This is a genomic window from Rhodococcus sp. 114MFTsu3.1 (assembly GCF_000383555.1).
Taxonomy (GTDB): Bacteria; Actinomycetota; Actinomycetes; order Mycobacteriales; family Mycobacteriaceae; genus Rhodococcoides; species Rhodococcoides fascians_E.
The window spans coordinates 1-57,671 of the sequence record NZ_KB911564.1 but is presented as its reverse complement, the minus strand read 5'-3'; the positions used below and the strand labels follow the sequence as shown (position 1 = coordinate 57,671).

Genomic DNA, 57,671 nt, shown 5'->3' with positions numbered 1-57,671 from the left:
GTGCGCTCCGAGCACCGAGTGTGGGTTGTAGTGCGTGCCCTGCGCCAACAACTCCAGGTCGTTGGCGCTGGGTGCTGCCGTGTCGGTGGTGCTCTGGTTCTCGCTCAAGGTGTTCGACTCACTTCCGGTTGCCGCGGTAGGCCAAGTCGAGACGCGCCGGATACGGAATGGGCGGAAGCGCAAGGATGTGCGCGACTGCCTTCCACGGCTCCAACTTCACGAAATTGGCCTGACCCCAATGGAACTGCTGACCGGTCACCTCGTCGGTGACCGTCAGCGTGTCGTGCCAGTCGAGCCCGATCTGCGGCATGTCCAGCCAGATCGTGCCCTCCTCCGATCCGAACGGGTCGAGATTGATCACCACGAGCACCGAATCCCCGGTGCCCGGATCGAATTTCGAGTACGCGATGAGTGCGTCGTTGTCCACATTGTGGAAGTGGATGTTGCGCAGTTGCTGTAGAGCGGGATGTGCGCGTCGGATGGAGTTGAGCGTGGCGAGCCACGGTTCCAGGGACTCGCCGCGCGCCAACGCGCCCTCGAAGTCGCGTGGACGAAGCTGATACTTCTCGGAGTCGAGGTATTCCTCGCTTCCCGGCCGTACCGCCTGATGCTCGTACAGTTCGTATCCCGAGTACACGCCCCACGTCGGAGACATCGTCGCGGCCAGAGCAGCGCGCAGCGCGAACACTCCGGGACCGCCGTGCTGCAGACTCTCGTGCAGGATGTCCGGGGTGTTGACGAACAGGTTGGGACGCGCATCGTCGGCTCGACGAGCATGCTCCTCGGCGAATTCGGTGAGCTCCCACTTGGCTGTTCGCCACGTGAAATACGTGTAGGACTGCGTGAACCCGCGCATCGCCAACCCGTACATACGTGCGGGACGGGTGAAGGCCTCGGCCAGAAAGAGGACCTCGGGATGCGTCTTCTTGACCTCCGCGATCAGCCATTCCCAGAAGTCCGGTGGCTTGGTGTGCGGGTTGTCGACCCGGAAGATCTTGACGCCCAACGACACCCAGTATCGAACGACCCGAAGGACCTCGTCGTAGATTCCTCGTCGGTCGTTGTCGAAGTTGACCGGATAGATGTCCTGGTACTTCTTCGGGGGATTCTCCGCGTACGCAATGGTGCCGTCGGGAAGAACGGTGAACCACTCCGGGTGGTTCTGCGCCCACGGATGATCGGGAGCGGCCTGGAGAGCCAGATCCAGCGCGACCTCCAGATCGAGCGCATGGGCGGCGTCGACGAAGGCTCGAAAATCGGCTTCCGTGCCCAGCTCCGGGTGGATGGCGTCGTGTCCGCCGTCCTTCGAGCCGATCGCCCACGGCGAGCCCACGTCGTCCGGCCCCGGGGTCAGAGTGTTGTTCGGGCCCTTGCGGTTGATCGTTCCGATCGGATGGATCGGGGGCAGGTACACCACGTCGAAGCCCATCCGGGCGACGCGGGGGAGCTGCTCGGTCGATGTAGCGAACGTGCCGTGACGCGGGCTGCCGTCGTCGTTCCATCCACCCGTCGAGCGCGGGAAGAACTCGTACCAGGCGCCGTTCAGCGCGCGCGCTCGATCGACCCAGATGTTGATGCCGTTGGACCGAGTCACCAGTTCACGCAGCGGATGTTCGTGCAGCAACGCCGAGACAGCGGACGCGAACGCCGGGGACACGCGAGCAGGCAACTGGCGATCGGTGTCCCGCAGGGCGACGACGACGTCCTTCAACAGAGCGCGATCCTCGGCGGGGACACCGTCGGCAGCGCTTTCGAACAGCCGGGCGCCGATCTCGAGATCGTTCGCGAGTTCCGCGGCGCTCTGCCCGACCCCGAGTTTGGCCTCGACCGCGTGGCGCCAGGTTGCGACCGGGTCGCTCCACGCCTCGATCCTGCAGATCCAGTACCCGGGAGCAGTAGGAGTGAAGATCGCGTCGAACGTATCGGGTTCACGCCCGGGCGTCATGGTGATCCGCAGCGGCGTACGCAGCCCAGGGCCACGGACGGCCAGCGTCGCGGCAACGGCGTCATGGCCTTCGCGCCACACGTCGGCCGACACCGGAAAAGCCTCGCCCACCACCGCTTTCGCGGGATACTTCCCGGTAGATGTGTCTGGAAGGACATTGTCGATACCGAGTCGACCTGTCACTTCACGCTCCGTTCTTCGCTTCGAGGACTCCTCGCGGTGAGGCGAGAGCCCGGGTCAGTTCGCTGTCGGCGTGCTCGGTGTCAACCGTAGTGCAGTCGCGCTGGCTGCGCCGGTGTCGGAGACAGATCGGCAAGTCGGTGCACCACGCGGTCGACGGTGGGTAGGGTTTCGCTCGTGAAAGCTTTGCGTCGGTTCACTGTCCGAGCCCACCTGCCCGAGCGCTTGCATGCCCTCGAGGAACTCTCGACAAACCTCCGCTGGTCGTGGCACGCGCCCACCCAGGAGCTGTTCGAGGAAATCGATCCGCAACTGTGGGCGAGCACGGAGCGAGACCCGATCGCGTTGCTCGGTGCCGTCGCGCCGTCGCGGCTGGAGGAACTGGCCGGGAGCGACGAGTTCACTCGAAAGCTGGACAACCTGGCAGCCGATCTTCGCGGATACCTGGCCCGCCCGCTCTGGTATCAGAAGAACGCGGAGGCTGGACGGTCACTGCCGTCGGGAATTGCGTATTTCTCGATGGAGTTCGGCGTCAGCGAGGTCCTTCCCAACTACTCCGGCGGTCTCGGCATCCTCGCCGGCGACCACCTCAAGGCGGCGTCGGATCTGGGTCTGCCGTTGATCGGCGTCGGTCTGCTCTACCGCTCCGGCTACTTTCGTCAGTCTCTGACCGCAGACGGTTGGCAGGCAGAGAGGTATCCCTCGCTCGATCCGCAGGGGCTTCCGCTTCGCATTCTCGCCGACGCGTCGGGCGTTCCCGTCCTCATCCACGTCGCGATGCCCGGATCGCGGGTGTTGCGGGCACGGGTGTGGATCGCGCAGGTCGGACGGGTGCCGCTGTTGCTGCTCGACTCCGACATCCCGGACAACGATCCTGAGCTTCGCGGCGTGACCGACAGGCTCTACGGCGGCGACCAGGACCACCGCATCAAACAGGAGATCCTTGCTGGAATCGGCGGGGTTCGAGCCGTCCGCGCGTACACGCACGAATACGGCCTGCCGGACCCGGAAGTGTTCCACATGAACGAGGGGCACGCCGGCTTCCTCGGCGCCGAGCGCATTCGAGAACTCGTCACCTCGAAGGGACTGGACTTCGATTCCGCGTTGGCATCGGTGCGTTCGGGAACGGTGTTCACCACCCACACCCCGGTCCCTGCAGGCATCGACCGTTTTCCAGCCGACCTGGTCCGCCACTACTTCGGTGCCCAGGACGGCTCGTCCGACTCCTCGCTGCTCCCTGGTCTTCCGCTGGAGCGCATTCTGGCGTTGGGCGCGGAGAACGACAGGTCCGTGTTCAACATGGCCCACATGGGGCTGCGTCTCGGGCAACGCGCCAACGGCGTCTCGAAACTGCACGGCATCGTCAGCCGCGAGATGTTCAGCGACCTGTGGCGCGGATTCGACAGCGCCGAAGTGCCGATCGGTTCGGTCACCAACGGTGTGCACGCCCCGACCTGGGCGGCGCGCGAGTGGCTCGATCTGGCACACGAGGTCGTCGGAGCAGAGGCGTTGGAGGAGGCGCGCGGCTGGGAACAACTGCCCACGGTCCCGTCGGCGAGGCTGTGGTCGACGAGAAACGAACTGCGCGGCAGGTTGGTCGACGAGGTCCGACGGCGGGTGCGCCGCTCGGCTCTCGAGCGTGGATCGACGGAGGCCGAACTGGGTTGGACTGCAACGGTGTTCGATCCCGACGTGCTCACTGTCGGCTTCGCGCGACGGGTACCGACCTACAAGCGTTTGACGTTGATGCTTCGGGAACCGGAGCGTCTGAAGCGTCTGCTTCTCGATCCCGAGCGTCCCGTTCAGTTGGTGGTAGCCGGCAAGTCCCATCCCGCCGACGACGGTGGCAAGGCGTTGATTCAGCAGATCGTCCGGTTCGCCGACGAAGCCGACGTGCGGCATCGCATCGTGTTCCTGCCCGATTACGACATGTCGATGGCACGCTATCTGTACTGGGGATGCGATGTGTGGCTGAACAATCCACTGCGTCCCCTCGAAGCATGCGGGACGTCCGGCATGAAGTCCGCTCTCAACGGTGGACTGAATCTGTCCATCCGAGACGGATGGTGGGACGAGATGTACGACGGCGAGAACGGGTGGGCGATCCCGACGGCGGACGGGATGGCCGACGAGAGCCGTCGTGACGACCTGGAAGCTGCTGCACTCTACGAACTGCTGGAACAAGCTGTGCTGCCGAAGTTCTACGATCGCACCGACGGGGTCCCGACGCGGTGGATCGAAATGGTCCGGCACACGCTCGAACATCTGGGTCCGAAGGTGCTGGCATCGCGCATGGTCCGCGATTACACCCTCGGTCTGTACGCACCCGCGGCCGAGGCGGCGCGTGCAGTCGATGCCGAGGAGTACGCCGGAGCGAAAGATGTCGCGGCCTACCGGAACCGCGTCGAATCGTCGTGGCAGTCGGTGGAAGTCGTGCAGGTCGACAGCGAAGGCTTGCCGGATACCCCCGTGATCGGCGCCAAGCTCACGTTGCGCGCCTACGTTCGGCTGGGTGGCCTGTCCGCCGGTGACGTGTCGGTTCAGGCGGTGCTCGGTCGGGTCGACGAGAACGAGAACCTGACCGACACCCGGACCGTCGCGATGAGTCATGCCGGAACCGACTCGCTCGGTGAGGTTTTCGTGACCGACACCGCGCTACCGGTCAGCGGGGCCGTCGGCTACACGGTACGAGTGCTACCGCACCACGATCTGTTCGCGGGTGACGCCGAGCTCGGCCTGGTCAAGATGCCGGTGTCCTAGCTCTTCCCTGCGAGACGGGTGAGAGCTTTGCGTACGACCTCCGGGTCCGACGTCTCCCAGAACGGAGGCAGTGAGGCACGCAGGTAGCCGCCGTAGCGGGCCGTCGCCAGCCGCGAATCGAGCATGGCGACGACCCCGCGGTCGTCGACGCTGCGGAGCAATCGGCCGACGCCCTGCGCCAGGAGAAGGGCCGCATGATTTGCCGCAACCGCGAGGAATCCGTTTCCCCCACGCGATTGGACGGCCTGTTGCCTCGCGACGAGAAGTGGGTCGTCGGGCCGCGGAAACGGGATGCGATCCAGAATCACCAAGCTCAGCGACGGGCCCGGCACGTCGACGCCCTGCCACAGAGACAGAGTGCCGAACAGTGACGTGGCCTCGTCGGCCGCGAACTTGTCCACCAGAGCTCCGGTCGCGTCGTCGCCCTGACACAAAATCGGAGTGTCCAGCCGTTCACGCATCGCCTCGGCTGCGGCTTTCGCCGCACGCATCGAGGAGAACAGGCCGAGCGTCCGGCCTCCCGCCGCACTGACCAACTTCTCGATCTCGTCGAGGTACAGCGGAGACAGTCCGTCGCGGCCGGGCGCCGGAAGATGCTCGGCCACGTAGAGAATGCCTGATTTGGCGTGGTCGAACGGTGATCCGACATCGAGCGAATTCCAGTGGAACGACGCGGTGTCCGACGGCGGCTCGATGCCGGACGCGGTGGCGGTGTCGCTTCGACCCGTGTTCTCCGCAGGCAGACCCCAGTTCACGGCCAGGCCGTCGAACGATCCGCCGACCGTCAGAGTCGCCGAGGTGAGGACGACCGTCGACTCAGCGAACAACCGTGAACGCAACAGGCCGCCGACCGACAGCGGAGCCATCCGGACCGTGCGTTTGACGCTCCCCCGGAAGTCGTCGACGGCGTGCCAGACGACATCCTTACGCTTGGCGGGGTCGGGCTCGTCGAATGCCTCGAGAACCCGCACGGCACTATCGTGAACCTCGTCGACCGCGACGAGCGCCGCATTGCGTGCGGCAGCGGCCTCCGGGTCCGTTGCCGCCATCCCGGGCTTCTGCGGACCGATCGCCGTGCGCACCGCCCACGCGGAATCCCTGATCGACGCCAGCGCCGGGGCCACGTCGTCGGGAAGCGCTGCCCACCGGCCGGGAGGTAGATCGTCCAGGACCGCACCCCAGTTCTCGGCCGCGCCGTCGAGTGCGTCGACGATCTCCTCTTCGATCAACTTGCTGCAGCGCCGGGCAGCTGCGGTGACGGTCGCCGCCGACAACTCCGACGTGGCAACGCCGGTGACGCGGTCCACGAGCTCGTGCGCCTCGTCGATGACCACCACATCGTGCTCGGGGAGGATCTGAATACCGGTGATGGCGTCGATTGCGAGGAGTGCGTGATTGGTGACCACGACGTCCACCTGTGCGGCCTCGGCGCGAGCCCGCTCGGCAAAGCAGTCCTCACCGACGGGACAGCGCGACTTGCCGAGGCATTCGCGGGCGGTGACGCTGACCTGCCGCCACGCCTGATCGCTGACTCCGGGCACGACGTCGTCGCGGTCACCGGTCTCGGTGTCCGACGACCACTTGGTCAGACGCACGACCTCGCGGCCGAGCCGGGACACGGCGAAAGCGTCGAACAGTTCGGCTTCCGGTGCCTCCTCGGACGCACCGGAGTGGATCTTGTTCATGCACAGGTAGTTGTTGCGGCCCTTGAGGATCGCGAACTTCGGCCGCCGGCCGATAGCGCCGGTCAGTGCATCGGCGAGGCGCGGTAGGTCGCGATCCACGAGCTGACGTTGCAGCGCGATCGTTGCGGTGGACACCACGACCGTGCGGCCCGACTCGACGGCGTGCCTGATGCTCGGAACCAGGTACGCGAGCGACTTACCGGTGCCGGTACCGGCCTGAACAGCAAGGTGCTGACCGGTGTCGATGGAATGCGCGACAGCCGACGCCATGGTGAGCTGGTTGCTTCTTTCCTTGCCCCCGAGAGCGTGTACCGCGACCTTCAGCAGGGCGGGCACGGTGGGGAGTTCGGTCTTCGGCACCGAAGAAGACTACTGCCTGCCTCCGACGGCCCCCGCGTGCCGCGCCCATCCGAGTCAGAGGAAACGCGTCGGCAGCGCGGGCTCGCCCTGCGACAGCTTGAGTCCTTCCCACGGAAGGCTGACGAGTCGTTGCGCGAGCAGTGCCCGAGCGTCGTGCAGGCTGCCCAACCCGTCCACCTGCTCGCCGGCGCGCACCAGCGGAATGCTGAGCTCGGTCGCGACCAGCCCGTCCTCGATCGGTGGGGTGGTGCCCTGCAGGAACACGATCTCCTCGACGGCCGTGCCCGTGGTTCGCGAGGTCCGGACAGCGGACTTGGCGCCGCCACGCGACTCCTTGTGGCTGCTGCGTTTCGCGACCGGCCGTCCGTCGACGGTCACGAGTTTGTAGACCATGCCTGCCGTCGGCGCGCCGGATCCGGTGACAAGCGAGGTGCCGACGCCGTAGGAGTCCACCGGTTCCGCACGCAGGGCGGCGATGGCGTATTCGTCGAGGTCGCCGGAGACGACGATCTTGGTGTTCTTCGCGCCCAGGTCGTCGAGTTGCTGGCGCACCTGCCTGGCGAGCACGCCGAGGTCACCGGAGTCGATGCGCACTCCGCCCAGCTCGGGTCCGGCCACCTCGATGGCGTTGGCTACGCCCTGGGTGATGTCGTAGGTGTCGACGAGCAGGGTGGTGGAGACTCCCAGCGCCCGCACCTGTGCGGCGAACGCTGCTTTCTCGTCCGGTCCGTTCTCGTTGTTGTAGAGCAACGTGAACGCGTGCGCAGACGTGCCCGCTCCGGGAATCCCGTGACGTCGGACCGCTTCGAGATTGGACGTCGCTGCGAAACCTGCGATGTACGCGGCGCGCGACGACGCCACCGCTGCTTCCTCGTGGGTGCGCCGTGATCCCATTTCGATCATGTGTCGCGATCCCGCGGAACCGACCATGCGCGCGGCGGCGGAGGCGATGGCACTGTCGTGGTTCAGGATCGACAGTGCGAGGGTTTCCAGGATCACGCATTCGGCGAAGGTGCCGCGGACCGACAGGATCGGTGAACCTGGAAAGTAGAGGTCGCCTTCGCGGTAGCCGTCGACGTCGCCGGTGAATCGGTAGTTGCGCAACCATTCCAGCGTGGAAGCGTCGAGGAACGTGCCGAGCACCTCCAGCTCCTCCTCGCCGAACTGGAACCGGGTGAGTGCACCGAGGAAACGCGCCGTACCAGCGACGACGCCGTAACGCCTTCCGCCTGGAAGGCGCCGGGCGAACACCTCGAAGCTGCACGGGATGTCGGCGGTGCCGTCGGCCAGCGCAGCCGACAGCATGGTGAACTCGTACTGGTCGGTGAAGAGTGCGGCACTGCGGATGCTGTCCGTTATGTCCGGGCCGTGATTCGATGCGGTAGGCACCTGCTCAACATTACGAGGCGCGGGGGCGACGGTGTGCAGGTTGCCCCCGTCGTCGTAGTCTGTTGGCATGGCTTCATCGACGGCTGAAGAATTCGTGGGCATTGTCGACGAGGCGCCGACGCTGGCAGCCTCACCTCAGGCCGTGCCCGCCGAAACCGAAGCCCGGTCGACGGACGAGGCTCAGGACGTTCCGTGGGTGACCATCGTGTGGGACGACCCGGTGAACCTGATGCACTACGTGACGTTCATCTTCCAGAAGCTCTTCGGTTACAGCAAAGCCAAGGCAACCGAGCTGATGATGCAGGTGCACTCCGAGGGCAAGGCAGTGGTGTCCAGCGGCGAGCGCGACAAGATGGAGGCCGACGTCCGCAGGCTGCACGCAGCCGGGCTGTGGGCCACCATGCAACAGGACAAGTGACCGGCTTCTACGACAAGGACCTCTGACCAAGTGCGTACGTGGAGCAGGAAGAACACACTCTCCGGTGTCAAGATTCGCTCCGAGATGGACCCGCGGGAGGCGACGGTTCTGCGGTCGCTCGTGGGATCGGTCGTCGGGCTGCTGGGTGATCGTGCGGCCGCTGCGCCGACCGACGAACTTGCTGCCCTGACCGGGTTGCGGACCGGACACAGCACCCCGCCGGAGGATGCGGCGCTGGCTCGGCTGCTCCCGGACTTCCATCGGGACGACACCGACCCGTCCGGTTCGACCAATCTCAACAGTGCTCTGCGTGGACTGCACGAGCCGGAGATCATCGACGAGAAACTGCGCTCGAGCACCGTCATTCTCGACACTCTCCCCGCGTCGGGCGGAAAGATCCTTCTGACGCCGGAGCAAGCGGATGCGTGGTTGATGGGCCTCAACGACGTAAGGTTGGCGCTCGGAACCACACTGGGTATCGACGCGGACACCCCGGAGGTTCTCGACGAGGGCGATCCACGAGCTCCACACCTCGACGTCTACCACTGGTTGACCTGGATGCAGGATTCCCTGGTGCAGGTCCTCACCCCGTAGGAGCGCTCGGCGTGCCTGGTTCCCCCGGTCCTCGTGACTCTCTGACCGATGTTTCGGGACTGCTCGTCGGTCATCATCACGAACTCGATCCCGACGCCACCCTCGGAACGGGCGCGGCCACCGGCTGCACCGTCGTCCGAACCCTCGGTGGTGCCGTCGCAGCGGTCGACGTCCGCGGCGGCGGGCCAGGGACCAGGGAGACGGACCTCCTGGACCCGAGTCACTCCGTCCAACAAGTCAATTCGGTGCTCCTGACCGGTGGCAGTGCCTACGGCCTCGCCGCAGCGGACGGAGTCATGCGATGGCTGGAAGAACACGGCCACGGTATCTCGATGGGCACCCCCGATCAGGTGGTGCCCATCGTTCCTGCCGCCGTCATCTTCGATCTGCCCGTCGGTGAGTGGTCGACCAGGCCCACCGCCGATTTCGGGTACCGAGCGGCCGCAGCAGCGGCGACCGACTTCGAGACGGGGTCTGTCGGCGCAGGCGTCGGAGCGCGGGCCGGAGTGCTCAAGGGCGGCGTCGGGACGGCCAGCACCGTCATCGAAGGAGGGCCTGCCGACGGAGTCACGGTCGCCGCGTTGATCGTCACCAACCCGGTCGGATCCGTGTTCGACCCGCGCACCGGTCTGCCGTGGGGCGTCGGCTCGCTGGGGCCGCAGGCCTTCCGTATGCGCAAACCCGACGTGCACGAGCTGTGGAACGCGAATGCGCTTGCGCCGAAGGGGACGGCGTTGAACACCACCATCGGTGTCGTAGCGACCGACGTCGAACTGTCCGCCGGCTCGTGCAAGCGAATTGCTGTCGCAGGTCACGACGGTTTGGCGAGGGCGATTCGCCCTGCCCACTCGCCTCTCGACGGCGACACGATCTTCGCGCTGTCCACGGGCACACGATCCGTCGTCACCGAATCGTCGCTGCCCACGGCGTTCAACCGGGATCTGCCGGTGCTCGACGCGGTGTCCTCGGTGGCGGCCGAGGTCGTCGAGCGGGCGATCGTGCGTGCGCTGCTCGACGCCACGTCGGTGGCGGGCATTCCGACCTACCGTCAGATCTTTCCGTCGGCATTCGAGTCCTGACCGGCGGTACGCTCGAAAAAGCGACATACCTCCCGCGAAAGGCGCCAGCGATGAGCACGAACCCGTACCTGCCGGCTCCGGCCCCGAAGCGCCCGTTGTGGCAGTCGGCGGCCATGTACACCGGTGGATTCGTACTGTTGCTGTGGGTGGTGGAAGTAGTCGACGTTCTGTCGGGCAGTCGTGTGGAGACCGCCGGGATCAACCCGCGCACCGGCGACGGTCTGTGGGGGATTCTGTTCGCGCCTGTGCTGCACGACGACTGGGCGCATCTGATCGCCAACACGGTTCCGATCGCGGTGCTCGGCTTCCTCGTCCTGCTGTCCGGAATCGGCAGGGGACTGGCGGCGACAGGCGTGATCTGGGTGATCGCCGGCGTCGGGACATGGTTGATCGGGGGCAGCAACTCCAATCACATCGGTGCATCCAGCCTGGTCTTCGGCTTCTTGGCCTACCTGCTCGTTCGTGGGTTCTTCACCCGGAACCTGGGTCAGCTCGCCATCGGCGTCGTCGTGTTCGTCCTGTACGGCAGCGCTCTGTGGGGCGTTCTGCCCAGCACTCCCGGTGTGTCCTGGCAGGGTCATCTGTTCGGGGCCGTCGGCGGAGTCGTCGCTGCGTGGCTTCTGTCCGCGGACGCCCGCAACGCCCGCAAGCAGAGGTCGGTCGGCTCTTCCCGACAGTGAAGCTCGGTAACTGTGACCGACGACCTTTCCGGTCTCGTCAGTGAAAACCGCCGATGCGTTTCTGCCACGGGCGCCGACGTGGCAGCATGACAATCATGCGTATTACCGTGCTGGGATGTTCGGGCAGTGTGTCCGGACCCGATTCCCCCGCGTCGGGTTACCTCCTCGATGAACCGGACACGTCGCCCGTCGTCCTGGACTTCGGCCCCGGCGTACTCGGCGCACTGCAGCGGTACGCAGACCCGGGCGACGTCAGCGTGTTTCTGTCCCACCTGCACGCGGACCATTGCCTCGACGTACCTGGCTTGTTGGTGTGGAGGCGCTACCACCCCAACCCGCCCGAGGGGCGCGCCGTCGTCTACGGGCCCAAGGACACAGCGTTCCGCCTGGGTGTCGCCTCCGCCGAATGTGGGGGACAGATCGACGACATGTCCGACACTCTCGACCTCCGCCGCTGGGCCGACGGGCGCACCATTCGTCACGGACAACTGTCGGTGACGACCCGGCTGGTCTACCACCCGCCGGAGTCCTACGGAATGCGCATCACCACCGGCGCGGGCAAGATCTTCGCCTACACCGGAGACACCGGAATGTGTCAGGCAGTGCGCGACATCGCTCAGGGCGCGGATGTGCTGCTGTCGGAAGCGTCGTGGACGCACAGCCCGGACCGCCCGGTCGGAGTTCACCTTTCGGGAACCGAGGCAGGTCAACTCGCCCGCGACGCAGGCGTCGGCGAACTGCTGTTGACCCACATCCCACCTTGGACATCCCGCGAAGACGTGATCGCCGAGGCGAAAGCCGAATTCAGTGGGCCCGTGCATGCCGTCTCACCGGGAGATGTGTTCACCGTCTGACGCGCTTTTCAGGCTGATCAGCCAAGCCGGGAGTGGAGCCTGCGGAATGACCCAGCTGAGCCGGGAGTGGAGCCTGCGGAATGACCCAGCTGAGCCGGGAGTGGAGCCTGCGGAATGACCCAACTAGTCTGGCTGTGTGTCGAGACGAGAAGACGGAAGAGCTGACGACGAGCTTCGGACCATCAAGATCACGCGGGGGTTCACGAGCAATCCCGCGGGTTCGGTGCTGGTGGAGTTCGGTAACACGCGGGTGATGTGCACGGCCAGTGTCGAGGAAGGTGTTCCGCGCTGGCGCAAGGGCTCCGGGCTCGGGTGGTTGACGGCGGAGTACGCGATGCTTCCGGCTGCGACGCACACTCGCAGTGGCCGTGAGTCCGTGAAGGGCAAGGTCGGCGGTCGGACCCAGGAAATTTCTCGGCTGGTCGGTCGGTCGTTGCGCGCGTGCATCGATCTTGCCGCGATCGGCGAGAACACCATCGCTCTGGATTGCGATGTGCTTCAGGCGGACGGTGGCACGAGAACCGCGGCGATCACGGGCGCGTTCGTCGCGTTGTCGGATGCGGTCACGTACTTGCGTGCTGCGGGGCGTCTGGCTGATCCGCAGCCCATTTCGTGTGCGATCGCAGCGGTCAGCGTCGGCGTAGTCGACGGCCGGGTTCGGCTCGATCTGCCGTACGAGGAGGATTCGCGCGCCGAGGTCGACATGAACGTCGTCGCCACCGATACGGGCACGTTGGTGGAGATTCAGGGGACGGGCGAGGGTGCAACGTTCCCTCGTTCGACGCTGGACAAGCTGCTGGATTCGGCGTTGGACGGCATCGAGAAGTTGTTCGAGGTACAGAAGGCTGCGCTCGCCGAACCGTACCCGGGTGAGCTGCCGGAGCCCGCCGCCACCGACGCGCCGAAGAAGAAGTTCGGTGGCTGAGTCGACACTGCTGGTCGCCAGCCGCAACGCGAAGAAGCTGCGCGAGCTGCGTCGGGTACTCGATGCGGCAGGCGTCTCGGGAGTCGAGTTGGTCGGTCTGGACGAGGTACCGGAGTTTCCGGAGGCACCCGAGACGGGCGCAACCTTCGAGGAGAATGCGCTCGCCAAAGCGCGTGACGGTGCTGCGGCAACGGGATTGCCTTGTGTCGCGGACGATTCGGGTATCGAAGTCGATGCGTTGAACGGGATGCCGGGTGTTCTGTCGGCGCGATGGTCGGGTGTGCACGGTCAGGACGACGCCAACACCGAGTTGTTGCTCGCGCAGCTTGCCGACGTTCCCGACGAACGCAGGGGAGCGGGCTTCGTGTCGGCGTGCGCTCTCGTCGTTCCTGGCGGTTCCGAGTCCGTCGTCCGGGGTGAGTGGCGTGGTGTGATCGCACGAAGTCCGCTGGGTGAGAACGGTTTCGGTTACGATCCCGTGTTCGTGCCGGAGGGCGACGGCCGCTCGGCAGCCGAACTGAGTCCGGAGGAGAAGGATGCGGCATCGCATCGCGGGCGGGCTCTGGCTTTGTTGATTCCGGCACTGCAGCAGCTCGGCTCGTAGGACACTGATGGCCGTGAAGCGCACGGTCGTGACTGTCCTGACGTCGGTTGCTGCGCTATGGGCGGCCTCGTCGGGTGGCGCTGCATCCGCGGCGCCGTCCGACTCGTTCTCCGAGGCGTTGCTGTTCTCGGCGATTCATCCGGAGGCGTCGCTGCCCGAGGTCAACGACTTCTCGTGCGTCCCGTCGTCGTCGCATCCGGAACCGGTGGTTCTGGTGCACGGTTTTCTCGAGAACTCGTTCGCGAACTGGGCGTCGCTCGCTCCGCGCCTCGTGGCAGACGGATACTGCGTGTTTGCGCTGAATTACGGTGCGCCAGAGGGCATTCCCGTCGGCGGGTTCGACTCGATCGAGCACAGTGCCGTGGAGCTCTCCGCGTTCGTGGACGAGGTCCTGGCCGCCACCGGTGCGCAGAAAGTCGCGATCGTCGGACACTCCAAAGGCGGAACGGTCCCGCGGTATTACGTGCGTTTCCTCGGTGGGGCTGATCGCACGTCGAAGATTGTCGCGCTGTCCCCGCCGAATCGGGAGTCGACTCCGCGGAACGACGACATCTCGGGTGGTTCGGGGCAGGTGGGAATTCCGGCGTTCGGCCCACCGGTCGACGACGCCCTCGCGCGGATCAACGTTCCCAGCGACACCGTGCCCGGGGTGGAGTACACCGTTGTCGTCACTCGGTACGACCAGGTTGTTCCCTATACGGCGTCGTTGCTGCAGGGCGAAGGCGCTCGCAACGTGATTCTGCAGGATCTGTGCCCAGCCGACACGGTCGACCACACAGGGATTTCCTACGATCCGGTGGCGCAGCAGGTGGTGCTCAATGCGCTTGCCGGCGTCGATCCGCAGAGCGTGACGTGTTGAACGTCAGAGGGCGAAATCGGTCTTGACCTGCTTTGTCCTGATGTGCTCGACGTAGAACGACAGGAACGGAATGGTGCCGGCAAGCAGGGTGCCGATGGTACGGCCGGCAGGCCAGCGGACCCTGATGGCCAGGTCGACCGTGAGGATCAGGTAGATCAGGTACACCCAGCCGTGCACCACGGCAATCCAACTGGGAACGTTCTCGACCTTGAAGATGTACTTGGCGACCATCTCGCCGGTGAGCACGAGCAGCCAGATACCGGTGATGTACGCCAGGACGCGGTAGCGCAGCAGAGCCGACGCGATCTTCTTCTTGTCGGCGGTAACGGGCTTCGGTGCTGCTTGGCTCACGGTCGTCGTGCTCCTGTCTTCACTCGCGGGAGCGGTCGAGCTCGGCGAGATAGGTGTTGTATTCGAGAAGTTGCCGAGCCTCGACGTCGTCGATGTCGTCCTCGGTGTAGGTGGGGCGTTGAGGGAGCAGGTCCGCGGGTATCTCGCGAACGACGTCCTCGGTGGGAGCTACCTGGTCTTCGTCCTCCGCGGCCTCGGCATCGCCTTCGAGCTGGACGAACCTGCGATAGGCGTAGATCACGAACGCTGCGAACAGGGGCCATTGGAACGCGTAGCCGAGATTCTGGCCGTCGCCACCGACGGATTCGAACCGTTCCCACTGCCACCATCCGAGGGCCAGGCATGCGACCGCTGACACGAGAACCAGCGCAATGAGCGCCGGTCGATGGTGAGAGCGAGATTTTGCCACACCACGACGTTACCCGAGGCTCTACTACTCGAGGTAGTTAGGGATCTGCCGATCGACGGGAGATGGTGGTGCGCGAGGGGGGACTTGAACCCCCACGTCCTGAGACACTGGAACCTAAATCCAGCGCGTCTGCCAATTCCGCCACTCGCGCGAGTGCTCGGCAAGTCTACAACGCGGTGGTTGGAGTATCCGCAAGCGCATGAAAGCTCCATTCATGCCGTCTGGGCGCTCCGATGGCGCACTCATGCGATCGAGGTCCGGGAAACCAGAGCGTACAGCGTACTGTTCGACGGGTGGCCGGAAAGAACGAGACGGGTTTCGATCCTGCGCGCACGCTCGGATTGTTGTGGCGAGTGGGCGCGAAGAAGAGCAGGACAGGTCTGACGATCGACTCGATCGTCGACGCAGCGGTCTCGATTGCCGATTCCGAGAGCCTCGACGCGGTGTCGATGCGGCGGATCGCGGATCGGCTCGGTGTCGGGACGATGTCGCTGTACACCCATGTTCCCGGTCGAGAAGATCTGGTGGACTTGATGATCGACCACGTGCAGAAGGGCCTGTACTCGGCTCTCGACGAGCCGGCGTCGTCGGGTGACTGGCGCGCCGGGTTGCGGTTCGTCGCCGAGCAGAACTGGCACCTGATCCGCCGGCATCGGTGGGTTCTCGATGCTCAGGGTGGCCGGGCTGTGTTGGGTCCCAACGTCAGTGACAAGTACGAGGCCGAACTTCGGGTCCTCGATGGGATCGGTCTCACGGACGTACAGATGGACTCGGTGCTGACGTTGGTGCTCAATCATGTTGCGGGTAGCGCACGGGCGCTCGCTCAGGTCGATCGAGTGCGCGAGGACTCCGGCATGACGGACGAGCAGTGGTGGTCTGCGACTGCTCCGGTTCTGGAATCGGTGATGGATCCGTCCCGGTACACGGTGTCGTCGCGGGTCGGGACCGCCGCAGCGATGCATCACGAGGCTGCGAGCGATCCCGTCCACGAGTACCGGTTCGGTGTCGAGCGAATTCTCGACGGTGTGGCCGTGTTGATCGAAAAGGGTTAGACGGCAGCCTTTTTCGTCGACGAAGCGCGGCGGAGCTCACGCCACAGGGCGTGACGGAGTGTCTGTGAATCCGTGCCGAGTTCCTCGGCGGCGTGCCTCGTCAACTCGAGCATTCCGCATTCGTCGACCTGTTCGCCGATGGCATTCGACACGAACTGCACGAGCAGCGAGTCCTCGGAGTCTCGAATGCCGACGAGGTACACCAGGCTCCGCCAGGTCTTGAAACCGATGCCGGTGACCGACGTGAACGCCTCGGCCTGGGCCGAATATCGGTGGCGGTCGGCGTCCGCATTGGCGAGGTCCTTCGAACCGGTGACACCGATCCCGATCAGAGTTGCGGCGGCCTTCGCGGCTGCCTCCGCTTTGGTGGTGGAGTTTCCGGCAACACGCTGGCGGTTGCCCAGCACGTCGTCAAGATCGCCGGTGTCGTCGACGAACGATGCAAGGAAAGAGAGATCGTCGAGCGGGCCGTCGCCTCGGTGCGCACGCCACCGAGCGATGACGCGACGTACGCCGCTGGTCTGTCCGCCGTAGCTCGCCCGGGCTGCGAACACGGCGTCGAGCAAGGCGGCCTCGATTTCACCCTCCCAGCCCGGGAACCAATAGGGCGACGCGTCCCGAGACAACGTCGTGTCGATGGCGGCGACGAGGGCAGCGACCTCGTCCTGCTGTTCGCCGAGTGCTTCCCGCGCGACACGGTCGTCGTCGGTGCCGTGTGAATGGATATGTGTAACTGGTGAATACATGAACCCCCCTGTTGGTTGCGTGGCGGGGAAGGTACAGGGCTGCTCCGACAGTTTCGGGTGCAGCGCGTGGTGTGGTCAGGCTCACATAACGGAATGATAACGATTGACATGAGGATTTCCTCATGTTTTCTCGGTGTGCATCGGCGCGCTGCCTGCACCGATGTTTGTTACTGGCGAGTTGGACGATCGGTACGAAAACTGCAGTTCAGCTGCTTACTGGCGGGTAGCAGTAGGACGTCATACGAAACGTGAGGATTTCCTCATGATTTTGTGTCAACCTTGTTCTCACGCGGATAGAGCCACGTCGAAAGCCAACGACGGATGCGCTCCTCGATTCCGCTTCTACGGCACCGACGACGAATGCCAACGACGAAGCAGCCCTGGCCCCCCCGGAGTTGCTCACGAGAGGAATCAGAGCACTTGACGATCAACGAGAGCACACCATCACACGGACAGGGCAAGGGCAGATCTCCCCAGAGCGGTGGCGGTTCTCGTACCCTCGCAGACCGTTTTGCGGCCGGTGAGCCTTACGCTCTCGCGTTCGGCGGTCAGGGATCGCCGTGGCTCAGTTCCCTCGAGGAACTCGCTCGTGACTCGGCGCTCGAGCCCGAGCTGACCGATCTGGTCAACGAAGCAGCGGCCATCCTGGCGCCGGTCGCCGACGACCTCCTCGTCGTGCGTTCGGTCGGTTTCGACCCGATCGGCTGGATGTTGGAGCAGGACCTCGCCGACGACCCCTCGAGCGCAGGCTCCTTCGGTCCGTCCGAGGCCGCGCTCACGTCCGCCGCGGTGTCCCTGCCCGGTGTCTTTCTCACGCAGGTCGCTGCGCTCCGTGCACTGAAGCTGCAGGGACTGGACCCGGAGGACGCTGCACCGGTGGCCGTCGTCGGTCACTCGCAGGGCCTCATCGCCGCGGAGTCGGTCAAGTCCGCCGGCCGCGAGGATGCACGGCTTCTGGCCGTCGCGCAGCTCATCGGCGCCGCAGCAGGCCTCGTCGGACGTCGTCGCGGCATCCTCGGCGCTGCCGACCGTGCACCGATGGTGTCCGTGTCCAATGTCGAACCCGAGCGTCTTCAGGCGATCGTCGACGAACTCGCCGTCGACGGTGCACCCGAGCGTTCGGCAGTGCTGGCCATCCGCAACGGCCGCCGACGCGTCGTGCTGGCAGGTCCTCCCGCGCAGCTCGCGCGCGTTCAGGAACGCGCCGAGCAGATCGGCGCGCAGGAAGAGCGTGAGCGCGACGCGAAGAAGCGCGGCGGCGCTGTGTTCTCGCCGGTCTTCGAACTCCTGTCGGTCGAGGTCGGGTTCCATCACCCCGCACTGGCCGATGCAGTCGATCTCGTCGCGTCGTGGGCGGCTCGCGCCGGCCTGGACGTCGACGTGGCACGCAGCCTGGCCCAGCGGATCCTCGTCGATCCCGTCGACTGGGTCGCGGAAATCGACAGCGTCATCGCCGCCGGTGCCGACTGGATCCTGGACCTCGGACCGAGCGACATCCTCACCCGTATGACCGTGCCCGCTCTGCGCGGCCAGGGCGTCGGGATCATCGCCGCCTCCACTCGCGGTGGGCATCGCAACCTGTTGACTCCGGGCGCAGCACCCGAGGTGCAGCCGTCCTGGTCCGAGTTCGCGCCGAAGCCGATCACGCTGCCGAACGGTCGCGTCGTCGTCGAGACCTCGTTCACCAAGCTCACCGGTCGCTCGCCGATGCTGCTCGCCGGCATGACGCCGACGACGGTGGATCCCGCGATCGTCGCCGCTGCCGCCAACGCAGGTCACTGGGCCGAGCTCGCCGGCGGCGGTCAGGTCACCGAACAGATCTTCGCCGATCACGTCGACAGGCTCGGTGGGCTGCTCGAACCGGGCCGCGCCGTGCAGTTCAACTCGATGTTCCTCGATCCGTACCTGTGGAAGCTCCACGTGGGCGGCAAGCGTCTCGTCCCGCGTGCACGTGCAGCAGGCGCCGCGTTCGACGGTGTCGTCGTCACCGCAGGTATTCCGGAGCTCGACGAAGCCGTCACGATCATCGAGGATCTGGTCGAGGCCGGCTTCAGTTACGTTGCGTTCAAGCCGGGAACCGTCGCGCAGATCCGCGCGGTCATCCGCATCGCCAGTGAAGTTCCGACGTTCCCGGTCATCGCCCACATCGAGGGCGGCCGCGCAGGTGGCCACCACTCGTGGGAAGACCTCGACGATCTTCTCCTCTCCACCTACGCCGAGCTCCGCGCACGGCCGAACCTCGTCATCTGCGTCGGCGGCGGCATCGGCACCCCCGAGAAGGCAGCCGAATACCTCACCGGCCGTTGGTCGCTCGCAGCTGGATACCCCAAGATGCCGCTCGACGGCATCCTCGTCGGAACCGCCGCGATGGCAACACTCGAAGCCACGACGTCGGCCGACGTCAAGCAGCTTCTCGCCGACACCCCCGGCACTCCCGACTGGGTCGGTGCAGGTACCGCCGGCGGCGGAATGGCCTCGGGCCGAAGCCAGCTCGGTGCGGACATCCACGAGATCGACAACGCGGCCTCGCGCTGCGGCCGTCTGCTCGACGACGTCGCCGGAGACGCCGACGCCGTTGCGAAGCGTCGCGACGAGATCATCGCCGCACTCGACGGCACCGCGAAGCCGTACTTCGGTGACGTCGAGGACATGACGTACCTGCAGTGGCTGACCCGTTACCTGGACTTGGCTGTCGGTGCGGACGTCCACAAGGAGTTCGACTGCGGCGGTGAGTTCACCGACGCAGTCTCCGAGGCACGCGAATCGGTGTGGCTCGACGTCACCTGGCGTACTCGCTTCCTCGAGATGTTGCAGCGCGCCGAAGCTCGTCTGCACCCGGTCGATCGCGGCCCCATCCCGACGCTGTTCGCCGACGTCGACACCCTCGAACGCCCGCGAGCCGCGATTCGCTCGCTCGTCGCGCAGTTCCCGGACGCGTCCGAGGTGGTACTGCACCCCGCCGACATCACGTTCTTCACCGCGCTGTGCCGGATGCCCGGCAAGCCGGTCAACTTCGTTCCCGTCGTCGACGGTGACGTTCGACGCTGGTGGCGCAGTGACTCGCTGTGGCAGGCACACGATGCTCGCTACTCCGCCGACCAGGTCTGCATCATTCCCGGCACGGTCGCCGTCGCAGGCATCACTCGCGTCGACGAGCCCGTCGGAGAACTGCTCGATCGCTTCGAGAAGGCGACCGCCGACGAACTCCTCGCCGACGGTGTCGAGGCCGAGTCCGTGTCGAGCCGTCGCAACTCCGACGTCGCCCCCGGCCTTCTCGGCATCGTTCTCGCAGCACCGGACGTCAACTGGGCGTCGCGGACCACGCAGAACCCCGTCGCACGTCTCGGTGACGTCGCCGAGTGGGTCGTCGATTCCGAGTCCGTCGCCACGCATCCTCAGACCGGCGCGAGCCTCACCGTCGTGGATTCGGAGCACGTCGAGCTGACGGTTCCGCTCGCTCCCGGCAAAGAGGTTCGGATCCGCCTGACGGTTCCCGCATCGACCATCGACGGAGGCGCACCCGTCGTCACCGCCGAGGATGCACAGAAAGCGATGTCCGCGCTTCTCGGAGTTGCAGCAGGACAGGAACTCCCGAAGGTCAAGGGCGGTGCCGCGCGTATCAGCCTCGCCTGGATCCCCGACATGGTCGCCGACCACGCAGGCGTCACCGGTTCGGGCCTGCCCGAGTCGCTGACCGTCAGCGGCAAGGCTGTTCCCGACGTGCTCGTCGGCGCATGCTGGCCTGCTGTCTTCGCCGTTCTCGGTGCCACGCGCACCGCGTCTGGAATAGACGTGATCGAGGGAATGCTCGACCTGGTCCACCTCGACCACTCGGTCGATCTCGTCGGAACGCTCCCCACCGACCCGTCGATCCTCGTCGTCAAGGCCGAAGCCGGAGAGGTGCTCGACACCGACCTCGGCCGCGTCGTCGAGGTCACCGTCGAGATCGGCGCTGCACTCGGTGAAGGCACCGAAGCACCGGCCGTCGCGACTCTGGTGGAGCGCTTCGCGATTCGCGGGCGCACCGGCAAGGGCGAGCTGTCCGACCCGGCCCGTGCCGGCGGTTCGGTCTCGGCCGACGCCAAGGACACTCCGCGTCGCCGTCGTCGTCAGGCCACTATCGTCGCACCGCGCAACATGGCTGCGTTCGCTCAGGTTTCGGGCGATCACAATCCGATTCACACCTCCGACCCGGCGGCACTTCTCGCCGGCCTCGGCAGCCCGATCGTGCACGGCATGTGGCTCTCCGCTGCCGCCCAGCAAGCTGTCACCGCGATCGACTACGCGGACACCAAGACCCCGCCGCGTCGCTTGACTGCATGGACTGCACGGTTCCTCGGAATGGTGCGCCCCGGCGCCGAGATCGACGTGCGCGTCGACCGCACCGGATTCGACCAGGGCGCCGAGCTCATCGAGGTGGGTTGCCGCGTCGACGGTGAACTCGTCATGGTCGCGACCGCTCGTACGGCAGCACCGAAGACGGTCTACGCGTTCCCCGGCCAGGGCATCCAGCGTCAGGGCATGGGTCTCGACGCTCGCGCTCGGTCCAAGGCCGCACGTGAGGTCTGGGAGCGTGCCGACAAGCACACCCGTCAGGCACTCGGATTCTCGATTCTCGCTGTGGTGCGGGACAACCCGACGTCTCTCAAGGCCCGCGGCGTCACGCACAAGCACCCCGACGGTGTCCTGCACCTGACGCAGTTCACCCAGGTCGCCATGGCGGTCCTCGGTGTCGCACAGGTTGCCGAACTTCGTGAAGCCGGTGTGTTCGTGGAGAACTCGATCCTCGCCGGGCACTCGGTCGGTGAGTACAACGCACTCGCCGCCGTCGCCGGCGTTCTCCCGCTCGAAGCCGTCCTCGAGGTCGTCTTCCAGCGCGGCTCCGCCATGCATGCACTCGTTCCCCGCGATGCGGCGGGACGAAGCAACTACCGCATGGCCGCCATCCGTCCGTCGCAGATCGGTCTGGCCGACGACGACGTTCAGGCGTTCGTGGCCGGTGTGGCCGAGGAGACAGGCGAATTCCTCCAGATCGTCAACCTCAACCTGCGCGGCTCGCAGTACGCGATCGCCGGCACGGTCGACGGATTGAACGCGCTGGAGAAGAAGATCGCCGTGCGCCGTGAGGAATTCGGTGGCAAGGCCGCCTACATCATGGTTCCCGGCATCGACGTGCCGTTCCACTCGACGGTTCTGCGCGGGGGAGTCGACGACTTCCGTAACCGCCTGCAGGCGTTGCTGCCCGAGGATCTCGACCCGGAGATCCTGATCGGCCGCTACGTGCCGAACCTGGTGCCGAGGCCGTTCAGCCTCGAACGCTCGTTCATCCAGGAGATCGCGGACCTCGTACCGTCCGAGCCGTTGAACGACGTCCTCGCGGACTTCGATTCCTGGGCCGAGCGTTCGCACGATCTGTGCCGCGTCGTGCTGACCGAGCTGCTCGCGTGGCAGTTCGCCAGCCCCGTTCGCTGGATCGAGACGCAGGATCTGCTGTTCGCCGACGAGGCCGACGGCGGACTGGGCGTCGAGCGTTTCGTCGAGATCGGGCTCAGCGCAACACCGACCGTCGCCAACCTCGCGTCGCAGACGCTGAAGTTGCCGGGCCGCTTCGGATTCCCCGTCGAGGTCCTCAATGTCGAGCGCGAAGCTGCAATCGTCTACGGCACGGACACCGACCCCGCTCCGGTGGAGGAAGAGGAGGCACCTGCCGAGACGGCTGCGCCTGCTGCTCCGACTGCGGCAGCCGCAGCTCCTGCCGCCGCACCCGCTGCGGCGCCGTCCGGTGGCCCGCGTCCCGACGACATCGGGTTCAGTGCAGCGGATGCCACCAAGATCCTCATCGGTCTGTGGACCAAGCTGCAGCTCGATCAGATCGGCCCCGCCGACACCATCGAGGCACTGTGCGACGGCGTCTCCTCGCGTCGTAACCAGCTGCTGGTCGACCTCGGTTCGGAGCTGTCGCTCGGTGCCATCGACGGTGCCGCCGATGCCGACATGGGTGCGCTCTCCGGCACCGTCAACAAGCTGGCCCGAACCTACAAGCCGTTCGGCCCCGTGCTGAGCGACTCGATCAACGACCACCTGCGCAAGGTCTTCGGTCCCTCGGGACGACGCCCTGCGTCCATCGCGGACCGCGTCAAGAAGACCTGGGAACTGGGCGACGGTTGGGCCAACCACGTCACCGCCGAGGTCGCCCTCGGCACCCGTGACGGCGCTTCGGTTCGCGGCGGTGCGCTGGGCGGACTCGCCGACGGACCTCTCGCCGACGGCGGTGCCGTCGACGCGGTCATCGACGCCGCAGTCGCTTCGGTGGCGGCACGTCGCGGTGTCGCGGTGTCACTGCCTGCCGCAGGCGGCGGAGGCGGCGGAACCGTCGACGCAGCAGCACTGGGCGAGTTCACCGAGCACATCACCGGACGCGGCGGTGTGCTTGCCTCGGCAGCCCGCCTCGTACTCGAACAGCTCGGTCTCGCCGATGCACCGAACGCGCTCGCGGAGGAGAACCCGGACGCCGCTCTGGTGGATCTGGTTGCCGCAGAGCTCGGTTCGGACTGGCCGCGACTCGTCGCCCCGGCATTCGACGCTCGCCGAGCGGTGCTGATCGACGACCGTTGGGCAACCGCCCGTGAGGACTTGGCCCGTCTGTGGCTCGGTACTGCAGGCGAGCTTGCCGTGGAGTCCTTCGCCGGCGCAGGAAAAGCCGTTGCTGCACAGGCACAGTGGTGGAAGGCCAAGGCGGAGAACGAAGCGAAGGCTGTTCTCGCCGAGACCTACGGCCGCATCGCGACGATCGCGCTCGACTCCGAGGAGAAGGGCGTCTGGTCCGACGAGGTCGCCGTGATCACCGGAGGCAGCAAGGGATCTATCGCGGCGTCCGTTGCAGCCAAGCTGCTCGGCGGGGGAGCGACGGTCTTCGTCACCACCTCACGTCTGGACGACGAGCGCCTCGGCTTCTACCGCGCCCTCTACCGCGACAATGCTCGCGCCGGAGCGACGCTGTGGGTCGTGCCCGCGAACATCGCGTCGTACACCGACGTCGACGCGCTCATCGAGTGGATCGGCAGCGATCAGGTCGACAACGCCGGTGGAGCGAAGACACTGGTCAAGGCAGGCATCACGCCGACGCTGCTGTTCCCGTTCGCCGCACCACGCGTCGTCGGGGAACTCACCGACGCCGGTGGCCGCGCCGAGATGGAGATGCGTGTGCTCCTGTGGTCGGTCGAACGTCTCATCGGTGGACTGTCGAAGATCGGCTACGACAGCGACATCGACACTCACCTGCACGTCGTGCTGCCCGGTTCCCCGAACCGCGGAATGTTCGGTGGCGACGGCGCGTACGGCGAGTCGAAGGCCGCACTCGACGCCATCGCGGCGAAGTGGGGTTCGGAGAAGAACTGGGCCGAGCGCGTGTCCATCGCCCACGCTCATATCGGGTGGGTTCGTGGAACCGGCCTCATGGGCGGAAACGACCCGATCGTCGAAGCCGTCGAGGCCGAAGGCGTCCGTACCTGGTCGACCGACGAGATGGCCACCGAGCTGCTGAAGCTCAGCGAGCCGTCGGCACGTCGTCGGGCCGCGGAGGCTCCGCTGCTCGCGGACCTCACCGGTGGGTTGGCCAACACCAAGCTCAACCTCGTCGAGCTCGCTCGTGAGGCGGCAGCCGCTGCGTCGGACAAGGTCACGGAGGACGCCGACAGTTCGGTCATCGCCGCACTGCCCGCACCGCCGCGTCTCGCCGCGACGACTGCTCCGGCATGGCCCGCGCTCGACGTCGACCCGAAGGACCTGGTCGTCATCGTCGGTGCAGGCGAGCTCGGACCGTACGGCTCGGCCCGCACCCGCTTCGAGATGGAGGTCGACGAGCAGCTGTCCGCGGCAGGAGTTCTCGAACTCGCGTGGAACACCGGCCTCATCGCCTGGGAGAACGACCCCAAGCCCGGCTGGTACGACATCGAGTCCGGAGATTTCGTCCCCGAGGAGGACATCGCCGACAAGTACCACGACACCGTCGTCGAGAAGTGCGGTATCCGTACCTACGGTGACGACGGCGCGATGGTCGGTAACACCGCACCGCTGATGACGTCGATCTTCCTCGACAACGACCTCACGTTCGTCGTCGGAACCGAGCTCGACGCACGGTCGTTCGCCGCTGCCGATCCGGAGCACACGCTGATCACGCCCGTCGCCGACTCGAGCGACTGGCAGGTGACGCGCAAGGCCGGCACCGAGATTCGCGTACCGCGGAAGATGAAGCTCACCCGCACCGTGGGTGGACAGATTCCGACCGGATTCGATCCCACCAAGTGGGGAATCTCCGCCGACATGGCCAGCTCGATCGATCGAGTCGCCCTGTGGAACATCGTCTGCACGGTCGACGCGTTCATCTCCTCGGGCTTCAACCCGTCGGAACTGATGCGGTGGACCCACCCGACGCTGGTCGCCAACACCCAGGGCACCGGTATGGGCGGCATGGAGTCGATGCGCTCGCTGTACATCGACACGCTGCTCGGCGACGCTCGTGCGAACGACATCCTGCAGGAAGCACTGCCGAACGTCGTTGCGGCGCACGTGGTTCAGTCGTACGTCGGTAGCTACGGTGCGATGGTTCACCCCGTCGCAGCCTGCGCCACCGCGGCGGTCTCCGTCGAGGAAGGCGTCGACAAGATCAAGCTGGGCAAGGCGCAGCTCGTCGTGGCCGGCGGCTTCGACGACCTGAGCACCGAAGGCATCATCGGCTTCGGCGACATGTCGGCCACCGCGGACTCGGCAGCGATGTCGGCCAAGGGAATCAGCGATCGACGGTTCTCGCGGGCCAACGACCGCAGGCGCGGCGGATTCGTCGAGTCGCAGGGCGGCGGAACCATCCTGCTGGCCCGCGGTGACCTGGCGCTCGAGATGGGCTTGCCTGTCCTCGGTGTGGTCGCGTACGCACAGTCGTTCGGCGACGGTGTGCACACCTCCATCCCGGCTCCGGGACTCGGTGCGCTCAGTGCCGGTCGCGGCGGCAAGGATTCGACGTTCGCGTTGTCTCTGAACGCACTCGGCGTCACTGCCGACGAGGTCGCCGTGATCTCCAAGCACGACACCTCGACGGCGGCCAACGACCCGAACGAGGCGGAGCTGCACACCCGCCTCGCCAAGGCCATCGGCCGCAGCGACGGAGCGCCGCTGTTCGTCGTGTCGCAGAAGAGCCTCACCGGACACTCGAAGGGTGGAGCCGCAGCGTTCCAGCTGATCGGTCTGTGCCAGGTCCTGGCGAACGGTGTCATCCCGCCGAACCGCAGCCTCGACTGCGTCGACGACAAGATGACGAAGTTCGAACACCTCGTCTGGGCACGTGAACCGCTTCGCTTCGGTGACTCGGTGCCGCTGAAGGCCGGACTGCTGACCTCGCTCGGCTTCGGACACGTGTCCGGGCTGATCGCAGTGGTTCACCCGCAGGCGTTCATCGAGGCCGTTCCGGCCGAGCGCCGCGACGAGTACGTCGCTCGATCCAACGAGCGTCGTATCGCCGGTCAGCGCAGGCTCATCTCCGCGATGGTCGGAGGCGACGCACTGTACGAGCGTCCCGACGACCGCAGGCTCGGGCACGACGGAACACCGTCGGCCCAGTCCCGCGAGCTCGAAGCCGACGTCCTGCTCACCGACGACGCACGTCTCGGCGACGACGACGTCTACCGCTCGGGTCTGCCGGGGTGCAAGTAGACATGGCAATCCTGGGAGTAGGTTTCGACCTGGTGACCGTGTCCGACTTCGCCGAGCAGATGGAGAAGGCAGGCACGACGATGATCCGCGACAGCTTCACCGCGGGTGAGCGTCGGCACGCGGCGACGAAGAGTTCCGACCCGGCCCGCCACTACGCAGCACGGTGGGCCGCCAAGGAAGCCGTGCTGAAGGCCTGGGCAACCTCGCGCTTCGCTCGGCCTCCGCAGATCGGAGACAACCCGTACCCCTTGATCGAGGTCGTCAACGACGCCTGGGGTCGACCTTCGATCAAACTGCACGGCATGGCTCTCGAATTCCTGCCGACGGTGAAGATCCACCTCTCCCTGACCCACGACGGCGACATCGCCGCCGCCGTGGCAATTCTGGAGGAATGAGTCAGTAGTTCAGCCCGACGCCGGTCCATCTCCGATGGGCCGGCGTTTCGGCGTCTGGGCCCCCTTCATGGTGACCGAATGAACCGTTCGGTCACTCCAAGTGACCGAACGTCACGTTCGGTCCCGAAAACAGGGGGTCAGTCGACGGCGGCTGCGCCGGAGCGACGGGATTGTTTCTCGGCGACGAGGAGGTAGGCCGTCATGATTTGTTTGAGTTCGGCGACGGCGTCCTCGTGGCTCTGGCCGTCCTGGACGGAGAAGTTGAGCATCGAATAGACGACGTGCACCAGAACCTGGGCCATGAGGTTGCGTTTGGCTCGGGGAGTGCGCGGGGTCAGTGGTCCGAGCATCTTGGCGACCTGGTCGGCGAATTCGCGTTCGTGGATGACGCCGGTGGCGCGGGTCGACGGTGTCGACTGCATGGCCAGCCAGACTTCACGGCGCGACGGGTCCGACATCCACATGCCTGCCATGTGGTCGACGAATTTGTTGAGGAATCGGAGCCAGTCGAGGGAGGGAACTTCGCCGTTGAACTCTGCGAGCTCCTGCTGTACTCCGACGAGGTCCTGCCGGTTCAGCTCGCAGACGATGACGTACTTGTTGGCGAAGAACTGGTAGAGCGTGCCGATGGGCAGTTCGGCCCGGGCCGCTACTTCCTCGCAGGTGAAGGACTCGAATCCGACGTCGCTGAGGAGATCCCTTGATGCGGCCAGCAGGGCGTCGAACTTGCGTTGACTGCGTTCCTGCGTGGGGCGACGACGTGGCATCAGCTCCTGCGTCTGTGCGTTCGATTCGAGCGCAGCGTCGAGACGTCTCGCGGTTTGGGCGCTAGCAGAGGACTCCACCCACCCAGGCTAGCGGCCTGACGTGCCTGAACTCCACAACGCGCGGTAACAGGTATCGAAGGACACCGTTGGACGGCGATCTGGTTGTCAATCGCAACATTCCCCCTTGTAATCGGCTTGTGACAGGTAATAGGTTGTTTTATGGTCAAGAAAACAATCGTTGGGTATGGTTCACACCAGTAGTTACGTTTTCGTGCAGGGTGTGCGTCGCCGATCGCGTATCGGGGCGCTCATGTCGGGAGCCTCACCCAAAGGCACAGGAGAACATACGTGGCGACCATTGGTCTTTCAGTCGAGTCAGGTGCGATGAATGCTGTCCTCTTCGATATCGAAGCGGACGCGGTAGTGGCGAGCCAGGTGACCTCGCTGAAGGGCGGTGCATCGACCTCGCTGCCCACCGCAGTGGAGGCGATGAAGGCTGTCGCCGCACGACGGCAGATCGACGTCGATGCCGTGGGGTTGGTCTACGGATCCGCCGACGAACGTGACGGGTTCCGCCGTGCGATCGATGAGAACGACCTCGACGGAATCCAGCTCGTGTCGGCGTCGACCGCACTTCTCGGCTGGCTTGCACGGTCCTCGGAGTTCGACGCCGCCCAGTGCGTGCTCCTCTACTACCTCGGTGCGAAGGGTGTGTCGATCTCGCTGGCCGATGCCGCCGATGCCAGCCTGTCCACGCCGAAGACTGCAACCCTCGATTCTCTGACGCCCGAGCGCATCGGCAGCACTGTCCCGCTGGCATGGGAGGTGCTCGACGAGGCGGGCCGCAAGCCCGACGCCGTCGCACTGTTCGGTGATCGGTCCGAGAACAAGGATCTCGTCGACATCCTGAGTCTGGGCCTCGGAGTCCCGGTGGTGCACGTCGGCGACTCGGATCAGATCGCCGCGTGTGGCGCGAGCCTCGCTGTCGCGGGGGACGCCGACGAGGTGCTCCCGGTGCTCGTGGAGCCCGAAGCCTCGCTCGCACTCGACTCCGAGGCGTCGGAGACGCCTGAGCACGTCGCTGAGGCACCCGCCGATATCGCCGTTCAGGCCGAGCGCGTCGCCGTTCGATCCACCGTTGCCCCGGCTCCGCTGCTGTCGGCTGTTGCTCCGAACGTCGCGGTGCGGCGGATCGAACCCGCGTCCTCGTCGACGGGGTCCATTCCGCGAAAGAAGTTCGTGCTGACGGCCGCTCTTCTGGCCGGAGTGCTGTCCGGTGGGGTCGCGCTGGCGTCGACGCTGCCCGCGAACGCGCCTGTCGCCAATGAGGCGAGTCCTGCGACGGTTCCCGAGGTCGACGGTCTCGACACCAGCTTGGTCGGCGCAACGCAGTCCGTCGAGGTGACGCCGCCTGCGCCGCCTGCGGTGCCGGCTCCGGCCCCGGTTGTCATCGATCCGGTTACGCAACAACCGATCGTGGTGGATCTGACGACTCAGCAGTGGACGATCGATCCGACGACGGGCGCAGCCGTGCCCGCCGAGGCGCTCACTCCGATTCCCGCAGCGGCGATTCCGCCCGCAGCGGCCGTGGTGCCGAAGACGACGGTCGCGCCGCCGGAGTTCGCTGTTCCGACGATCGTTCCCGAGCCCGGCAAGTCTCAGGAGCAGCTCGAGCAGGAAGCATGGGATCGCCACTGGGCGCACACCGCAGAGTGGCTGCAGCAGGAGATCACCGGCAACTGACGTGTCGGGCCGCGGTGACAGAATGACCGGAGAGAATCGGTCGAGCTGTCAGGAGTCCTGATGTCGGATGTACGAGCACGGATCGCTGCGGACATGCCGCGCGCGTGGCGCGAACTCGCGGAGCTGGTCAAGTTTCGGTCGGTCGCCGACGAGCGCCAGTTTCCTCGCGAAGAATGCGTCGGAGCGGCGGAGTGGGTGCGCGACGCGTTCGTCGACGCCGGGCTCGAGACCGCGGAGCTGATCGAGACCGTCGACGGCTCGCTGGCGGTCGTCGGGCACCGCGCTGCTCCCGAAGGTGCGCCGACCGTTCTGCTGTACTCGCACTACGACGTTCAGCCTCCCGGTGACGACAAGCTCTGGTCCAGTGCGCCTTTCGAGCTGACCGAGCGTGACGGCCGCTGGTACGGCCGCGGTGCGGCGGACTGCAAGGGCAACGTCGTGATGCATCTGCTTGCGCTACGGGCGTTGGGCGACGAACTGGGCGTCGGGATCACCGTCGTCTCCGAGGGTTCCGAGGAGATGGGGACCGGGGGATTGGAGCATCTGGTCCTCGAACGGCCCGAGCTGTTCGCGTCGGACATCATCGTCGTGGCGGACACCGGCAACGCCGCCGTCGGACAACCGACGGTGACGACGACACTCCGCGGGATCGCGAACGTCGTCGTGCGTATCGACACGCTCGAGGGCGAAGTACATTCCGGGATGTACGGGGGACCGGCGCCCGACGCCTTGGCCGCCCTCGTTCAACTGCTGTCCACGTTGCGTGACGCGCACGGCAACACCGTGGTCGACGGGTTGACGACGGACCAGACGTGGGACGGCATCGCCTACGAAGCAGATCGGTTCCGCGCTGACGCCGGGGTGCTCGACGGTGTCGAGCTGGCCGGTTCGTCGTCGGTCGCCGACGCGGTGTGGGCTCGGCCGGCGCTCACGGTGTTGGGAATCGATTGCCCGCCGGTTGTCGGGTCGGCAGCAGCAATTTCGCCGACGGCGTCTGCGCGCCTGAATCTGCGTGTGCCGCCCGGAATCGATGCGCAGCAGGCGCAGGATGCACTGACCGCTCATCTGAAGGCTCACGTGCCCTGGAACGCGCGGATCACCGTCGAACCCGAGGCAGTGGGATCGCCGTTCGAGGCGAGGACCGACGGTCCGGGATATGCAGCGCTGAGCGATGCATTGGCGGAGGCGTTCGGTAAGCCGGTGGCGGCAGCGGGCCAGGGCGGATCCATTCCGCTGTGCAACGTTCTCGCAGAAACGTTCCCGAAGGCCGAGATCATTCTGATGGGAGTGGAGGAGCCGCTGGCGAGAATCCACGCGCCGAACGAAAGCGTCGACCCCCGGGAGATCGAAAATCTCGCGGGGGCCGAGGCTCTGTTCCTGCAGAAGTTGGGTGCGTCAGACCGATAGGTCGCGGCGGAGCTTGGCGACGTGGCCGGTGGCTCGAACGTTGTACTGAGCAACTTCGATCTTGCCGTCCTCGTCGACCAGGAACGTCGAGCGGATGACGCCCTCGTAGACCTTGCCGTAGTTCTTCTTCTCACCGAAGGCGCCCCACGCCTTCAGCGTCGTCTTCTCCTCGTCGGACAGCAGCGGGAAGTTCAGGCCTTCCTTGTCGCGGAACTTGGCGAGCTTCGCGGGCTTGTCCGGGGAGATGCCGATGACTTCGAGGCCTTCGCCGTTGAGTTCGGTGAGGCTGTCACGAAAGTCGCAGGCCTGCTTGGTGCAGCCCGGCGTACTGGCAGCGGGGTAGAAGTAGACGATGACTTTCTTGCCCGCGTAGTCCGCGAGGGAGACGTCGTTACCGTCTGCATCGGGCAGAGTGAACGCGGGCGCCGGGTCGCCGGCCTCGAGCTTCTTGGTGTCGGTCACCAGACGAGACTAACCACCGAGCCGGTCCGAGACACGCAGTGCTTTAGGCTCGACAGTGACAGCCAGGATTTGCAACAAGTTGGAGGACACGTGGCCAGGGACACCGACAGAATCGAGCGCGAGATCGAGGCAGCTCGGAACCAGCTCGCCAGCACCCTGGACGAGCTCAGCGTGCGGGCCAGTCCCAAGCGAATCGCAGAGAACACCAAGCAGAGCATCGTTGCCAAGCTGAACGAGCCGCCGGTGAAGTTCACGCTCATCGGTGTCGGCGCAGTAGTCGCCGTACTCGTCGTGCGCAAGATCTTCAGCTGACACAGGCCCTCTGACCAGGCGATTTCACAACTGGCAGTTTCTCCTGTTAATGTTTCTCCCGCACCGCAGAGAACACGCGGTGCGGATCGGCGCCATTAGCTCAGTTGGTTAGAGCAGCTGACTCTTAATCAGCGGGTCCGGGGTTCGAGTCCCTGATGGCGCACACCAAGTGCCTCTGAACAGCGTTTACGCTGTTCAGAGGCACTTTTTGTTGTCCGAGGTTGCCTCGGTGGCCGCGGATCTTTCGAAATTAGTCAGCGCTCTGACCTGCGGGTCTTCAAGCCGCGTAGGGCGTTTCGGAGACTTGACTCCCAATCGCATTATTCGGGGATTCAAGTTCGAGCAGCCTGCTGCTGACCTGGGTAATCGCGCGATCGAATCCCTGATCGGTCACCCGAAAGACGCCTGTGGACGCTCAACTCATCACTTACTCATCTTTTTGAAAACGCGGCCTCACCTGAACGCTGATGGTTCATCACGGATCTGCCGGACAAGCTGGCCGTCGGTGTTTATCGCTAGACTCTATATTGCGCCATCCGAGCTTCGCAGCATTCGGAAGATCTCGATGCGCCGGCTGCCGTTGTGATCGAGGGACCTGGAATGTTGGCTGGGAGGCGATCGCAAGCCTCCCAGCGGTGCGCGCTGAAGACTTTAAGGCGTCTAGCGAACGCAAACTTTCGGCTGAGGCACGGGCCCGGTGTTGACGGGGGTGAAGCACTTTGTCGGTGGTCAAGCGCTGTGAAGTGCTGTCCGAGGGTTCGCACGCCCGAAACTTTGGGGCGACAGGCGCTTCGATGGAACGGCGGATGTGAAGGTGGCGAGTGCCGTTGGTACGAACAGCAGCATCTGAGCGGGCGCGAGCTGTTGATGCTGCTCGCACCAGTAGTGCCCTTGAGGGTGGGCGCAATACCGACGCGACCCGTGCGGACCAGGACGCGTATGTCCACGGCGACATAGGATATCGCTGAGTTTGGGCATCGCGTGCGCAGCCGATACAACCACGCCTGACCCGATGCACGCTCGGTGGACGATGCAGTCCCGAGGGATTCCGGCGATTACGAATTGACTGGACCAGGAGTCTCATTCTGAAACTTCGGCAATGCGTTTGAAGATTCGGCTGCTGAGACTGTGGCGCCCGCAGTTCTCGGTGTTTGATCGAGCCGGATCAAACCTTTGATGGTGCTGAACGTGCCTCGACGCCATGTCGTCGGGTGCCCGTCCACTGGAGGTGCGCAAAAATGGTCCATGGCCCGTCTTTGCAGTAGCGAATTCTCAGGCGACCCGGCGGATCTCGTCGACGAGTTGTCCGTAGGAGCGGACGCGGCCCTGCGACACCATCCGTTCCAGCATCAGGCGGGGAGGCCATCCGTCCACACCTTCCCGCTTCGTAGCTGCGATCTCGGCTGCTGCGACGCGGAGCTCAGGTAGCGCTACGTGGTAGACGCAGTCCACCGAACCGGATCCGTAAGCAATCAGTTTCAGCATCGAGGGCCTCGGCTCCATCGTCAACACCGCGTAATGGGGCATATGTCCACGTCGGAGACTGACGAGCTTCGCGCCTTGCGACACGCAATCCTGAGCGCGGTCAGTACGGAGTGACCACTTCGAGGACAAGCCGACCAGGAGGCGGGCCGTATCTGTTGGTGCCGAGGCGGTGATGTCCAGTTTCAACATCGACTCCTCCGGCATGGTGTCACTGAGCTGCATCACGAGCTCGTGGTCGGCTGCGGCTTCCGCGGCTGCAGCGCGAATACGAGACCGAACGCCAGTTGTGTCGGCCTGTAAGGCCTTCTCTAGCTCTAGCTCGACGGCTGAAAGCAGTGCTGACGGCCCCTTGTAGTTCCTTGTGAAAGTTCTGAACACGCTCAGATGCTTATACTGCTCGAATTCCGACGCCGGCCTGGAGTTCGCGATACGGAGATCGGGTCGCAATGACTGAAGATGCTCCGCGGCGCGGGTCTCCATCACGCTGCCTACTCTCGGAATCTCCGGCTGTTCAGGTGCGACCCCCAGAGCGCGAAACAGGGCATGCCCCCACTCGACGGATCCCGAGTCGTTGTTGTCCGATGTGGACGGGTTTCCATTCGGTCGGTAGCCGCACAGCTCAGCAGCGAAGGGGGCAGTCACAGAACAGACCATGCCGGCATGAACTCGAAGACTTTGCACCGACACGCTTATCTGTCGGACCTTCCGGCAATGATGGCCGAGTAGGATCGAACGGATCTTCGGAGGGTGGCAATGGCTGATATTCGTACACTTGACCTGTTCGCGGGTGCTGGCGGTCTGTCTCTGGGCTTCGAGCTCGCGGACCTCGGTTACAGGCCAGTTCATGCCGTCGAGATCGAGTCTGCTGCGGCGCGTACGTTCAAACGTCACTTCGGCTGCCCCGTCTACGACGGACCGATTGAAGACCTCGAACACTTCGAGAAGGCCGATGTCATCCTCGGCGGCCCGCCCTGCCAGGGATTCTCACCGCTCGGCCGGAACCGTGACGATGTATCTAGGGCGCAGCTCAACGAGCTCTGGCAGCACTTCCTTCGTGCTGTGAAGCAAGTCAAGCCCAAGGCATTCGTGATCGAAAACGTACCTGAGTTCCAGAAGAGCGCGCAGTTCGCGAAGCTCCTTGAGCTACTGGACACCGATCCAGAGTTGAAGAAGTACGGATTCTCTTACGGTGTGCTCAACGCGGCGGACTACGGCGTCCCGCAACGTCGACGGCGCGGCATCCTCCTCGCTGTCCGAAACCTGAAGACCGTGCCCTGGCCTCCTCCTCCGACCCACGGGCCGGAATCGCCTGGAGCGGTCCCGTACAACACCGTTAGAGACGCGATTGGTGACCTGCCCGCGATTCCGGCGTCAACCGAGATTGGGACTTCGGGCTCGCACCTCGACCTGCACCTCGGTCGGAACGCGCGGCCCATGAGCTTGGATCGGTACCGAGCGATCCCAGAGGGTGGCAACCGGTTCGATCTCGCGGCGAACAGACCGGACCTGCTTCCGGCGTGCTGGGCAAACAAGCCCACCGGAACGACCGATGTGATGGGCAGGCTGTGGTGGGACCGGCCGTCCGTAACGGTGCGGACGGAGTTCTACAAGCCAGAGAAGGGACGGTACCTCCACCCGGTCGCCGACCGGCCGATCACGCACCGCGAAGCGGCCAGGCTGCAGTCCTTCCCGGACTCCTTCGAATTCGAAGGCACCAAGATCCAGGTCGCTCGCCAGATCGGGAACGCTGTTCCGCCGGAGCTTGCTACGGCAATCGCTCGGCACCTCGCGCGCCTGTTGAATAAGCGTGCTCCAGCTTCGCGGCGGAAGGCGACGTAGTTCCATCGAGTCGCTGTCTGGGCGGCGTCAAGTGGGGAGATCGCGGATCCGAGCGAGGGCGTGCGTCGCCGGTCGGTTTCAGGCGCATCGCGAAATCCAGTAGGTGCCGTTCGCACGGTCATAAGGCAGCTGAGGCTGCGATCACAGTCCGGTCCAGCGACAAACTCGTCCATTCGCCGTCGCGGGTGATCTGCACATTCCCGATTGGCTCTGTTCGCCCACATGCCGCGCGCGCTGCCCACCTGGCGGTCATGTCATCGAATGCAACTGACCGTACATCGGTCGCCTCGCGTGCGAGGCCGCGGAGTCTGCCAGCCAACACAGCGGCGGTAACTCTTGTTAGGTCGTCCGCTCCCGTCTCTGTCGCAGGCCACTCGAGAAGCTGCTTCAAATCGGGTCGCAGGAGGACCAGCAGCAGAGCTTTGATGCTGACCAGGGCCTGGCCGGTGGGTCGGAATGGTTCGAAGTCAGTTTCGACGTTGACGATAGCTCGGACCCGCTGGAGGTTCCGAGCAATTGTGTGCGAAGCATTCCTGGGCAGATCGAACGTTCCTACGCTGGCCGTCACTGCGTCCAGTATTCCGTTCGGGCTCCACGCTTTAGTCGCATCCTCGTCGCCCAAGACGCTGTACGCGGCGCGGAACCCTACTTGGTCGGAGACCTCGATGTCCGAGTCTCCAGATTGCGGGGCTGGAGGACGGTTCGTACCGGGGAGGTCGTCGATCTCACGCGGGTTCATCCACTGTGGCAGCGTTACCCCAGCTGGCATATCCGCCAGGCCCAAGAAACGCCCCGCGATCTCCAGTTGCTTGCCGTTCTCGACCGACGCCACGGCTGCGCTCATGGCCCCTCGAATACGGTCTATATGACCCCAGTCAATCGCGTGGGCTTGAGGCGGCGGCGTGAACGGAGCCTCTTGCGATGATTCGCCAGTAAATAGAGCGGGGGAGACTCGCAGGAGCGCATCGTGCAGATGCACGTTCGCGTATGTCCGTGCTCGATGCTCGCGCAGGTCGCGCTCATCGCGGAAGTGGATCGCGACTGCCCATGAAAGCGGGAGGGCGGGGACGTAAACCACCGGGGCGTCGCCGTTCGCATGGTCGATAGCGCCGGGAGCAAATTCGACCAGTACGGCCCCTCCAGCGCCCCTCTCGGCTGTGACTGCTTCGATGAGCGCAGCCGATGGTGGACGTGTCAGTAGGGGAACCCAGCTTGGGGTTCGTTCGAGGAGATCAGAGTAGTACTTCGCGTGCGACTCCCGTGGTGCGACGATACGAGAACTGAGCGCCCCGTTCAGGTTCATACGGTTAGTTAGAAAATAGACCGCCGAACCGGTTGTAGGCGTAACCGATTCGAGCACATGTTCATCCGACTCGATATTGCTGCGCGTGGCAACAGTCTCTTCGGGGCCCCCAAAGGGGTTCCTCGGTAGGGGGGACTCGGAGGGCGAACTGTCTTCCTGTTTCACAGCTCCCGAACCAATCCTTTGACGCAATCGAGGATCGCGGGGATCTCGCCACCCCCGCTGTAGGACAAGTGAAGTTCGTCTCGAGCGCGCGACATCACCACGTAAAATAGCATTCTTGTAGCAGCGGACGACGGATCACGAGTGACTTGCTGCAGCTCCGGAACGAACAGCGTGTCGAACTCGAGCCCCTTCAAGGACTGCATGTTCAAGAGCGTAATTCCGGGGGTGTCGAACCCAACGCTATTGTATCGATTGTCACCGGCAATGTACGTCTGCACCTGGACAGGTAGCTTCCTCGTTTCTAGTATTCGAAGAAGAAAAAGTTGGAATCGCCTTGTAAAGCAAGCAATTCCAATTGTGAGGTTGCTGCGGGCTTTGGCGTATCGAGTGATGAAGTCCGCGAGAGCCTCATGGTTCTCATGCTGCCTCAAGGTCGGCCGTTCGCCATGCCGGGTCGGCAAGTCTGGGATGCCGGTCGGCGAACCAGCGTAGTAAGCCGCAGCGACTTTTGCGATCTCGACAGTGTTCCGATAGTTCCGCCTCAACTCCAGCCGCTCTTTCGGCTTGATCGCCCTCGCGATCTCGTCGATGGTCGTGTTCTGATCTGATAGTTGTTGGTTCTCGTCGGCGAATACGGTGACGTTCTTCGCAAGGAAATGTGACAGTCGAAAGAAGTCGAGGGATAGATCTTGTCCTTCATCCACCAGGACGTCCTGCAGAACCGTCTCATCGACCGGTTCCGCCGCGAATCGTTGCCAGATGGCCGGCCAGTCTGGGACGTACGGTTGCAGACTGGGCACTGTCTCTTTGTACGTAGACCACCAGAATTTTCCAAGCCAGGCGTGAAACGTCGTTACGTAGCTGGCGATGCCCATCTCAGTAGCAGCCTGCTCGGTGTACTGCTGCAGCATGTTGTTGTACATCAATACCGAAGGTCCACGTTCGTCGAACGATAGGATCTGCGCGCGGTAAAGCGCCATTACCGACTTGCCGGTTCCAGGAGGCCCAGTCACAAGAAAATTGCCGTCGAAGTCGAGATTATACACGAGATCCTGTTCCTTCGACAGGTCTTCGAACGAAGGGAGTCTCACTGTAGGCCCCTCGCTCCCTCACCTGCGGACAGCACAGCGGCATCCAGTACGTCCTGGAAGTAGCCACGGACTTCGCCGTTGCCGACGACGAGCACCCGGTCGAGCAGATAGTTGCCGCTTTCACAGCTCGTTTCTGCGAGCAGCGTGCAGGCATGGCAGGCGGCAAGATTCAGACTGTTGAAAGTAGAAGCCAGGTTCTCGCTGCAGAGTGGGTCCGACGAGCACCACATTGCGTCCTGCAACGCCTCGATGATGCTGCCTTGGAGCTGAGGCGACTCTCCCTGACGAACTAGTCCGCCCAATGTTCCCTCCGAGTCCCCAGCTGCCGTGTAAATCAATACTCCAGCCTGCTTGGATGCCCCTGGCGCGCCGGGTGCGCTGCGTGCATAGATGCGTTCGCGCAAACTAGTTGCAGCGTAACCGGATTCGAATGCTAAGCGCCTTACGAGGAGGTGCGCGAAGGTGTGTAGGAGGACATATCGGGGGGACAACAACGGACCAGTACGCTCTCTCAGTCGAGGTGCCATGAATGAGCGATCGAGTCGGCCCTCCAGTGCAGCTACCCTGTTGCGAACTGAGTCTTCTTCCTCCCACACTGAGAGACGGCCTTCGTCGAGTGATAGGAAGATCCCCTCACCACGAACGTCAATTGCTGGCAGCCAATTAACGCTGGATTTGTGATTGAGTGCGACCGGGACGAGCTTGTCCCTTCCGCCCGGCGTGACGCGGTGGAAGCCCTCGAGCGCCCGCACCTCGCGAAGGCGGTCAGCGACAACCACTTTGTGGAATTTGTCGGCTAGGGTCGATGTCACCTCAGTGGGAGTTCCGACGACCAGTTCCAAATGCCGGGTTTGAAAGTCGGGGTCCTCGTTGTTGTCCATCTCGGTAAGGAAGGCCGCCCACTCTTCTCCCAGTAGATCCCCGGGCGTCGCTTCGACAGCGGTCCCTCTACCCGCCTCCCGCTTCTTCTCGTCTCGGACCAGGGCGGCTACGTAATCTGAGCTGGCGTTGTGCTGTTCGGCAAGCATTTGAACCATTTGGTCGTAGATCGGGGCGTCCTCGTTCATGCCCATGAGGGCGAGGAACAGATTGTCCGCCTTGATCGCAAGCGCCATCTCGCTTTGACTGTCCGCTCGAGAAGGATTCGGAATTTCGATCGAAGAACTAACAGAGGGAAAGTAGACGTTGCTCGCGCCTCGCTGGACCGCGAGCGGTATTTCGTCGCAGTCAACTCGTTCATCCCGGCGCTGCCAGGGTTGACGCCCCGTGCATTTGATCCCAATCGATTTTAAGGATCCTTGGGACGTGACTCCCATGAGGTTCCGCCGGCTGTGGCAGCTATGGCAATGCACTTGTAGGGTGTCGAGACCGCCTGCGCCTTTGGCCGGAACTGTCTCGAAAAAAAGATTCTCCTTCTGACACTGGCGAGCTTCGGGGTTGTTATTCCGCGAATGCGCCCAACGCTTCCAGTCGATGTCGTCCATGTGGCCGGAAGGACAGATCTGCACCCAGCGCATTGGGACGAGTTGCTTTCGTCCCGGACAAGACCCGCAGGTGGGTGCTTTGTCAGCCTGCTCCAGGGCACGGGTCCACCGCGTCATGCGTCGGCAATGCTGACAGAACAACCAGCTAGGGAAGCGGGAGTACGGGATGCCCGCCGATGATGCCGCCCAGGCGTTACTCGCCACCGCCGGAGCGGCACGAAACTCCGCGACGCCAAGTACAGCGGCAAGCCGTTCGCTTTGAATCCGCTCGCCGCGGGGTCCCCAACGGAACGTGTCACAGGCGACCAACGACTCGCCTTGTATGTCGAATATGGCACCGACCCCGAACGGGACGATCGTCTGTGACTGCCTGATTTTTCTTTGCACTAGATACCACTCCCCGTGGTTCCGCTGCTCTTTGCAACCTCGACTAGCGACTCGACATCGACGTTGCGCATGGAGCCGAGGGTCTGCCAGCCCTGAGACTTGGTATGGAATTGTCTGATGAGATTTAGTTGACCCTTCCCATTGGGGCGGTAGTACAGGAGCTTGTTTTGCTCGTCTGCCCGCTGGGCTCTCTCGACCCAATCTTCGACGAACCTGTCGAGGTACGTGCGTGCGCCGGTCTTCTCGCGCGGCTCCACCCGACCCACGACTTCGACGAGCCGGTCAGCCATTGCCTCGACGTCGGCTCGTCGCTGAAGGATCTGCCCTGCGCTGCCGTCGCTCCGCATGCCGACCCGGTGTCGAGCTAGGATCACCAGGGCGGCATGCAGTGCGCGGTCACGGGACGGAGGCGAGAACGGTGTCACGCTCGTCGGTTCGACGTGACGGTAAAGCGACGAGTGGTAGGCCCGAAAGTTCTCGTAGTGTGACCGGTCACGAGGCTTTGTGGATCGAAACAGTCCAAAAATCAACCCCGGGGCTGCTTTTCGACCTACGCGGCTCGTGGCCTGAATGTATTCCGCAGTCGACTTCGGTTGGCCATTGACCAGCATCAAGCCCAGACGGGGCACGTCAACTCCCACGGACAACATGTTCGTTGTCGCGATGAAGTCGATGACCGAGCCGCTTGACACGGGTAGATTAAGCCGCTCGAGTAGCCGAGGCTGCAGGGCGCGCGGGACGTGGGCGGATAGTTCCTCGACCTCGTACTCTCGGCGGGGCCTGTCGACAATGAGGCTGCCGAGGCGAGAGTTGATATCGTCGCGTGCGATCGTAACCGTACGACCAAGCTCCCTCAGTGAACTGTGATAGGCGACCACCGTCCAATATGCATCCTGCGCTTCACCCTTGAGAATCAGATCCACCGGCGCCTGCAAGAGCGCCGCGCCTGTATGCACGACCGCGGTGTCGGAGGTGTGGCCCTGCGCCATCAAGCCTACGTACAGACGCCCCGGCGATGTTCTGTCTACCCGAGCGAAGTAAGAGTCATCAGCGTCGATCCCAGTCGGGGGGAACAAGTCGACATCTCGGCCGAACAGGCCCTTGATCTGCGCAGAGGCCCGGCGGATAGTCGCGGTGCTCGAAACCACTTTCGGCGGTCGGCCATTGAACTCGCATAGCAAATTGATCGCGGACTCGTACAACCCGACGGTGGTTCCGAGTGGGCCAGTGAGGAGATGTAACTCGTCTTGGATGATCAAGGAAGGGGGCCTGCGGTCGATCGCATGCCCGAACAAGGCTCCTGAGTCTGGGTGCCATGCGAGCTGGGCGAACTTGTCAACGGTACCCAACAAAAATGTCGGAGGTTTCTGATACAGAGCCTGATCGATTACGTGTACAGGAATGCTGTCGTGAAACTCGCATTTTGTCGAAGGGCAGTTGAACTGAAACGAGTGGTCAGTCGCGGCTATGCCGTACTTTTCATCGTCTTCGTGGTGTTTTCTGGGCACAATTTCAGTTCCGCACCACGGGCACCGATCCAAGAGGAAGCGTTCGTCGGTCTCGCCCGCATCGCGCAGCTCGTCGTAGCGTTCTTTTGCTTTGCCAAAGTCGTTCGGCGATGTTGACTCACCTACCCACAGCCCGACCGAAATGGGTTCGTCTCCGAGCTTGCCGGCGTTCCGGCGACGCAACTTTTCGCAGGCCGCCGTAGTGGATGCGGTCCGCTTGAATTGGTCGGCCGTCAGGAGTGAGAGGGTGTACCGGCTGACCACGGCAGTGCCGAGCCCTGTCGCACCGAGGACAAGACGTCGGCGGAAGATTTCGAAGGCGGCGACCAGAAGATAAGCCTCGGTTTTTCCTCCGCCCGTGGGAAACCAAATAAGGTCCACGACATCGCGATCCTCGTGCTGTTCCTCGACGAGGCCGCGTAGTGTGGTGAGGAAGAATCCGAGCTGAAACGGGCGCCATTTCGCACCGGGTTCGTACTCTCCAGGCATCTCCGGTGCCTCCTCGCGGGCGTGTCGGTTACCTGCCAGGTCCCTGCTACTGTGGCGCATCTGCATCAGCATCGCCTCGTTAGCGAGACGGAAAGCCTGGACGATTTTCTCCCGGTCGCTGTGGTCGGCGAACACCATTGCTCCGGAACGCATTCGACTCTTGGCGCGCTTAAGGCGATCGATCACCGATCTCGACGCTTTCTTATGACGTTCAGGTAACCCGACGGACTTCTCCTCAACGCCGTCGATCCATTCTTCATACTGATCGATGAAAACGTTCAACTCATTCACGAGTGTTTCGACGGGTACTGTCGGGTCCGCTAACCACGCGACGTCGAGAGCCGGGGAAGGGTTACCTTCCGCGCTTACCCGGGGAACGATGTGCGCGGGCATCACTTCCGTCTTCAATTTTGTCACGAGCCCGTCCTCCTCCGTCCACTGGGGCGAGCAACCGTGGCCGATCGCGAAGACTCGAGACTCACGATGGATAAGACGGAGCTCTTCCTCTTCGGGGTCGTGTGAGGTCAAGGCGACATTCGGATATTCCATGACCCGCGTCCCTGCAGGAACTTCTACGTCGAACTCTGTCTGGAGCAGCATGTCGTCCCAGTCACGTTCAGGGTGGTCGCTGCTTGCCTCCCTGGCGTTGACGAGCGTCACGGTGACCAACGACCCATGAGGGAAAGTACGCCAACGGACGTGCAACTCCGCACGATCTTGCAAGACGAGTTTGCTTCCGGTGCCCGCGGTGATAGTGGCGTCAGCCTCGTCGAGTTGATGTCGCCGCCAAACTTTGGCAGTGCTCTTCGAATGGCTCTTCGGTTGGCTCACTTCCGGTGTGCCCGTTGGACCAGCCTTGCCTTCATTCTCTGCAATAGCTGCTTCCGCAAGAGAACCACTAAGTGTCTCGTAGTATGCGGCGCGGGTGTGAACGGTCACCTGGGAGGCGGTCGTGAAGAACGACATACCCTGGGAGGCAGGGAGGAAGTCGTTCGCCGCGGACACAGGGTCGTCGCTGTACCGGTTCTCTTCGCCGGCGTCTGTTCCCGCGTCGTCGGTCTCCTCGCCCTCGTGCTCGGCATAGTCAGCAAACGATCCTTGCCGGGGGAAGAGGATGCCCATGAGATAGCGGCGATTCGGCGGATCGAAAATGACCTCATCGGGACCGTCGAAGGGACCAACCAGTTGTCGCCTGACGTAGGCAACGACGTCGTCTCGTGTGTCTGCCAGTGATGTCATACTTTCGCCTTCTTGTACGCCTCCAGCGCGCTTGCGCTGTGTAGTTTGAAGAGTCCTTTGAGCTGGTCGCCTACCTCCGAAGTTACGGCTACCCAAAGACCGGCCCGCGGCCTACTCAGCGCGACGTACAGCAAATTTGCCTCCTTCTCGGACGTCACCGAATCGATGTCGATTACACAGACAAATCGATTTTCCATGCCTTTGACATCTATCGCTGATGCCCAGGACATGCTTGTCCCGGGCCAGTTAGCGGCGCGCTCAGGCGTCACTCGTTCTAGTCGCCCTTTGCGAAAGTCTCGGAGGCCTTTCGCGGCGGATGATTCCCAGTCGCCCCGTACGGAGACGATCGTGATGTTCCCAGGGCGTACTTCGTTCTCTCGGAGGGTGCGCAAATGTGCTTCCAGGGCGGCTGTCTCGGATTGTCGATTCGAGATGTTCGCGTAGATTACTTCGGGACCGGCACCTGCAGTAGCTACGCCGGTGTCGGCTCCGGTGTAGGCGCGGGTCTGAAATGCAATCTCACGGGTGTTGCGACAATTGAATTTCAACGTGGGCCGGACGGGGTGGAAGGACTCGACATACTGCAGGGCGTCGGTATCGAAGTCGCCGTAGAAGTGTGCCTGCGCGTTTTGGTCGAGAAACATCACCCAGCGGCCGTCTGCCCACCCGCCCGCGATGACACTTTCGAGATCGTTGAGGATGTCGAACGTCATGAGGTCTTGAGCCTCGTCGACCACCAGCACGTCGTAGGAGCCGGATACCGGTATTTCATCAATTGCCATCACATCGACGCTGGTCCCTGCCAGTAGTTCCTTTACAAAGGCCGCCAAAACTGTGCTTCGACAGGTAAAGAGTACGCGGCGGCCGACGAGAGACTGGCGCCGTGCGACCTCGGTTGCGAGGAAGGTCTTTCCCGTGCCCGCTCCGCCGCTGCAGATCACACGGGGTTCCTCGCTGATGAGATCGAGTCTCGAGTATTGCTCATCGGTGAGACGAACCATCGACGCCTCGAGTGCGCTTGCGCGCGCGTCGAGTAGCGGCGACTGATCAAAGGATGGGCGTAGGTCGTGCATCAGACGGGAATGGAGGTTGGAGTCGATGACGAATCGGCGCGGTTCTTTGGCAAGCCAGTATGCTTGTGCGCGTTCGATCGCCCTGTCAAGCCCACGGTTGTAAGGGCCTCTTCCGCAGTAGGTCTCGTCAGCCCACTCGAAGCCACTGGGTATGTCGACGTCAGGAGTCACAACGAGGTAGCCGAATGCAATGTCATCGACTGCGTGCCCGACTCGCGTGCGCAGGCGATCTCGCAGTGCGTACATCCCGCTTTGTGCTTGATTGAACGGACCTTCGCGTGACGTTCGGTGGTGACCCGCCCTGTCTCGGTAGGTCCACACGCGGTCGTGGCACGAGACCTGGCCGCCCTTGACTTCGATGACGAGTATTAGATCTTCGAGAACCAGCACGAAGTCGAGCTCACCTGTTCGCTTGTAGGCATGCTCAGGAAGGTTGAGTGAGTGGAGCGCCGTGCCGCGAAGCCCGCCTGACGCCAGGGAATCGAAGACACGCCGCTCGGAGGAGGTGACCTCGTCGTTTCCGAGTTCTGTCGGCACCATCCGCAATTATCTACTCCGTATTCTCGTTGTCAACGCAATCCTGCCGGATGCGCTGGCATGCCGCTCGTATTGGAAAGGAGGAGGCGTGGATTTGCAATACCTGTCACGTGTCCTGATGCAACTCAAGCCCTTCATTCGTGATGGCGCGATCCGGCGTACCCGGCTCGAGCGAGTCCTCGGGACTTTACAGGTGTCGACTGACGTAGTTCGGCCGGAGATCGAACGACTCTTAGCCAAGGCTGGCTTCCGCGTCGTTGAGGACGCCCCCGAGCCAACCGATTCGAAATCTCCTGATGCCGCAGGCACCTTTATCGGTGCCGCGGACGCTGCAGGCGCCGTCGGCGGGTCCAACTCACCGTTCGAGGAAGCGCCGCAAGGTGAGCGCCGAGTGATCGCCACGCTAGAGGCTGAGACCGCCATCGCTGCTGCCGAGCGGCAGATTGCCGAAGATGGAAAGCATGCAAATCAGGCCAAGGTGCTACTGACGGCACAACAGGAGGTTGGGCTGTCGCTGCTGATCCGGGAACGGAAACAGCGGCCTCTCGAGCAAGGCGAGTTCGGCCGACTATCCGGGACTGCAAGGGAAGCGGCCGAGTGCCTCTTCCTTCACAACCAAGGGCTGATCCATTCGATCGCAAGGAAGTTCCCACAAAACGGGATGACGTACGACGATCTGTTTCAGTATGGATGCGTTGGCCTCATCCGGGCAGTCGAGATGTTCGACCCGGCGCAAGGGAACAAATTTTCGACGTATGCGACTTGGTGGATCCGCCAGAGCATTACACGCGGTGTCGCCAACGACGCGCGCCTGATTCGGCTGCCAGTACACATGGTCGAGAAACTCAGAAAGGTGTGGCTCAAACGGGAGCTGCTTACAGTCGACGGCCACCCACCGTCCGTCTACGAACTGGCTCGGGAGTGTGAATTCTCGGAGAAAGAGGTCATGGAGTGCTTGAAACTCGGACCGCCCGATTTGCCATCCCTTGATATGAAGATTGGCGACAGTGAGGCAACCCTGGCCGACATTCTCGATCTCGAAGATTCAGAGATGAGTCCGTACAGCCATGTCGAGCGAGCACTGCTAGAAGATTCTGTTCAAGTTGTTCTTGAGACGCTGAGCGAGCGTGAGGCCGGCGTCATCTCCAAGCGTTTCGGCTTCAACGGCGAAGACGAGATGACACTCGAAGAAATTGGAAAGGTGTATGGCGTGACGCGGGAAAGGATCCGCCAGATCGAGAAGAAAGCTATGGCCAAGTTGCAAGATGAGGGGCGGTTGTACTATCTGAAGTCAGTGGCAAACGGAATCTATTGGTTCCCAGGAAGTGCAGACCGTCGGACATCTGCGTCCGGTGGTAGTGCTCAGAAGGGGCGGGCGGTTGCGGGCACCTGACTGCCAAAGCGCCCAGAATTTGCGACAGCGTTCCTTGACTGTAGAACGGCCTTGGAGGAACGCACGACGATCCAAACCGTTTCGCGGCATGGGTCGGTCTGTAGGACGCTGTGTGATCAGGGTTGAAATTTCGCCGCTAGAACCTGCTGTGCGTGGCGCTCCTGTGGGCTCGCTGCGCGCATTGTGTCGGACGCGGCGTCGTCGATGCTGTCCGCGATGTCGCTGGGGGTACCGATGTTGACGATCGCCGCTGCGTAATTCCGGAGGGGCTTACATGGGTGGGTGCCGGGCGAGCAAGGATTACTCATGAAGCCAAGACTAGCGTCACCAGGGTTGGACTGAGCCTCACGTGCGGCAAGTTGTCGGTGATGTCATCTAATCTGGCTTGTGCACTTCGACACACGGAAAGCAGAGTGATCATGGCACGTTCAATATTCACCAGTTTTCACTACGACAGCGACGCTGCGCGCGTTCAGCAGGTGTTGAAGATCGGAGCAATCACCAACGACTCGCTGGTCACGGCACAGGAATGGGAGTCCGTGCAACGCCAAACAGATGCGGCGATTGAGAAGTGGATCCACGAACAGATGCTTCGTAAGAGTGCCGTTGTAGTATTGGTGGGACGAGAAACGGCGTCTAGCCGGTGGGTCGACTATGAAATACGGAAAGCATGGGACGACCGCCGACCTCTGGTCGGTATACGTATTCACGGGCTGAAGAACCTCGAGGGTGAGACTTCGACGCGTGGGTCAAACCCTTTCGCTAATGTCAAGTTGGCTAACAACGGCGGCACCCTCGACCGACACATCATCCTGCACGATCCGGCGGGGTCCGACAGTAAGGCCGTCTACAAAACGATCGCTGACAACATTGAAACATGGGTCGCTGGCGCGAAGAAGCGAAGCTGACGTGATTCTCAAGCCGGGTTGCGACTTCTGCGAAATAGTCGTTAAGGACGAGCCCGCTCGTGTGGTCTTCCGAACGAACGACGTTGTCGCCTTTTTCCCAACCAATCCAGCCACTCTGGGGCATACGCTAGTGATTCCAACCAGCCATTTCGCAGATATTTGGGAACTTGACGAGTCGAACGCGACGCGGTTGACTTCCGCAACGCTCAAAGTGGCACGCGCAATACGATCCGGTCTCAGCCCTGACGGGCTAAATATTATCCAGTCCAATGGCAGCGCCGCGACGCAATCCGTGTTCCATCTTCATGTGCATATCGTGCCACGCTGGGCAGACGACGCGATGGGTCGAATCTGGCCGACCGAGACGCACTGGTCCGAAGATGCGAAAAACGCCTGCCTTACTGTGGTTCGCACTAGCCTGACCAATCTCTCGTGAGTAGCTACGATATCCAGAACGAGCAAGACCGTGAGGATCGACGCAAACATCTTGAGTTGGTGTCAGCCGTCATCGGGCGTATGGCCAGCGCCTCCTCAACCGCAAAAGGCTGGTCGATCACAATCGCTGGCGCTGCTTTTGGGGTGGCAGTCGTGCGTGACAGTTGGTACCTCTTCCTCTTAGGCATTGTCGGCCTGATCGTCTTCTGCATTATCGACGGCTTATACCTGCACAACGAGAAACGGTTTCGCGACTTATACGATGCCATCGTCGAGGACAACTCGATCACCCCGTTGTCGATGGACACGAGCAACTTGACGTCACGGCCTAAGAACAAGTCGTATCTATCCTGGTCTGTATGCGGTTTTTACGGTCCCCTCATTTTTGCGGGAGTGGTACTAATTATTATCTCCCTTAGCAACGGTGGCAACGAAAATCAGGAGCCGGAATGGCCGTGCCCAGACGCTCGACAGCCCCATCATGTCGATCGAAATGGCGTCGGTGCATCCGACTCGAATTGGCACCCACCCGCCGATTCTGCTGGGGGATTACGACCGGCGGTTCTGTTTAGCTATTCTGACGGTGCGGTAACTGCGTTTCCCGCGACCATGCACGTCTGCGCCGACCGCCCGAATCGGACCGAACTCCAATGAGAAAGCAATCGTCGGCTTCACGGTCTGATCAGCAGAGCTGCACGTTTTGAAGATACTTCGAATGGCCAGCGACGATAGCGGAGACATTGTGGTCGTGAATCCGAGCGAATTCGGTACGGAAGCCGACGAATCCAACGGCCGATTGTCCAGCTTGGGCGGTCTTGTAGGCCCATTTGAGGACAGCGTCGTTCGATGAGTGGTAGTTGTGCACGGCGCCGGTGACTGCTTTGCTGAGCAGTCGCCAGTCACCCTTCGCCCCAATGGCGGCGCCTAGCAGGTGGACAGTGTCGATTCTCGGCTTGTTCTTTGACGTCGCAAGGGTTTCGGCCGCTGTGGCTGCAACGCGCGCACCCAGGCTGTGACCAATAAGCACATAGCTTTTCGCGTCGGTTCTCGCCAACAGTCCTGCTAGCGCCACACCCGTCCGGTCGGCCTTGACTCGTGCAGTGTGCCAGGGGTTCTTGGCAAGGGCCGCTGCCACTAGCGCAGGTGCCAACGGTCCGAGCTTCTTCGCGCCCGCCTTTCCCGCCTTCGCCGCCAGCCCCTTGACTCCGAGTACCGCTGCCGGCTGTCCACCCAGCGCCTTGACCATTGCAGCTAAGTCTCCAAGATCGTTGCTCCCCCAATGAACTCGATAGATCGGTGAATCCGGGTAGCGTCGCGTGATCAGCTTCTTCCAGTCCGCGCGTGTGTCCGACCCCTCGCTGAACAATCCGTTCGCGACGATCACGGGTATGCCGGACCCCGGCTTGATCAGTTCGATGTTAAACGACTTGTCTGCACCTATGTATGCAGTTGTCACGGAACTGCCCAGCGCACCGCCAAGGGCTCCACCGACGGCTGCGACGACTGCAGTGCCGCCGGCCATCCCTAGTCCACCCGCAGCGATCGAGCCGCCGCCGAGCAGAGCCAACCCGTAACTGGTCGCGGCTGCGCCCGTGTAGCCACCCCCTGCGATGCTCAGGCTACCGATTGCCCCGCCGATCGCGGGGGCCGCAAGAAAAGCGCCGGTCGCGAGGGCGCCCGCGGAAAGAACGGAGATCGCTGCTACTCGTGACCCTAGTGCGAGGTTGCGTCGCTCGAACTTGAGAAATTCGTGATAGTCCTCAAGCACCCCAAAGCTCGTCGACGCTTTTTCGAACCCGGGGATATCGTGCTTGTGCTCAGCGCAGTACCGGGGCACGAGCACGGCTGCGAAACCTCGCGTGGCCATGTTCGCGCACCCTGGACCTGCGCATCCCAGTGTCGGCGATCCGCACGATTCGCAGAGATATGCCGGGATCGTGCCGAATGCTTGCGTCAGCCGTCGATGGTCGCTTCGGGTGAAGCATGCTGAACACCATGATGTTTTCGACGTGGAACCCAGTTTGTCGATCAGTTCTGCGATGCCAGCTGCAGTTTTACGGTGTGCCCTCGCCTGCTCGCGATGACTGGTCCGCTCGGCGCCGTCTGTTAGCGTGCGGTCTAGATGATCGTGCTTGGCGAACGCCCATGCGTTGTGAACTAAGGCAATATTGGTGCCCAACGCGTCGTCACCGAGAACACGAGGCTCGAGGTCGCCGAGCGCACCGTTGCAGCGCATCGTCAACCCTTCCGGGCTGCGAACCTCACATTCGAATTCGGCCTGACCGAGTGAGCGAAATTCGACTTCAGCGGACTTTCCCACCAGTTGCCTTCCTGAATATCTTCGACCAGCTTCGGAGTAAATCTATCGCGTGCGATCGGCCCGCTACAGGTCGCTACCGGCGACGGTCTGACCTGGATCGGAACTGTGATCACGGTCGTGTAGTCGCCGATGGCCGAGTCGAACGACTGCAGATAGTCCTATGTCCAGAGAATGAAACCGACGCGCCCGAGCCCTCTTCTGCGTTAGGCCCGCAATCAAACGAAACATTCCGAGAATTTGCCTCACTGAGGTCGAACCACGCCCTCGGCGGCTCACAACACGCGCGATGCGATAGCATTCAACGCTCGACAGGGCGGATGGGCCCAATCGTGCGGACAACCTAGCGAATTTCGTACTGCAGCCGAACTGCCTGCCGTTCTTGGTCGCTCATTCGCCGATAGTTCCGCAGAGAAGTGAGGGGCAATGCTGTCGCCTCGGCCGCGAAGGCGGGAACGAATCGGCCCGCCTTGCGGTCTTCACGAACTCTTTGCTGCAGCGCTTTCCGTGATCGGCGCTGATGGCGCATGAAGTCCCGTTCCTCCCGAGCTGCCTCGTTGATGGCGGACAAGCGCGATCCCAACGACGGCGTTTCGTCCGCGGCGGGAAGGGGTTCGTGTGAATGGCCTGCATTCCATGACGTGGACGCGGGGTGGTTGTTCCGTCGCTTGACCCACCGCACAATCAGACCCACCCAGTATCCGGTCAGTCCGATCAACGTCATGCGAACGACCATGAGTGCGACGGTCGATGCGTCGATGCTGAACAATCCGGCGATGACGACGGATACGCCCCAAACCGCGAAGCCGTAGACGAACGTCGCCGCGAACCACGCCTGTGTTTGTACTTCTCTGCGGGCACGCCCGCGTGGCAGAGTACGAATCTGTCGCCGAAGGTGCGAGGCGAGCATTACTGCTCCGGTGATCAGCGCTGCCGCTACTGCAATACCGATGATCCACGCCAGGATGCTCATTACGAGCTCAACTGGGATGCCCGTAACCCAGCTGATCAAGGACGAGAACAGCACGAACACGATCAGCACGGCGAAGCCTGCCGTGCCCATCAGACCAAGAATCCCTCGGCCGAGCGACTTTGCCTCACGCGGCACGCCCAGCCGTACCGACCCGAACAATGGTCCGATACTTCCGCCCAGTCGCAGGCCCATGGTCCCGATCTCCGATCGCTAGTGCGGCCGGTTCGGTTCGACACCGGCGAGTGGTCGATATCCGGGCATTGGTCCGACGCTAGTGGACGGTTTGCCTGGACTCGTTCGAGGCCGCGCTCCGGCTTCGCGGATGCTGTACCGCTTGGCGGGTCCGTCGCGTTACACCCAAACGAGAACGTTCGGTCTGTGGGGATCCTCGGATGCCGCGCCTGGGTCAGTCGCCGGTCAGACTGACCCAGGCGACGGACGTAGAAGCCGTCCTGTCGGGCAGAGCTACGATCGTCGTGCACAGGCCGGTGCTACGTCGTTGGACGTGACCCGGTTGAAGAAGCTCGAAGAACCCGGTATTCAGCTCATGCAGCTGACCCGGGCTCTTTGCTTTCGGTAGTCTGTCTCATCGCAGAGTGCGCGTTGTTAATTGAAGCGGATCGGCCTGGCAGGTCTGACGGCCGCTGTTTCAGAACGGGTTCGAACTCATCACTTTGAAACGAGGTGGAGTCGAATGGCCACGGCGGTCCGTTTAGACGATGGGGAACCGTAGGGGACGCCGGTGGACCGGGAGCAGGTCGACGGAGGTCATCTTTTACTCATCACTTTGGGCCGGATGCGAGTGGATTCACCCGTACGCCGGTGGTCACTCGAATCGCCAGACTCCCTGCTGAGCCACACTGTGATGAACCTCGGTGGATACATCTGAATTGTTATCTCTTTTACAGCGGGTCCGGGGTTCGAGTCCCTGATGGCGCACCCAGAAACACCCCGTCACCAGCGCAAAGCTGGAGGCGGGGTGTTTTGGATTCTGCAGACTTCAGCCCTACTCATCACTTTGAGCTCGAAGTGATGAGTAGCAACAGCAGCAGCTGCTGGTCACACCTGGTTTTAGCCGTGTCGACGGTGAGAACCGGTCTCAGTTCGTTTAGCTTCACGCCCAGTTGGTAAGGGCCAGGAGGTCAGGGAGCGCTCTGGGCGGAATTTTGCGCAAGATGGGAAGCAGTCGGAAGTCGACCTCCGGACCGCCACGAGAGTGGGCTGCGGGGCGGGATTCCGCATGCGCGCCGCTATACGTGCCACTGACCCCGTCGTCGTCGAAATCTGACGACGCTTACACCGGCGGATGTTGTCGTCCAGATTCGTACCCACGCGCCCAAGTTCGAACAGGTCCGTACCCCATTGGGACCTCCGTCGCCCAGCCTCATGTCGGGCTCCTTCATCTCTCTCAACAGTTTCTCGAAGCGTTTCCGCGCGTGCTTGTGCATGACCTACCACGAACCCGACGAGTCGCATCGAGTTCGCACCGCGTGATGCCATCATGCGGTCCGACGGTGCCGCGCTGGTGGCGTCCGGGATTCCGGCCGGTGAGCGACTACGGTCGACATTTGGTTCCCACGGTGTCGGGTGAGAGCGATTCGATGGACAGTGTTGCTCGGCAACAATTCTCGGCGACATGTACACCAACTTCATCGAATCCTGTTTCAACGGAGACGATTTGAACTGCGACACCACCGCACTGTTCCCCGTGATCGGGTACGAGGAGGCCGCGGCTACCGCGCACCCGAGCTCAGGCCGGCGGCAGACCACTGAGCGACGCTGCTTCGGCTACCGCTTCACTCGACGGGGATGAGTTCGATCAATTCGTAGATCAGGCGAGGATGGCCGGTATCGAAGGTATCGATGGCAATGAGAGAAAGTATCGATTGTTCGACGGTCGCTCTCTTGCTTCACTCGAATGGCACACATACACAACGAAAGGGTCATTCGAATGCGAGTACTTCTGATCGGCGGAGCGTCGGGGATCACCCGGTCCATTGCGTCGTCTGTTCTCGACGGCGGCGGTGAGGTGGTCGTCGCCGGCCGACGCCGTGAGTCTCTCCACGCAGCAGTCGCTCTGTTGGGTCCGGGAGCGAGTGCGGTGGTGATGGATCTCGCGGACGAGTCCTCCATCGCGCAGGCAGTCTCGTCCGTGGGCTCGGTCGACCACGTCATCAACCTCGCTGCCGATCATGCGAACGGACCCATCGCCGATCTTGACGGCACCGCAGTCCGAAACGCATTCGACGCCAAAGTGATCGGACCGATTCTGCTGGCGAAGCACTTTTCGCCGCAGGTGCGAGAGGGGGGTTCGTTCCTGTTCTTCTCCGGTGTCGCTGCGTGGAGACCTGCGCCCGGCCAGTCGGTAATGGCGACGACGAACGGGGCGGTGGCGTTCCTGACCGAGGCGCTCGCAGTCGAACTTGCACCCGTCCGCGTCAATGCCCTGTCACCTGGGATCGTGAATTCGGGGGCCTGGGACTTTATGGGACCGGGGAAGGACAAACTGTTCGCGGACACGGCGCGCACCAACCCCGTACGCAGAGTCGGTCGACCGTCCGACATCGCGGCCGCTGCACTGTCGTTGCTGACGAACGCCTTCGTCACCGGCGTCACCCTGCACGTCGACGGGGGAGGGCGGTTGGCATGAAACTCCTCACGGCAATGGCTGCCCTAGTGGCCGTGACGCTGCCACTGGTGGCGTGTTCCGCCCGCGCGACGACCACCGACCGGCCTCTGGTGGATTCTGCGGTCGACCTGGTCGCGCCGGGGACGGTGAACGTCGGCGATGCACCGGTTACGGACCGAACCCGTGAGGTCGTCCGTATCGCGCAGACGCTGTACACGTTCTGGAATACCGGTGATACGGGATATCTCGACCGAGCGGTGGACCCCGGCTTCGTCGACAACACACTGCCGCCAGGACGCCCGCAAGGCCCAGCGGGACCCGTCGCGGCGTCGGACACGTTCCGCGCTGCGGTGCCCGACTTGACGTGCGAGCTCGTCGATCTGTACGTCACTGGTGACACCTTCACCGCACGGTTGATCTTCCGGGGTCATTTCACCGGCACGTACGACGGTCGCACCGGCACCGGACAACCGATCGAATTCGGTGCGATCGACATCCAGCACGTCGGTGATGCTCGCATCGACTCGGACTGGCACCTCGAAGACAACCTCACCTTCCTCCGACAAGCCGGACTCGTCGCGGTCGGCTGACCGAACCGAGCCGCCACCATCGCACACCATTACTTACGACAGGAGCTGACACACATGAACGTCGACCCGAGGATCAGAATGGCCGCAGGCATCGTCATGGTCGTGATCTCCTACGTCGTCGCCGTCACGAACTTCATCGACGGAGACATTCGGTCCGGCGTAATCCTCACGCTGATCGGCATCTTCTTCAGCACGATGCTCGTTCAGACGACAAGCCGCTACCTGAAGAGGGATTCAAGCTAGAGCCGTCGGACTGTCGCCGTAGAATACGCTCGACCGATGCCGACTCTGCGAGCCCTCGAATGCTTTGTCGCCGTGGTGGACGCCGGTTCTGTGACCGCCGGGGCAGTGAAGTTGAATCTCTCACAGCCTGCGCTGTCTCATCAGTTGGCGTCGTTGGAAACAGAAATCGGCACCCCGCTGCTGGAGCGTCTCCCGCGCGGGGTTCGGACGACCCCGACCGGCCGCGCATTGCTCGACGATGCGCGGGCCGCACTCTCAGCTGCCGACCGAATCGTCCGGATCGGACGAGCGTCGGCGGAGGGACGCGAAGGCCGGTTACGGCTAGGGTGCGCCGAAAGCATGACTGTCCCAGTCCTCGCGCCCACGCTACGAAAATGGACGAGAAAGTATCCGCACATCGGCCTGGACCTGACCGAGTTCGCCAGCGCGGATGCGATGGCGGACGCACTCTCGTACGGCGACATCGACCTCGCAGTCGGTCCGGCTTCGACGCAGTTCACCGGCGTCACCCACGTGATCGGGACGGAAGACATCGTCGCGGTGATTCCGGAGGGGCTCGATCTCGCCGACGAGCCTGCCATCTCGTGGACCGATCTCGCCGGAAGACCGATCGTGCACTACCACCCGTCGAACGGTCTACGCGGGTGGTTCGACTCCGTCGCGACAACCCACGGCGTCGAGCTCGATGCTGTCACCCATTCCCGGAACGCCACTACAGCAGCACAACTCGCCCACGCGGGGCTCGGAATCGCGCTCGTTCCGACCACCGCACTCCCCGCGCGGTTCGCCGGCATCGTCACCCCGATGCGGCCACCGCTGCAACGCGCGGTCGTCGCGATGGTCGGAACGCGCACGGACGCACTGACCCGCCGATTCGTCGACGACCTGCTGGCGCGGGGAATGGGAGCGCGGCGCAGCTGATCGGCGCCCGCCTATGGGGCCCGGCCGGCAGACCCCCAGCGCTGCACACCCCGATCGAGCACACAGACAGGGCACCGTCACGTCGACACAACGTGGGCTCAGCACCTCGACTGATGACGGCGAAAAAGACGTGCGGCTACCGGCTCATCACGACGTCCCCTCACATCGTCGACACCACTCGACGGTGCGGTGACTGTCGTTGTCGCAGCGGGGGCACCGCTCAGGAAGTTGCGCCGTACAAAACCAAGGTGTGGTCGATGCACTGCTCGATGAAAGCGCGGTCCAGAGTCTGGTCGATTACGAGCAGTCTGAAATACATCGGTGCGCAGAGTGTTTCGAGTACCGAACGGGGATCGGTGTTCGCGGGCAACTCTCCCCGTTCGACGGCTCTGATGATCACGTGGGAACTCTGTTCGAATCTCTCGGTCCAGAACCGGTTTCGTGCGGCGCTGACGTCCGGATCGGCGGACAGGGCGATGGTCGTTCCGATCAAACGCGTGATGCCCGGTCGTGAGATCAGCTGCGCTATCTGGTCGGCGACCACCATCAGGTCTTCGCGCAGGGTTCCCGTGTCCGGGACAGGATTATGGGTAGCTGCGAGATCCGTGACAGCGTCGGCGATCAACGCGGTTCGAGTACCCCACCGGCGATAGACGGTCGTCTCGGCGACGCCGGCGCGTGCGGCGATGTCGCCGATGGTCAATCCTTCGATACCGTGTTCGCGGGCTTGGTCCAGAGTTGCGGTGAGCACCGCCTCCCGCACACGTGCCGATCTGCCGCCGGTTCTCCTACGCACCTCGCCGTCACCCGCCGCGGATTCAGGGATGTCGTGTGTGGCCCGGTCCATGGGCTCTGTTTCTACGCTAGATGCCTGCCAGGATCCACTTACACCCTGTTCGGGGCGGTTGAGGGGAACCGTTCGACGAACCCGAGCACCTGCCCTCTTGCGGTAAAGGATCCTTAACGCAATAATTGCTGGCGTTAAGTCGCTCATCTTCGGTCGCCTACCACCGGAGTAGCTCGATCACGCGTCTGAGATGGGGAATGAAGATGAAAGAGTCGCTGGACATTCGGGCCACCATCGGGGCGAGAACGGTGTCTCGACAGCGTGTGCTCGAGTGGGAGTCCGCCCGCGCAACGAAAGTGCTCACCACATTCGCGGCCAAGCTGGGGGAGCGGGCGATGCGCGAGCTGTCGCCGAATCAGTCGGTCCAACAGCTCCTGTCGACCAACCTCGCCGAGCAACGGTCTGCATTGACGCGATTGAAATACGAACTCGGACATGCCGGGATCTACGCTGCGCTCCGACGCCAGATGGCAGTATCGGAGCGTCTCACGCGTATCGGTGTTGCCGCCAGTCGCGGCCGCACCCGACATGCCGTGACACGGCTGCAGGTCCCAGGTGTGGACGCTGAACGCTCCGTGGAGTGGTTCGACAACTTGACCGTCACGAATGCAGAAACCGACATGCTCGACGCGTGTCCCGATCACTACCTTCTGCGGGGGCTACCCGACGGGCGTCAGGAGGTCATCGAGACGACGGGCGGATCGCCTGCGGCAAGCCGCTTCTTGGTCGACTACACCCGAACGGCGTCGTTGACGATCGAGATCGATCACGACTATCCCATCCAGGTCGCGGGATCAGCTGTTCTCGATGACGGTCTGGTCATCGGCGGTGTGCGACATCAATTTCGCAATGTCAACGGAAACCTCGACGCTGTGCTGACGGTGCAGTTTCCCGGCACGACACCGGCAAGACTGATCGCAGAACATCAGCGGCATCTCGCCTGCGAATTCAGCAACTGGATCGAAGCGGCCCACCGGTCTGTAGCAACCTGAGACAATCCGGGTCTCGACTGGCGTGCTGTTTGCGCGGAGACCGGTCACACCCCGTTCCGTTCGAGCCGGAGGCGTGCGCCAGCGATTCGGTCGGCAGCCTCGCCTGGGGGAACACTGTCGGAGCGGGAGCGGTCGAGAATCGACAACACCGTGTCGTAGATCCTCTCTACGCGGTGGCGGACCCACTGCGCGTCGACACCGTCCTTTTCCCCCGCAACCTGGATGAGTCCGCCGGCGTTGGCAACGTAGTCGGGCACCCACAGCACACCCTTGCTGTGCAGATACTGGCCGACGTCCGCAGTCCGGAGTTGGTTGTTTGCTGCGCCGCACACGATAGATGCGGTCATCCTGTCGGTGGAAGCGACGGTGACGGTCGCACCCAGCGCGCAGGGGGCATACACGTCCAACTCGGCGTCGAGAACATCGTCGCAGACGACGATCGAAGGGAAGCGGGCTGCAACAGCGCGCACTGCCTCGACGTCGACGTCCGTCGCGATGACGTTCGCCCCTGCTCGCACCAGCAAGGCGATCAGCTCGGAGCCGACCTTTCCCACGCCTTCGACCCCGATCACACGATTCGTGAGATCGGGCGTGCCCCAGGTCGAGGTGGCCGCGGCACGCAAGGATTGGTAGACGCCGAGAGCAGTCATCGGACCACTGTTGCCGGAACCGCCCGCGGCCGCCGACCGTCCGACCACGTGGGCAGTCCGTTCTCCGATGACGTCGAGGTCGTCTGCGCCGGTGCCGACGTCGCCCGCCGAGATGTATCGGCCGCCGAGAGTGTCGATGAAGCGTCCGTACGACCGGAGCAAAGCCCGGGTCTTGATGTCCTGACGGCGCTCATCGAAATTCCCCACTAGTGCTCACTGAAATTCCCCACCCGTGTGGCATCGCCAACGAGGGCGGGTCTCCCACGATGCTGGTGGTCTCTGACCACCGACCAGCTATCCGAAGGAGACCCGCTCCTCATGCTTACATGGGAGGAAGATGTGGAAGTACACGCCCTGCACAAACGAGGCTGGACGATTTCGGCGATCGCCCGTCACACCGGCCGAGACCGTAAGACCATCCGGTCGTATCTGAACGGCACGACCACCCCGGGATCGCGCAAACGCAGCGCACCGGACCCCTTCGAAGTGTTC

46 protein-coding genes, 2 tRNA genes and 1 pseudogene (1 of these 49 running past the window's edge) are annotated in these 57,671 nt (G+C 63.4%); 28 read left to right on the top strand and 21 right to left on the bottom strand.

Translation table 11 applies throughout. The features are described from left to right. Positions 1 to 108, bottom strand: the start of a protein-coding gene (gene glgB / locus H292_RS0125875) for a 1,4-alpha-glucan branching protein GlgB (RefSeq protein WP_019664975.1). The gene continues 2,088 nt to the left of window position 1, outside the view; 108 of the gene's 2,196 nt are visible here — the first part of the coding sequence; the start codon lies at positions 106 to 108; its stop codon lies off the left edge, out of view. A 10-nt stretch (positions 109 to 118) separates the two neighbouring features. Then, positions 119 to 2,128, bottom strand: a complete 2,010-nt coding sequence (locus tag H292_RS0125870; RefSeq protein WP_020113334.1) for an alpha-1,4-glucan--maltose-1-phosphate maltosyltransferase — start codon at positions 2,126 to 2,128, stop codon at positions 119 to 121. Positions 2,129 to 2,302: 174 nt separating this feature from the next. Here H292_RS0125870 and glgP point away from each other — a divergent pair, with 174 nt between their 5' ends. Next, positions 2,303 to 4,885 carry an alpha-glucan family phosphorylase gene (glgP, locus tag H292_RS0125865; protein ID WP_020113333.1) on the top strand — a complete coding sequence of 861 codons (2,583 nt, stop codon included), beginning with the start codon at positions 2,303 to 2,305 and terminating at the stop codon, positions 4,883 to 4,885. Here the strand turns inward: glgP and H292_RS0125860 are convergent. Both H292_RS0125860 and H292_RS0125855 read right to left on the bottom strand, forming a co-directional pair. Then, positions 4,882 to 6,930, bottom strand: a complete 2,049-nt coding sequence (locus H292_RS0125860; protein WP_020113332.1) for an ATP-dependent DNA helicase — start codon at positions 6,928 to 6,930, stop codon at positions 4,882 to 4,884. The genes glgP and H292_RS0125860 overlap by 4 nt on opposite strands. Before the next feature lie 54 nt (positions 6,931 to 6,984). After that, complete coding sequence (locus H292_RS0125855; protein ID WP_020113331.1) at positions 6,985 to 8,421, bottom strand: nicotinate phosphoribosyltransferase; 1,437 nt, start codon at positions 8,419 to 8,421, stop codon at positions 6,985 to 6,987. Between H292_RS0125855 and clpS the strand changes: the two genes are divergently transcribed. The 8 genes from clpS to H292_RS0125815 all read left to right on the top strand — a co-directional run bounded on the left by clpS (position 8,387) and on the right by H292_RS0125815 (position 14,332). Then, on the top strand, positions 8,387 to 8,737 hold the full coding sequence (clpS, locus tag H292_RS0125850; RefSeq protein WP_170947459.1) for an ATP-dependent Clp protease adapter ClpS: 351 nt from the start codon (positions 8,387 to 8,389) through the stop codon (positions 8,735 to 8,737). The two genes, H292_RS0125855 and clpS, sit on opposite strands and share 35 nt — an antisense overlap. 30 nt (positions 8,738 to 8,767) lie before the next feature. Continuing rightward, the gene (gene aosR, locus H292_RS0125845) at positions 8,768 to 9,331 is read left to right on the top strand and encodes an oxidative stress transcriptional regulator AosR (protein ID WP_020113330.1); all 564 of its coding nucleotides are present in this window, start codon (positions 8,768 to 8,770) and stop codon (positions 9,329 to 9,331) included. An 11-nt stretch (positions 9,332 to 9,342) separates the two neighbouring features. Next, positions 9,343 to 10,410 (top strand): P1 family peptidase, encoded by a 1,068-nt coding sequence (locus H292_RS0125840; protein ID WP_019664968.1) that lies wholly within the window; start codon positions 9,343 to 9,345, stop codon positions 10,408 to 10,410. Between the two features lie 50 nt (positions 10,411 to 10,460). Next, entirely contained in the window at positions 10,461 to 11,090 is a 630-nt protein-coding gene (locus H292_RS0125835; RefSeq protein ID WP_020113329.1) for a rhomboid family intramembrane serine protease, read from the top strand. Positions 11,091 to 11,185: 95 nt separating this feature from the next. After that, complete coding sequence (locus H292_RS0125830) at positions 11,186 to 11,944, top strand: cyclic nucleotide-degrading phosphodiesterase (RefSeq protein ID WP_027499095.1); 759 nt, start codon at positions 11,186 to 11,188, stop codon at positions 11,942 to 11,944. Between the two features lie 136 nt (positions 11,945 to 12,080). Continuing rightward, entirely contained in the window at positions 12,081 to 12,869 is a 789-nt protein-coding gene (gene rph / locus H292_RS0125825; RefSeq protein ID WP_020113327.1) for a ribonuclease PH, read from the top strand. Further along, positions 12,862 to 13,473: an RdgB/HAM1 family non-canonical purine NTP pyrophosphatase gene (gene rdgB, locus H292_RS0125820; protein ID WP_019664964.1), complete on the top strand. Its 612-nt coding sequence runs from the start codon at positions 12,862 to 12,864 to the stop codon at positions 13,471 to 13,473. The genes rph and rdgB overlap by 8 nt, the downstream gene beginning before the upstream one ends. A 7-nt stretch (positions 13,474 to 13,480) precedes the next feature. Beyond that, positions 13,481 to 14,332, top strand: coding sequence for an esterase/lipase family protein (locus H292_RS0125815; protein ID WP_020113326.1), 852 nt, complete (start codon positions 13,481 to 13,483; stop codon positions 14,330 to 14,332). Between the two features lie 3 nt (positions 14,333 to 14,335). Here H292_RS0125815 and H292_RS0125810 read toward each other — a convergent pair whose 3' ends face one another. The 3 genes from H292_RS0125810 to H292_RS0125800 form a co-directional block, all read right to left on the bottom strand. Then, complete coding sequence (locus H292_RS0125810) at positions 14,336 to 14,683, bottom strand: DUF3817 domain-containing protein (RefSeq protein ID WP_019664962.1); 348 nt, start codon at positions 14,681 to 14,683, stop codon at positions 14,336 to 14,338. Between the two features lie 19 nt (positions 14,684 to 14,702). Then, entirely contained in the window at positions 14,703 to 15,092 is a 390-nt protein-coding gene (locus H292_RS0125805; RefSeq protein WP_026347763.1) for a hypothetical protein, read from the bottom strand. Positions 15,093 to 15,158: 66 nt separating this feature from the next. Next, a tRNA-Leu gene (locus H292_RS0125800) sits at positions 15,159 to 15,243 on the bottom strand. A 142-nt stretch (positions 15,244 to 15,385) separates the two neighbouring features. Between H292_RS0125800 and H292_RS0125795 the strand changes: the two genes are divergently transcribed. Further along, a complete protein-coding gene (locus H292_RS0125795) occupies positions 15,386 to 16,144 on the top strand; it encodes a TetR/AcrR family transcriptional regulator (protein WP_020113325.1) in 759 nt (252 codons plus the stop codon). Here H292_RS0125795 and H292_RS0125790 read toward each other — a convergent pair. Next, positions 16,141 to 16,890 (bottom strand): hypothetical protein, encoded by a 750-nt coding sequence (locus tag H292_RS0125790; RefSeq protein ID WP_020113324.1) that lies wholly within the window; start codon positions 16,888 to 16,890, stop codon positions 16,141 to 16,143. The two genes, H292_RS0125795 and H292_RS0125790, sit on opposite strands and share 4 nt — an antisense overlap. Positions 16,891 to 17,310: 420 nt before the next feature. Between H292_RS0125790 and H292_RS0125785 the strand changes: the two genes are divergently transcribed. Beyond that, positions 17,311 to 26,595: a type I polyketide synthase gene (locus H292_RS0125785; protein WP_020113323.1), complete on the top strand. Its 9,285-nt coding sequence runs from the start codon at positions 17,311 to 17,313 to the stop codon at positions 26,593 to 26,595. Between the two features lie 2 nt (positions 26,596 to 26,597). Continuing rightward, a complete protein-coding gene (acpS, locus tag H292_RS0125780; RefSeq protein ID WP_019664957.1) occupies positions 26,598 to 26,990 on the top strand; it encodes a holo-ACP synthase AcpS in 393 nt (130 codons plus the stop codon). Positions 26,991 to 27,127: 137 nt separating this feature from the next. Here acpS and H292_RS0125775 read toward each other — a convergent pair whose 3' ends face one another. Then, a complete protein-coding gene (locus tag H292_RS0125775) occupies positions 27,128 to 27,757 on the bottom strand; it encodes a TetR/AcrR family transcriptional regulator (protein WP_019664956.1) in 630 nt (209 codons plus the stop codon). A 384-nt stretch (positions 27,758 to 28,141) separates the two neighbouring features. On the opposite strand from H292_RS0125775, the gene H292_RS0125770 reads away from it, so the two are divergent. Both H292_RS0125770 and H292_RS0125765 read left to right on the top strand, forming a co-directional pair. Continuing rightward, positions 28,142 to 29,500, top strand: a complete 1,359-nt coding sequence (locus H292_RS0125770) for a hypothetical protein (RefSeq protein WP_020113322.1) — start codon at positions 28,142 to 28,144, stop codon at positions 29,498 to 29,500. A gap of 60 nt (positions 29,501 to 29,560) precedes the next feature. Continuing rightward, positions 29,561 to 30,907, top strand: coding sequence for a dipeptidase (locus H292_RS0125765; protein ID WP_020113321.1), 1,347 nt, complete (start codon positions 29,561 to 29,563; stop codon positions 30,905 to 30,907). Here H292_RS0125765 and bcp read toward each other — a convergent pair. Then, on the bottom strand, positions 30,896 to 31,369 hold the full coding sequence (bcp, locus tag H292_RS0125760) for a thioredoxin-dependent thiol peroxidase (RefSeq protein ID WP_020113320.1): 474 nt from the start codon (positions 31,367 to 31,369) through the stop codon (positions 30,896 to 30,898). The genes H292_RS0125765 and bcp overlap by 12 nt on opposite strands. Before the next feature lie 90 nt (positions 31,370 to 31,459). Here bcp and H292_RS0125755 point away from each other — a divergent pair, with 90 nt between their 5' ends. From H292_RS0125755 to H292_RS28915, 3 genes are all read left to right on the top strand, one after another. Beyond that, entirely contained in the window at positions 31,460 to 31,681 is a 222-nt protein-coding gene (locus tag H292_RS0125755) for a DUF3618 domain-containing protein (protein ID WP_020113319.1), read from the top strand. Positions 31,682 to 31,770: 89 nt separating this feature from the next. Next, positions 31,771 to 31,844: transfer RNA gene (locus H292_RS0125745), tRNA-Lys, on the top strand. Positions 31,845 to 32,502: 658 nt separating this feature from the next. After that, entirely contained in the window at positions 32,503 to 32,649 is a 147-nt protein-coding gene (locus H292_RS28915; RefSeq protein ID WP_256977352.1) for an antitoxin VbhA family protein, read from the top strand. 304 nt (positions 32,650 to 32,953) lie between these two features. Here H292_RS28915 and H292_RS27560 read toward each other — a convergent pair whose 3' ends face one another. Continuing rightward, on the bottom strand, positions 32,954 to 33,646 hold the full coding sequence (locus H292_RS27560; protein ID WP_020113318.1) for an NgoMIV family type II restriction endonuclease: 693 nt from the start codon (positions 33,644 to 33,646) through the stop codon (positions 32,954 to 32,956). A gap of 273 nt (positions 33,647 to 33,919) precedes the next feature. Between H292_RS27560 and H292_RS0125735 the strand changes: the two genes are divergently transcribed. Next, a complete protein-coding gene (locus tag H292_RS0125735; RefSeq protein ID WP_020113317.1) occupies positions 33,920 to 35,005 on the top strand; it encodes a DNA cytosine methyltransferase in 1,086 nt (361 codons plus the stop codon). 118 nt (positions 35,006 to 35,123) lie between these two features. Here the strand turns inward: H292_RS0125735 and H292_RS0125730 are convergent, their stop codons facing one another. From H292_RS0125730 to H292_RS27550, 5 genes are read right to left on the bottom strand one after another with little or no spacing between them, the layout of a single operon-like run. After that, entirely contained in the window at positions 35,124 to 36,473 is a 1,350-nt protein-coding gene (locus H292_RS0125730) for a hypothetical protein (RefSeq protein ID WP_143545116.1), read from the bottom strand. Then, entirely contained in the window at positions 36,470 to 37,564 is a 1,095-nt protein-coding gene (locus tag H292_RS0125725) for an AAA family ATPase (RefSeq protein ID WP_155949838.1), read from the bottom strand. Before H292_RS0125725 ends, H292_RS0125730 begins: the two co-directional genes overlap by 4 nt. Then, complete coding sequence (drmB, locus tag H292_RS28680; RefSeq protein WP_027499094.1) at positions 37,561 to 39,435, bottom strand: DUF1998 domain-containing protein; 1,875 nt, start codon at positions 39,433 to 39,435, stop codon at positions 37,561 to 37,563. The genes H292_RS0125725 and drmB overlap by 4 nt, the downstream gene beginning before the upstream one ends. Beyond that, positions 39,435 to 42,671 carry a helicase-related protein gene (locus H292_RS27555; RefSeq protein ID WP_037189085.1) on the bottom strand — a complete coding sequence of 1,079 codons (3,237 nt, stop codon included), beginning with the start codon at positions 42,669 to 42,671 and terminating at the stop codon, positions 39,435 to 39,437. The genes drmB and H292_RS27555 overlap by 1 nt, the downstream gene beginning before the upstream one ends. Further along, on the bottom strand, positions 42,668 to 44,281 hold the full coding sequence (locus tag H292_RS27550) for a nuclease-related domain-containing DEAD/DEAH box helicase (RefSeq protein WP_196806201.1): 1,614 nt from the start codon (positions 44,279 to 44,281) through the stop codon (positions 42,668 to 42,670). Before H292_RS27550 ends, H292_RS27555 begins: the two co-directional genes overlap by 4 nt. Positions 44,282 to 44,369: 88 nt before the next feature. Between H292_RS27550 and H292_RS27745 the strand changes: the two genes are divergently transcribed. Beyond that, positions 44,370 to 45,674, top strand: a complete 1,305-nt coding sequence (locus H292_RS27745) for a sigma-70 family RNA polymerase sigma factor (RefSeq protein WP_020113311.1) — start codon at positions 44,370 to 44,372, stop codon at positions 45,672 to 45,674. A 116-nt stretch (positions 45,675 to 45,790) separates the two neighbouring features. Here the strand turns inward: H292_RS27745 and H292_RS28260 are convergent, their stop codons facing one another. Next, the gene (locus H292_RS28260) at positions 45,791 to 45,982 is read right to left on the bottom strand and encodes a hypothetical protein (RefSeq protein ID WP_143545117.1); all 192 of its coding nucleotides are present in this window, start codon (positions 45,980 to 45,982) and stop codon (positions 45,791 to 45,793) included. A gap of 111 nt (positions 45,983 to 46,093) precedes the next feature. Here H292_RS28260 and H292_RS0125700 point away from each other — a divergent pair, with 111 nt between their 5' ends. The 3 genes from H292_RS0125700 to H292_RS27535 are packed head-to-tail and all read left to right on the top strand — an operon-like array spanning position 46,094 to position 47,671. Continuing rightward, positions 46,094 to 46,582: a TIR domain-containing protein gene (locus H292_RS0125700; protein ID WP_027499093.1), complete on the top strand. Its 489-nt coding sequence runs from the start codon at positions 46,094 to 46,096 to the stop codon at positions 46,580 to 46,582. A gap of 1 nt (position 46,583) precedes the next feature. Next, positions 46,584 to 47,018, top strand: coding sequence for an HIT family protein (locus H292_RS27540; RefSeq protein WP_081631908.1), 435 nt, complete (start codon positions 46,584 to 46,586; stop codon positions 47,016 to 47,018). After that, positions 47,015 to 47,671, top strand: coding sequence for a hypothetical protein (locus H292_RS27535; RefSeq protein ID WP_020113309.1), 657 nt, complete (start codon positions 47,015 to 47,017; stop codon positions 47,669 to 47,671). Before H292_RS27540 ends, H292_RS27535 begins: the two co-directional genes overlap by 4 nt. Before the next feature lie 28 nt (positions 47,672 to 47,699). Here H292_RS27535 and H292_RS0125690 read toward each other — a convergent pair whose 3' ends face one another. Further along, the gene (locus H292_RS0125690) at positions 47,700 to 49,337 is read right to left on the bottom strand and encodes a DUF726 domain-containing protein (RefSeq protein WP_020113308.1); all 1,638 of its coding nucleotides are present in this window, start codon (positions 49,335 to 49,337) and stop codon (positions 47,700 to 47,702) included. A 340-nt stretch (positions 49,338 to 49,677) separates the two neighbouring features. Beyond that, positions 49,678 to 50,499 (bottom strand): hypothetical protein, encoded by an 822-nt coding sequence (locus H292_RS0125685; RefSeq protein ID WP_020113307.1) that lies wholly within the window; start codon positions 50,497 to 50,499, stop codon positions 49,678 to 49,680. A gap of 1,759 nt (positions 50,500 to 52,258) precedes the next feature. Between H292_RS0125685 and H292_RS0125670 the strand changes: the two genes are divergently transcribed. The 4 genes from H292_RS0125670 to H292_RS0125655 are packed head-to-tail and all read left to right on the top strand — an operon-like array spanning position 52,259 to position 54,690. After that, entirely contained in the window at positions 52,259 to 52,957 is a 699-nt protein-coding gene (locus H292_RS0125670; protein ID WP_037189094.1) for an SDR family oxidoreductase, read from the top strand. Beyond that, positions 52,954 to 53,526, top strand: a complete 573-nt coding sequence (locus tag H292_RS0125665) for an ester cyclase (protein ID WP_020113303.1) — start codon at positions 52,954 to 52,956, stop codon at positions 53,524 to 53,526. The genes H292_RS0125670 and H292_RS0125665 overlap by 4 nt, the downstream gene beginning before the upstream one ends. 54 nt (positions 53,527 to 53,580) lie before the next feature. Then, positions 53,581 to 53,769: a hypothetical protein gene (locus H292_RS0125660; protein WP_020113302.1), complete on the top strand. Its 189-nt coding sequence runs from the start codon at positions 53,581 to 53,583 to the stop codon at positions 53,767 to 53,769. Between the two features lie 36 nt (positions 53,770 to 53,805). Further along, positions 53,806 to 54,690 (top strand): LysR family transcriptional regulator, encoded by an 885-nt coding sequence (locus H292_RS0125655; RefSeq protein ID WP_020113301.1) that lies wholly within the window; start codon positions 53,806 to 53,808, stop codon positions 54,688 to 54,690. A 220-nt stretch (positions 54,691 to 54,910) separates the two neighbouring features. Here the strand turns inward: H292_RS0125655 and H292_RS0125650 are convergent, their stop codons facing one another. Then, positions 54,911 to 55,537, bottom strand: a complete 627-nt coding sequence (locus tag H292_RS0125650) for a TetR/AcrR family transcriptional regulator (RefSeq protein ID WP_037189082.1) — start codon at positions 55,535 to 55,537, stop codon at positions 54,911 to 54,913. 203 nt (positions 55,538 to 55,740) lie between these two features. Between H292_RS0125650 and H292_RS0125645 the strand changes: the two genes are divergently transcribed. Beyond that, the gene (locus H292_RS0125645) at positions 55,741 to 56,529 is read left to right on the top strand and encodes a hypothetical protein (RefSeq protein ID WP_143545118.1); all 789 of its coding nucleotides are present in this window, start codon (positions 55,741 to 55,743) and stop codon (positions 56,527 to 56,529) included. Between the two features lie 44 nt (positions 56,530 to 56,573). Here H292_RS0125645 and H292_RS27530 read toward each other — a convergent pair whose 3' ends face one another. Beyond that, a complete protein-coding gene (locus tag H292_RS27530) occupies positions 56,574 to 57,386 on the bottom strand; it encodes a Glu/Leu/Phe/Val dehydrogenase family protein (protein ID WP_155949837.1) in 813 nt (270 codons plus the stop codon). 111 nt (positions 57,387 to 57,497) lie between these two features. Between H292_RS27530 and H292_RS27525 the strand changes: the two are divergent. Beyond that, a pseudogene (locus H292_RS27525) lies at positions 57,498 to 57,671 on the top strand (helix-turn-helix domain-containing protein); the annotation flags it as partial.

What these genes read in the sequence shown, in the direction of transcription:
- clpS (WP_170947459.1), top strand. Translation starts at nt 8,387, where the DNA reads ATGGCTTCATCGACGGCTGAAGAATTCGTGGGCATTGTCGACGAGGCG.
- H292_RS0125855 (WP_020113331.1), bottom strand. Translation starts at nt 8,421, where the DNA reads ATGCCCACGAATTCTTCAGCCGTCGATGAAGCCATGCCAACAGACTAC.
- H292_RS0125835 (WP_020113329.1), top strand. Translation starts at nt 10,461, where the DNA reads ATGAGCACGAACCCGTACCTGCCGGCTCCGGCCCCGAAGCGCCCGTTG.
- H292_RS0125830 (WP_027499095.1), top strand. Translation starts at nt 11,186, where the DNA reads ATGCGTATTACCGTGCTGGGATGTTCGGGCAGTGTGTCCGGACCCGAT.
- H292_RS0125815 (WP_020113326.1), top strand. Translation starts at nt 13,481, where the DNA reads ATGGCCGTGAAGCGCACGGTCGTGACTGTCCTGACGTCGGTTGCTGCG.
- H292_RS0125790 (WP_020113324.1), bottom strand. Translation starts at nt 16,890, where the DNA reads ATGTATTCACCAGTTACACATATCCATTCACACGGCACCGACGACGAC.
- acpS (WP_019664957.1), top strand. Translation starts at nt 26,598, where the DNA reads ATGGCAATCCTGGGAGTAGGTTTCGACCTGGTGACCGTGTCCGACTTC.
- H292_RS0125775 (WP_019664956.1), bottom strand. Translation starts at nt 27,757, where the DNA reads ATGCCACGTCGTCGCCCCACGCAGGAACGCAGTCAACGCAAGTTCGAC.
- H292_RS0125770 (WP_020113322.1), top strand. Translation starts at nt 28,142, where the DNA reads ATGAATGCTGTCCTCTTCGATATCGAAGCGGACGCGGTAGTGGCGAGC.
- H292_RS0125765 (WP_020113321.1), top strand. Translation starts at nt 29,561, where the DNA reads ATGTCGGATGTACGAGCACGGATCGCTGCGGACATGCCGCGCGCGTGG.
- H292_RS27560 (WP_020113318.1), bottom strand. Translation starts at nt 33,646, where the DNA reads ATGGAGACCCGCGCCGCGGAGCATCTTCAGTCATTGCGACCCGATCTC.
- H292_RS0125735 (WP_020113317.1), top strand. Translation starts at nt 33,920, where the DNA reads ATGGCTGATATTCGTACACTTGACCTGTTCGCGGGTGCTGGCGGTCTG.
- H292_RS27555 (WP_037189085.1), bottom strand. Translation starts at nt 42,671, where the DNA reads ATGACATCACTGGCAGACACACGAGACGACGTCGTTGCCTACGTCAGG.
- H292_RS28260 (WP_143545117.1), bottom strand. Translation starts at nt 45,982, where the DNA reads ATGAGTAATCCTTGCTCGCCCGGCACCCACCCATGTAAGCCCCTCCGG.
- H292_RS0125700 (WP_027499093.1), top strand. Translation starts at nt 46,094, where the DNA reads ATGGCACGTTCAATATTCACCAGTTTTCACTACGACAGCGACGCTGCG.
- H292_RS0125685 (WP_020113307.1), bottom strand. Translation starts at nt 50,499, where the DNA reads ATGGGCCTGCGACTGGGCGGAAGTATCGGACCATTGTTCGGGTCGGTA.
- H292_RS0125670 (WP_037189094.1), top strand. Translation starts at nt 52,259, where the DNA reads ATGCGAGTACTTCTGATCGGCGGAGCGTCGGGGATCACCCGGTCCATT.
- H292_RS0125665 (WP_020113303.1), top strand. Translation starts at nt 52,954, where the DNA reads ATGAAACTCCTCACGGCAATGGCTGCCCTAGTGGCCGTGACGCTGCCA.
- H292_RS0125660 (WP_020113302.1), top strand. Translation starts at nt 53,581, where the DNA reads ATGAACGTCGACCCGAGGATCAGAATGGCCGCAGGCATCGTCATGGTC.
- H292_RS0125655 (WP_020113301.1), top strand. Translation starts at nt 53,806, where the DNA reads ATGCCGACTCTGCGAGCCCTCGAATGCTTTGTCGCCGTGGTGGACGCC.
- H292_RS0125650 (WP_037189082.1), bottom strand. Translation starts at nt 55,537, where the DNA reads ATGGACCGGGCCACACACGACATCCCTGAATCCGCGGCGGGTGACGGC.
- H292_RS0125645 (WP_143545118.1), top strand. Translation starts at nt 55,741, where the DNA reads ATGAAAGAGTCGCTGGACATTCGGGCCACCATCGGGGCGAGAACGGTG.